Here is a 46,718-nt window from a genome sequence, read left to right on the forward strand (position 1 = left end):
TGACTTGTATTTTAGTAATTACAAGTTTGGCATAGGGATGTTTTTTGTTTACTGAAGAGGAAAGGATAAGTATAGTATATTGAATCAAGAATAGTACGACACGACTGCTAAAATATTTCTATATATTAATTTGACTTTCCTAATCGATTTGTTCACATCTTATTTCAATCTACTATATGTTTCAAGGTTTGAAACATTTTTAAACTAAACAAGAGCAAATTTTTAAAGGTGATTTTTCAAAGTAACTTTCACTTGCCTGATCGAAGTGGAAGTTAGTCTGAAATGGATTTTTATGATGGAATTAAGTATGAGACGTGTGATTTTTTCAGAAAATTTTCTAAAACAAACATGATTTGTTTGACATTTATTTGAAAATTCTGTAAAATGAATTATTATATCGTTCAAGGAGAATATATATGGAAAAACAGAAAACATTTTTTGGACATCCTATGGGCTTGTCCACCCTCTTCTTTACAGAGATGTGGGAACGCTTTTCTTACTATGGGATGCGAGCTATCCTACTTTACTATATGTACTATAGTGTGCAAGATGGTGGATTGGGAATGGATAAGACCACAGCTGCATCGGTTATGGCGATTTATGGCTCGCTGGTATTTTTGTCCTCGGTTATCGGTGGTTTTGTCAGTGACCGTATTTTAGGAAGTCGTAAGACTGTCTTTTACGGTGGGATTCTGATTATGCTAGGGCATATTGCTTTGGCAACACCTTTTGGACAAGTGGCTCTCTATCTTTCTATTGCCTTGATTATCTTTGGAACTGGATTTTTAAAACCCAATATCTCAGATATGGTGGGGGGAATTTATGAGAAAGAGGATGATAGACGGGATGCAGGTTTTAGTATCTTTGTCTTTGGTATTAACTTAGGTGCCTTCGTTGCCCCTTATCTAGTAGGTTATCTAGGTCAGGAAGTCAATTTCCATCTAGGTTTCTCATTAGCTGCCATTGGGATGTTCTTTGGTTTGGTGAAGTATGTTTTAGATGGGAAGAAATACCTGCCTGAATCAAGTCTTTACCCTACTGATCCACTTTCGCAGAAGGACCAGCAGACCTTGATTAAACGCTTGCTGATTACACTTGTCATGGTTATTCTGGTGATTATAGGCTTAGTCTTTGCTCACCAATTTAACGTGGATATGATTGTTAATATCTTTACAATAATTGCGGTAATCATTCCAATCTACTATTTCTTCAAAATTTTATCTAGTCAGAAAATAACTGCCACTGAGAGATCTCGAGTATTTGCTTACATTCCTCTATTTATCGCTGGGGTGCTCTTCTGGTCTATTGAGGAGCAGGGGTCTGTTGTTCTCGCTCTATTTGCGGATGATCAAACTCGACTCTACTTTAATGTATTTGGGAATCAGATTCATTTCCCATCTAGCTTTTTCCAAAGTATTAATCCACTTTTCATTATGATTTATGTGCCGATTTTTGCATGGTTGTGGGGGAAAATGGGTAAAAAGCAACCGTCCTCTTCTAAGAAATTTGCTTACGGTTTATTAGCAGCAGGTCTATCCTTCTTGTGGATGATGTTACCAGGGATGCTCTTTGGGACAGATGTTAAGGTCAGTCCTTTCTGGTTGATTATGAGTTGGGCTATTGTGATTGTGGGGGAAATGTTGATTTCGCCTATTGGTCTATCAGTCACTACTAAGCTAGCACCAAAATCCTTCCAAGCACAAATGATGTCTATCTGGTTCTTGAGTAATGCAGCTGCCCAAGCTATCAATGCTCAAATTGTAAAATTTTATACAAGCGAAACTGAAGTGGCTTACTATGGAATTGTTGGAGGAATTACGATTGTATTCGGTATTATCTTACTCTTCTACGTTCCACGTATTGAAAAACTAATGTCTGGTATCAAATAGAGAAAAACTGGAATTTCTGTAGGGATTCTAAAAGTTAGATCAATTATTTATTCAAAGGATTTAGTTCTGTATTGCATAGAGCTAAGTCCTTTTTGTTTGATTAAAACTCACAATGTTTCTGATTTTCCTAGTAGACATTTGTTCATTTTTTCTATTTAATACTCAATGAAAATCAAAGAGCGAACTAGGAAACTAGCCGCAGGTTGCTCAAAACACTGTTTTGAGATTGTAGATAAGACTGACGAAGTCAGCTCAAAACACTGTTTTGAGGTTGTAGATGAAACTGACGAAGTCAGCTCAAAACACTGTTTTGAGGTTGTAGATGAAACTGACGAAGTCAGCTCAAAACACTGTTTTGAGGTGGTAGATGAAACTGACGAAGTCAGCTCAAAACACTGTTTTGAGGTTGCAGATAGAACTGACGAAGTCAGCTCAAAACACTGTTTTGAGGTTGCAGATAGAACTGACGAAGTCAGTAACATATATATGGCAAGGCGACATTGACGCGGTTTGAAGAGATTTTCGAAGAGTATAAGTCAAAGCCAATCAAAAAATCTCACTATTCATCAGGCTAAAAGAAACCTAATCATAGTGAGATTGTGAATTATAGTAGAGTTTGTATGGCCTCTTCAATTTGTTTTGGGTCTGTTTTGGAAGAGAAGCGTTCAAAGACCTGCCCATCACGACCGATGAGAAACTTAGCGAAATTCCATTCGATTCGTTTTCCTAGTGGGCCAGATTTCTGGTCTTTCAACCAAACATAGAGGGGATCTGCCTCCTTACCGTTGACCTTGATCTTGGCAAAACGTGGGAAAGTGGTTTGATAATGTAGGCTACAGAAGGCGTTGATTTCCTCTGCGCTACCTGGTGCTTGTCCCATAAACTGATTGCAAGGGAAGTCTAAAATCTCAAAACCTTGTTCTTGATAGCGATCATAGAGTTCTTGAAGTCCTTGGTACTGGGGCGTTAAACCACATCCGGTAGCAGTGTTGACAACCAAGAGAACTTTCCCACGATAGGCATCTAGTGGAGTTTCTTGATTGTCTTGGTTCAAGATTGAAAAATCGTATAGTGAAGTCATTGATTGCTTTTCTCTTTCTGTTTGGTATTTTTAGGAGTTTTTTCCTCCTGTAGGGATAGAAAGCCGTAGGTCAGGGTTCCAAAAATGCTACCGATAATCAGGCCGTACATTAGGAAAGGACCACTTTTATCAAATTGCATGAGCAACTTCATAAAATCTGGAAGGGACATCTGCTGAACGAAGACTTTATGAAAGATGAGTAGGGTAAAGAGGCCAATCTGAAGGCCGATAAACACAATCCAGCTTCGAAATTTGATTTGGGCTTTGCTGTAGGTTTTGAGGATGATTTCTGACTTGTCATCTTTTTCCAGATGGAGTTCTTTGACGGCTTTCTGAGTTTTTAAAGTAATGAAAAAGATGAGTCCAGAGTAAACGTAGGGCATAGCATAGCGAACGGTTTCTATGAAGCGTCCAAATAACAGATAAAATAAGAAGAGGAAGAAGGAAGAATAAACGATTTGAACCATAGAACGGGCACAAGCCTTGTAGATAATCTCTTGTCGGCATTCATCAAAAGGGCCTTGGATGTGAAAGAGACTTCGAAGTAGGCGAGTGGTTAAGTCTTCTTTTTTCATGTTAGTAACCTCCTAAATGAGCGGTTTTACTGATTTTCTTTTACGAATTGATAGAGATAATAAAGATAAGTGATAGAAGAAAGGATAGCGATAGTGAACAGTAAATAATATTTCCAATCGCTTGAGATGAGCATCAGTTATGGTAAAGATAGAATCATAAAGCATAGTGCTAAGTTGAGTATGCGTGTTTTTTGGGAGTCAATCTTTAGATAAGTCAGTCCTTTGTTGAGGGCTGGAACAAAGACTGGAAGGAGGACTATATCGTAGATTGGTAAGTTCCCTGAAATGATGATGAAGATAAGCAGAGAACTGAACAAAAGATGATAGGTCAGTAAAGTTAGTAGTGATTTCATAGATACCTCCTAATCCTGGTCTTTTTTAGCTCTTGCAATACGAAGTGAGTCGACAATATGCATCATCACTCCGAAAAAGAAAGCTCCCAGTATAGTTTTAAAAATATGTTTTGTATTTAGAAGAGAACTGATAAAATTTGGATTTTCACTTGTTAGGGTATCAATGAGTGGAATTATAAAAAATATCACTGTTCCATAAATCGAACCTGCTTTCAGACCAGGATAACGTAACTGTTTCTTTTCTTTTTTCATGAGTTTCCTCCTAATCCTCATCTTGATTTTTCTTAGCTTTTTCAATGCGACGGGAGATGAGGAACTGTATGCTCGCTCCGAAGAAAATAGAACCGAGAATGCTTGATACACCATTTCTTATAGTGAGGAGAGAATGAAAATAGTCCTGACCTTCACCTATGAGTATATGGAGAAGAGGAGTTATAAAAAACATCCATAGACCAAAGAACAAACCTGCTTTCAGACCAGGGTAGTGTAGTTGCTTACTTTCTTTCTCACTCAGCATATCTGGATCAATAGCTGTAATCCCTGTGTTTTTCATTTGGTAGGTGACATAGCCAGCAGCGATGAGGGCAATCGCTAAAATTAGAGGAGGATAGACTAGAGCCACTAGCTGAGGATATTTATAGGCCAGAAGGAGTGGAATAAGATTTCCGAAAATCATCAGATAAAAGAGGAAGATAAAGACTTGGTTGCCGATACGGTCTGCCTCACGTCGTTTGTATTCGTCAAGTGGATCAGAAATACCGTATGTGCGTTTGATCAGTTTTTCAGTGAAGGTTTCTTTTTTCATGAGTTTGCTCCTTTTTTAAAAATCTTCCTCCCAAAAGAGACTGTTGAGGTCAGTTTGGAGGCTGCGGGCGAGATTGAGACAGAGTTCCAGGGTTGGATTGTACTTGTCGTTTTCAATCATATTGATGGTTTGTCTCGAGACACCGATATCCTTGGCTAGCTCGAGTTGGGAAATACCCAATTCCTTGCGAAATTCTTTCACACGATTCATCTGGTCTCCTTTCTGATTTGTGTCGCATATATTTGACTATATTATAGTCTTTTAAACATGAAGTGTCAAGTATTTTTGACATATTTTTTGAAGAAATAGTAGTCTCCTTGTCCGATTTGTCTGACTAGTGCAAGCTGGTCGGATTTGTGGTAAAATAGATAAGATATGACAAAAGAATTTCATCATGTAACGGTCTTACTCCACGAAACGATTGATATGCTTGACGTAAAGCCCGACGGTATCTACGTTGATGCGACTTTGGGTGGAGCGGGCCATAGCGAATATTTATTAAGTAAATTAAGTGAAAAAGGCCATCTCTATGCCTTTGACCAGGACCAGAATGCCATTGACAATGCGCAACAACGCTTGGCACCTTACATTGAAAAGGGAATGGTGACCTTTATCAAGGATAACTTCCGTCATTTACAGGCACGTTTGCGCGAAGCTGGTGTTCAGGAAATTGATGGAATTTGTTATGACTTGGGAGTGTCTAGTCCTCAATTGGACCAGCGTGAGCGTGGTTTTTCTTATAAAAAGGATGCGCCACTGGACATGCGGATGAATCAGGATGCTAGCCTGACAGCCTATGAAGTGGTGAACCACTATGACTATCATGACTTGGTTCGTATTTTCTTCAAGTATGGTGAGGATAAATTTTCTAAGCAGATTGCGCGTAAGATTGAGCAAGCGCGTGAAGTGAAGCCGATTGAGACAACGACTGAGTTAGCAGAAATTATCAAGTCGGCCAAACCTGCCAAGGAACTCAAGAAGAAGGGCCATCCTGCCAAGCAGATTTTCCAGGCTATTCGAATTGAAGTTAATGATGAACTGGGAGCGGCAGATGAGTCCATCCAGCAGGCTATGGATATGTTGGCTCTGGATGGTAGAATTTCAGTGATTACCTTTCATTCCTTGGAAGACCGCTTGACCAAGCAATTGTTTAAGGAAGCTTCAACAGTTGAAGTTCCAAAAGGTTTGCCTTTCATCCCAGATGATCTCAAGCCCAAGATGGAATTGGTATCCCGTAAGCCAATCTTGCCAAGTGCAGAAGAATTAGAAGCCAATAACCGCTCGCACTCAGCTAAGTTGCGCGTGGCCAGAAAAATTCACAAGTAAGAGGAAAAAATGGTAGATAAAAAAGAAACAACCAGTCAATTCTTGCAGAATCGTATAAAAAAATTCTCCCGTGTGGAGAAGGCTTTTTATCTTTCCATTGCGTTTACAGCTCTCGTTTTGGCGCTGAGTATTATCTTTATGCAGACTCGACTCCTACAAGTACAAAATGATCTGACAAAAATCAATGCGCAGATAGAGGAGAAGAAGACAGAGTTGGATGATGCCAAACAAGAGGTAAATGAATTGTTGAGGGCAGAACGCTTGAAAGAAATCGCAAATTCTAAGGACTTAAAATTGAATAACGAGAATATTCGATCAGCGGAGTAAGATATGAAGTGGACAAAAAGAATAACCCGATTTGCGATTAGAAACCGTAAATCTCCAGCAGAAAACCGTAAAATAGTGGGGAAGTACATCAGCTTGTTAGCTGTCGTACTTTTCGCTGTCTTTTTGGTCAATTTTGCGGTCATTATTGGGACGGGCACTCGCTTTGGAACAGATTTAGCGAAGGAAGCTAAGAAGGTTCATCAAACCACCCGTATAGTTCCTGCCAAACGTGGGACTATTTATGACCGAAATGGAGTCCCAATTGCTGAGGACGCAACCTCCTATAATGTCTATGCTGTCATTGATAAAAAATACAAATCAGCAACGGGTAAAATTCTTTATGTAGAAGATGCCCAGTTTAATAAGGTAGCAGAGGTTTTCCATAAGTATCTGGATATGGACGAGACTTATGTTAAAGAACAATTGTCTCAACCGAATCTGACTCAAGTTTCTTTTGGTGCAAAAGGAAATGGAATTACCTATGCCAATATGATGGCTATTAAAAAGGATCTAAAAGACGCTAGTGTTGAAGGAATTGACTTCACAACTAGCCCTAATAGAAGCTATCCAAATGGACAATTCGCTTCTAGTTTTATTGGTTTAGCTCAACTCCATGAAAATGAAGATGGAAGCAAGAGTTTGCTGGGAACTTCTGGGATGGAGAGTTCCTTGAACAGTATTCTTGCAGGGAAAGACGGTATTATTACCTATGAAAAAGATCGTCTGGGTAATATTGTCCCCGGAACGGAACAAGTTTCCCAACAAACGGTAGATGGCAAGGATGTTTATACAACTATTTCCAGCACCCTTCAGTCCTTCATGGAGACACAGATGAATGCCTTTCAAGAGAAAGTAAAAGGCAAGTATATGACAGCAACCTTGGTTAGTGCTAAAACGGGGGAGATTCTTGCAACGACGCAGAGACCAACCTTTGATGCCGATACTAAGGAAGGACTTACCAAGGACTTTGTTTGGCGTGATATCCTCTATCAAAGTAACTATGAGCCAGGGTCAACCATGAAGGTCATGACGCTCGCTGCTGCTATTGATAATAATACTTTCCCAGGAGGAGAAGTTTTCAATAGTAGTGAGTTAAAAGTAGCAGATGCTACTATCCGAGATTGGGACGTCAATGAAGGATTGACCGGTGGCAGAATGATGACTTTCTCTCAAGGTTTCGCGCTCTCAAGTAACGTTGGGATGACGCTTCTTGAGCAAAAGATGGGAGATGCTACTTGGCTTGATTATCTAAATCGCTTTAAATTTGGTGTTCCGACTCGTTTTGGCTTGACGGATGAATATGCAGGTCAACTTCCGGCTGACAATATCGTAAATATTGCTCAGAGTTCATTTGGACAAGGGATTTCAGTAACCCAGACGCAAATGATTCGTGCCTTTACGGCTATTGCCAACGATGGCGTCATGCTAGAGCCTAAATTTATTACGGCCTTGTATGATCCAAATGATCAAACTGTTCGTAAATCTCAAAAAGAAATCGTAGGAAATCCCGTTTCGAAAGATGCAGCTAGCCAAACTCGTACTCACATGGTCTTGGTAGGAACAGATCCTACATATGGAACCATGCATAACCACAGCACAGGCAAGCCAACTGTAACTGTTCCTGGTCAAAATGTCGCCCTCAAGTCCGGTACGGCCGAGATTGCCGATGAGAAAAATGGAGGTTACTTAGTTGGTACGACCAATTACATTTTTTCGGCTGTGTCGATGAACCCTGCTGAAAATCCTGATTTTATTCTCTATGTGACGGTTCAACAGCCTGAGCATTATTCAGGTATCCAGTTGGGGGAATTTGCCAATCCTATTTTGGAAAGGGCAGTGGCTATGAAAGATTCCCTTAACCTGCAATCTACCGCTAAAACGTTAGATCATGTAACCAATCAAAGCGTTTATGCCATGCCTAGCATTAAGGATATTTCACCCGGTGATTTGGCGGAAGCCTTACGTCGCAATATTGTGCAACCAATCGTTGTGGGAACAGGAACAAAGATTAAAGAATCATCTGTAGAAGAAGGGACAGATCTTGCACCTAACCAGCAAGTTCTCCTCTTATCTGATAAAGCAGAGGAAGTTCCAGATATGTATGGTTGGACAAAAGCAACCGCAGAAGCTTTTTCTAAGTGGTTAAATATAGAACTTGTATTTGAAGGTTCAGGCTCTACTGTGCAGAAGCAAGATGTTCGTGCCAATACAGCTATCAAGGACATTAAAAAAATTACATTAACTTTAGGAGACTAATATGTTTATTTCCATCAGTGCTGGAATTGTGACATTTTTACTAACTTTGGTAGGAATTCCAGCCTTTATCCAATTTTATAGAAAGGCGCAAATTACAGGCCAGCAGATGCATGAGGATGTTAAACAGCATCAGGCAAAAGCTGGCACGCCAACTATGGGGGGACTTGTTTTCCTCATTGCTGCAGTTGTGGTGAGTTTCCTTGTTGCTCTTTTTTCAAAACAATTGACCAATAATGTGGGAATGATTTTGTTTATCTTAGTCTTGTATGGCTTGGTCGGATTTTTAGATGACTTTCTCAAGGTTTTTCGCAAAATCAATGAGGGGCTTAATCCCAAGCAAAAATTGGCTCTTCAGCTTCTAGGTGGAGTTATCTTCTATCTTTTCTATGAGCGTGGGGGCGATATCCTGTCTGTATTTGGTTATCCAGTTCATTTGGGATTTTTCTATATTTTCTTTGCTCTTTTCTGGCTAGTCGGTTTTTCAAATGCAGTCAACTTGACAGACGGCATTGACGGTCTGGCTAGTATTTCCGTTGTGATTAGTTTGTCTGCCTATGGAGTTATTGCCTATGTGCAAGGCCAGATGGATATTCTCCTGGTGATTTTTGCCATGATTGGTGGTTTGCTTGGTTTCTTCGTCTTTAACCACAAGCCTGCCAAGGTATTTATGGGAGATGTGGGAAGTTTGGCTCTCGGTGGAATGCTGGCAGCCATCTCTATGGCCCTCCACCAAGAATGGACTCTCTTGATTATTGGAATTGTCTATGTCTTTGAAACAACTTCGGTCATGATGCAAGTCAGCTATTTCAAACTGACAGGTGGTAAACGTATTTTCCGTATGACGCCTGTGCATCACCATTTTGAGCTTGGAGGATTGTCTGGTAAAGGAAATCCTTGGAGCGAGTGGAAGGTTGACTTCTTCTTTTGGGGAGTGGGGCTTCTAGCAAGTCTTTTGACCCTTGCAATTTTATATTTGATGTAAGAATGGCACCCTGATATTTCAGGGTGTTTTTGCTGTTTAAAAAATATTGGTCAATTAAAGTCAAAATTCTTGACCTTTTCTGACTAATGTAGTATATTATGAACGTAAGGTAAATGAAAGCCTTACTAGAACACTTATTTAAAGTAAAATAGAAAGAGGTGGGGTCTATGTTTAATCTAGAAATCTTCAGAAGTAAAGATAGTCTACTCCTGCTTGAAAAAGAAAAACCAGAAATAGTACGTAGAGTAGCGATTTAGCTAGTCTAAATTTTTTAAAACAAAGGTCAAAGATAGTCAATATCAGTAATAATAAATAACAAAAAGAGGTAAAGAATATGAACAACAACTTTAATAATTTTAACAACATGGATGATTTATTTAACCAATTGATGGGTGGTATGCGAGGATACAGTTCTGAAAACCGTCGCTACTTGATTAATGGACGTGAAGTGACACCTGAGGAATTTGCTCACTATCGTGCAACTGGTCAATTGCCAGGAAAAGCAGAAGTTGATGGCCAAATGCCACAACAGGCTTCAGGTATGAAACAAGATGGTGTCCTTGCTAAACTAGGTCGAAACTTGACAGCAGAAGCTCGTGAGGGCAAGCTGGATCCTGTTATCGGCCGAAACAAGGAGATTCAAGAAACATCTGAAATCCTTTCACGTCGTACCAAGAACAATCCTGTTTTGGTAGGAGATGCAGGTGTTGGTAAGACAGCAGTTGTCGAAGGTTTGGCACAAGCCATTGTGAACGGTGATGTTCCAGCTGCTATTAAGAACAAGGAAATTATTTCCATTGATATCTCAGGTCTTGAGGCTGGTACTCAATACCGAGGTAGCTTTGAAGAAAACGTTCAAAACTTAGTCAATGAAGTAAAAGAAGCGGGAAATATCATTCTCTTCTTTGATGAAATTCACCAAATCCTCGGTGCAGGTAGCACTGGTGGAGACAGTGGTTCTAAAGGGCTTGCAGACATTCTTAAGCCAGCTCTCTCTCGTGGAGAATTGACAGTGATTGGGGCAACGACTCAAGATGAGTACCGTAACACCATCTTGAAGAATGCAGCTCTTGCTCGTCGGTTCAACGAAGTCAAGGTCAATGCTCCTTCAGCAGAGGATACATATAAAATTCTTCAAGGAATTCGTGACCTCTATCAACAACACCACAATGTCATCTTGCCAGATGAAGTCTTGAAAGCAGCAGTGGATTATTCTGTTCAGTATATTCCTCAACGTAGCTTGCCAGATAAGGCTATCGACCTTGTCGATGTAACGGCAGCTCACTTGGCAGCTCAGCATCCTGTAACAGATGTGCATGCTGTTGAACGAGAAATCGAAGCGGAAAAAGACAAGCAAGAAAAAGCAGTTGAGGCAGAAGATTTTGAAGCAGCTCTAAACTATAAAACACGCATTGTAGAATTGGAAAAGAAAATCGAAAACCACACAGAAGATATGAAGGTGACTGCAAGTGTCAACGATGTAGCTGAATCTGTAGAACGAATGACGGGAATTCCAGTTTCACAAATGGGAGCATCAGATATCGAACGTTTGAAAGATATGGCTCATCGTTTGCAAGACAAGGTAATCGGTCAAGACAAGGCGGTAGAAGCGGTAGCTCGTGCTATCCGTCGTAATCGTGCCGGTTTTGATGAAGGCAATCGCCCAATCGGTAGCTTCCTCTTTGTAGGACCAACTGGGGTTGGTAAGACGGAACTTGCTAAGCAATTGGCGCTCGATATGTTTGGTACTAAGGATGCTATCATCCGTTTGGATATGTCTGAATACAGTGACCGCACAGCCGTTTCTAAGCTAATTGGTACAACAGCAGGCTATGTGGGTTATGATGACAATAGCAATACCTTAACAGAACGTGTTCGTCGCAATCCATACTCTATCATTCTCTTGGATGAAATTGAAAAGGCTGATCCTCAAGTCATTACCCTTCTCCTCCAAGTTCTAGATGATGGTCGTTTGACAGATGGTCAAGGAAATACGGTGAACTTCAAGAACACTGTCATTATTGCGACATCAAATGCTGGTTTTGGCTATGAAGCCAACTTGACAGAAGATGTGGACAAACCAGAATTGATGGACTGTTTGAAACCATTCTTCCGTCCAGAGTTCCTCAACCGCTTTAACGCAGTTATCGAGTTCTCGCACTTGACTAAGGAAGATCTTTCTAAGATTGTGGACTTAATGTTGGCTGAAGTCAACCAAACCTTGGCTAAGAAAGACATTGATTTGGTAGTCAGTCAAGCGGCTAAGGACTATATCACAGAAGAAGGCTACGATGAAGTCATGGGTGTTCGTCCACTCCGTCGTGTGGTTGAACAAGAAATCCGTGACAAAGTCACAGACTTCCACTTGGATAACCTTGATGCTAAACACCTAGAAGCTGACATGGAAGATGGTGTTTTGGTCATTCGTGAAAAAGCCTAAGAGAAAATTTTGAGAATAAAAAGAAGAGACTGGATAAAAGATTTTGGATTTTATACTCAATAAAAACAAAATAAGAACTAGAGAGTGATTCCATTATAGAAATTTCAACTTTCGATAATATTGATAAATCCAGTAACAAATCTGAGGTGAGATATTGTCTATGTAGATTGATATTTGAATTTAGAAGAGTATTTGGAATTCTTTGTTATGAATTCTGAGAATAAATAGATGAAACAAAAAAGCGAATAAAACAGAACTCTGATTTTCAGAAAACTAGTTTATTCGTTTTTTATTTACTCTTATCTATCTTGGCTTAATTCGAATATTTCCATCACCTTATGAACAATCATCTTATGCTGTGGGTGTTTCTGAATCTTCAATAACAGTTCCATCATCTCTGTATCTTGTGGGACAGAATGTAGAATAACTCCCATAGCTTTAACCTCTGTGATAAGTCTCGCTATTTATCTTATGGGTTAAGGGGATATATTTTTATTTACTTTAGTTAAAAATAATTTAAAAAAGATTAACTAAAGTATATTTATTTGTGGTATAATTAGGGTAGTGTTTAACAATATTTTAAACATAAATATAAAACAGGAGGCTTTTTATGAATAAAAAGAAAATATTGGGAGTTATATTATTGTCTATTCTTTTTGTGTTGGCTGGTTGTAGCAAGAAAGAATTAAGTAAAATTGAAATGATTGAGGGAAGCTATAATACAGATTTAGGACTTATAACTATAGATAAAGATAAAAAACTAGTTGGTTTTGAGGGGTTTGGTTATATATATTTCAAAGAAGACGCTGACAAATTTGATAAAAGTAAGCTGGAGTATTATTTCGTAAACAATGCTGATAAAAATGAATTAAAAGAAAATGAAGCTATTGTTGCTATTGGTATTGAAGATAAATCTATTTACAAGATACAATGGACAGCTAGTGATAAAACTAAAAAAGTTGACTCTATAACTATTACTATGACTTATACATTAAACAAGAGTCATAGAAAATCACTATATAAAGAGTATTCAGGAGTTAGAATACAAAATAAATAATGTTAGTACAGTTAGGAAAAGCTAAGAGGTTATTAAAATTTCTTTTAGTAATCACATTTCTTATTTTGCTGTCAGGATGTAGAAATTCTCTAAACCGTATTGAAATTGGAGATGAAATCTATTTTTGGACTGTAGAACAGAATTTAGATACTGAAGAATTTGAATCTGTTAAGGTTACAGGGATAGTCTCACAGGTAGTTGAATATGAAGATTATTATATAGTGAGACTACAAGGAGATATAAGACCTTACCAGATAGATAAAGACAAATTTCACTGATAAAAGGTAAAGTATGAATAAAGGAAAAATTTTAAAGATAACTGAGAACACAGTGTACATAGGTTATGAAGATGGAAGTTTAAAGGAAATTCCTATTGAATCTTGTGACTTTGAACCTAGAATGGGGGATTATGTAGAGGTTTATGGTGATATTGCTATAAAGGTTGAAGGTAGTAAAGAAAGTAGCCTAGTTAAAAAATCAGAGGCTAAAAAAATTTCATTAGTTAGCAAGATAAACATATTTTCCTCTATAGTTTTATTTCCTATCTCATTTAGTTTATTATATGATAGAGGAGTAATATTAGAAGCTACAATACTATCCCTTTTTGTAGTTTCACTGTTACTGATTGTATTAAATCTGATACTTCTTATTATTTCATCTATTAAGAAGAATAAGGTTAATAAAAAAAGCTCCATAACGTATTTGATTATAGCTATTATAATTCTTATTTTATCAACTGTATATGTAAGTAATAATTTCAGTCCAAATTCAAAGAAGACTGTATCACAGAACACTTCTAAGTCCTCTAAATCATCATCTAAGAATAGTTCTATAACTCAATCAAATGAAGATGATACTGAGAAAGCAACAGCTGATTTTAATAATTATTTAGAGAATAATTTAGGTGAAAAGATAGACTATAAAGGGGATATCACATTGATTAATGATGATGAAATTTATCTAGATACAGATAAAATCATTATTAATAATAAAAAATATGATTCCAAAGGATTTAAACATAGTCCTAAAATAAAGGCAGTTTATAAAGGGAAAGATATTTTTAGAGGTGGTCAATCTCTAGGTTTAAATGCAAAAGTTAAAAAGGAGTCAGGAAAACCACAACTTGAAATTTTTGATGTGTTCACAGTAGGGCAAACTTATGAACAATATATGCAAAAAGGGATAGAATTAAAAAGTAAATTTGAATTACGAGCAACTGTAAAAGAAGTTAATAAAATAAATAAGAGCGATAGCGATGTATTAACTTTATTGATTGTTGTAGAACCTCATTCAATTGATTTATTTGATGATGATAATGCACCATTCCAATTTGAAGATGGCAAAAAAATACACTTGGCTTTAACTGAGCAGACAGAAGAGGAATTTATTAAACAAAAAAGAGGGTTGAAATCAGGTGATGATATTAGAATTTATGGGATGTTAATGACAGATTCACTAGATTTGTTGTTAGCAAATCAAGGTGGTAGTTATTTAGACGTGAAAAGAACTAATTAGAAATAAGGTATGAGGTAATGAATACATATAAAGTTATTAAAATCGAAGAAACTCTAATCTATTTAGGTAAAGATGATGGAACTTTGCTAAAAGTTGAACAGACTTCTTTTAATTTTGTACCACAACTAGGGGATATAGTAGAGGTATATCAATCTGAAGGAACCTATATCATAACTAAAAAGTCTAGTGAAGTTCCCACAGAACAGAAAAAAGAAGAAAAAGGATTTCTGACAGTTAGAAATATTAAGCTTTATGCATGGCTTGGAGTTTTTGCCATTTTGATATGGCACCCTGTTTTTGCTGTAATCCCTTCAGTAATGTATCGCCTTCTAAAAGAAAAAGGAGAGAAAGATAGTGCTACTTTGATATTAGGAGCAACAATATTTGCGACAATCCTAGCAATAATCGTTAGAGTACTTCTAACGCTCTGATAAGAGGTAACACGTTTTTTAAAGTAATAGATAAGCACTGGATACTCAGATTCAGTGCTTTCTTTTTTCTTTTTGTTTTTTTAATCGACCTCTTCAATAAAGAAAAAACATTCTAAAATTACAACCTATACCTAATTCCTTATCTGAATAACGGAACAGTCTACGATTGGATAGATTTAGTATAAATTACTCTTTAGTGCTTTTTATTTATCACTAACTATCTTGGCTTAATTCAAGTATTTCCATCACCTTATGAACAATCATCTTATGCTGTGGGTGTTTCTGAATCTTCAATAACAGCTCCATCATCTCAGTATCTTGTGGGACAGAATAAGGTAAGAAAAAATCACTCAACGGAACTTCTAAAGCATCAACAATCTTCACAAAAGTTTCCAAAGAGATATTTCTATGACTATTCTCTATCTGACTGATATAAGGAACGCTTAGATTTGTTCTTTCTGCTAATTCTTGTTGTGTAATCTTCTTTGAAACTCGTAAGTCTCGTATCTGATTACTTATATTTTCTAATATATCATCCATTCCTTCACCCTCTAAGTTAAATCTACTATCTATCTTATAGATTAAACAATCAGGTTTACATTCTCTATAGTTTAATGTTTTTTAAAAATATATTCTATTGTTAAAGTTTGTGTGATATAATTATAACTAATAGGAAACATTTCTTTTATTTCATTAAATAAAGTTAAATATCAGGAGGATATATATGCTTAAAAAACTTAAGGAATTAAGCAAAGAACAAAAGATTATAGGTAGTATTGTACTATTGCTTATCCTCATTTTGTTCTTCACACTATTAACTAGCGGTAGCACTAAACACTCACAAGTTCAAACTAAGGCTAATGATTCTGTCAAACAGTCTTCACAAGTTAAACAGTCTAGTTCTTCTTCCTCTACTTCATCATCTAGTTCTTCATCCAGCACTTCATCCAGCACATCTACCACAAGCTCTAGCTCAACTGAAGATAGTATAATAGATACGACAGCCGAAGAGCTTCGAGAAATGGAGAATGATGGTAGATTAGAGACTGGTCAGCTATACCGCTTCACAGCAGAACTAACACGCCAAAAGTTTTGGGAAGCATACGTAGGACATTTTAAAGTTCTAGAAGCATACCATACTATTTGGGTAAAAGCTAATAATGCTCCTATAACTGGTGTACAAGTACAAATTAAGAAATCTATGATTAAGGGATGGCAAGAAGGAGCAACCGTTACTTTCACAATCAAAATCATGGAAGACTCTGAAAAATTTCAATTCTGGGTTGCTATTGATGCCACACTTATCACGACTCCCACAGAAGAATAGCACACAGAAAATGTAACACAAGAAATTGATACACAGGCAATACTAAAAGGCAACTTCTCTAGTATAGCTGCTACTTGGAGGAATGAGTTAGGACATGAAATAGTGTTTAATAAGACTGGTTTAGTAAAAGGAGGACAGATAAATAGGGGAGGAATATCAACTGATGGAGTTATAGGATTTGATGTAAGGACTGGACCTACAGGTTACGGAATAGATATTTATCCAATTGGCATTACTATAAAATGGGTTGATTCTGATTTAAGCAAAAATAGAATCATAGCTGGACAAAGTGCTCCGAATAGCTCCGAACAGGTATTTTATAAAACAGATTAAATCAAAATTAACCTTGATTGAAAATAATGGCATAAAAGAGGATTAGATGAAGCGGTTTAGATTTGTTTAGTTCCTATTTAGAAAATCTTCCCACAATAAAACGCATAATAACAAGTTTTTTAATACTTGATACTATGCGTTTTTCTGGTTTTAAAGACTTTTTTGCCTAGCCTCTTTTTTGTGTTTAAATCACATGGCGTTCAAAGGCATCATCTGAAATCCCTTGTTCTAGAATGAGTTTTGCCCATTCTTTAGCAGAAAAGAGGCTGTGATCCTTGTAGTTACCGCAAGATTCGATGGTTGTTCCAGGGACGTCTTCCCAAGTAGTAGTTTCAGCGATTTCCTTGAGCGAATCCTTGATAACAGCCGCGATTTCAGCACTGGTGTGACGTCCCCACATAATCATGTGGAAGCCTGTGCGGCAACCAAACGGTGAACAGTCAATCATGCCGTCAATACGGGTACGGATGAGTTTTGCCAAGAGGTGCTCGATGGTGTGAAGTCCAGCGGTAGGGATCGAGTCTTCATTTGGTTGTACTAAGCGAATGTCATAATTGGAGATGATGTCTCCTTTTGGCCCTGTTTCTTCCCCAATCAAGCGGACATAGGGTGCTTTAACAATAGTGTGGTCAAGTTCAAAACTTTCAACAATAACTTCTTTTGACATGGTAAATCCTTTCAGTTTTCTTCCTTCATTATATCATAAAGGTTGCTCCTGAGACAGAGAGAAAACCTCTCCGAGGGTGGAGAGGTTGAAATCTTTATTTACGATACAAGCGGTCGTATTGGTAGTAAGGGTCAAAGGTTACATTGATACCCAATTTGCGAAGGACATTCTTGTCTTCATCTGTCAAGATGATGGTTGAGTGGGCTTCGCTTCCTTTGAGGTTGCCAAGTTCTTCCATAGCACGAGCAGCATCAGGATTTTCTGTAGCTGTGATAGCTAGTGCAATCAGGATTTCATTTGAATGAAGGCGTGGATTGCGGCTACCGAGATGGTCTATTTTAAGGCCTTGGATTGGCTTAACAACTTCAGGTTCGATTAGTTTTACTTCTTTAGCGATGTCAGCTGATTTCTTGATGGCGTTGATAAGAGCAGCGGCTGTAGGACCAAAGAGTTCTGAGTTCTTACCAGTGACAATTTCCCCGCTAGGCAATTCAAGGGCTAGGGCTGGTCCGCCAGTTTCTTCTGCTTTTTGACGGGCAACGACAGTAACCTTGCGGTCTGCAGGTGTGATACCGAGGTCGTTCATAAGCAACTCGATTTTCTTGACAGCAGCTTGGCTAACTTTTTCGGCTTTAAAATCAAGAACAGTCTGATAGTAGCGACGGATGATTTCTTGTTTAGAGGCTTCGATAGCAGCCTCATTATCTGTAATAGCGAAACCAACCATGTTGACACCCATATCTGTCGGAGAAGCATATGGAGATTTACCAAGGATACGTTCTAACATGCGTTTGAGCACTGGGAAGATTTCGATGTCACGGTTGTAGTTGACAGTGGTTTCTCCATAGGTTTGGAGATGGAAGGGGTCAATCATGTTGACATCATCAAGGTCAGCTGTGGCAGCCTCGTAGGCCAAATTTACTGGGTGATGAAGGGGAAGATTCCAAACTGGGAAGGTTTCAAATTTAGCGTAGCCAGACTTGATACCATTGATTTGGTCGTGGTACATATTGGACATACAGGTTGCCAATTTTCCAGAACCAGGTCCAGGAGCGGTTACGACGATTAAGTTGCGACTAGTTTTGATGTAGTCATTTTTCCCCATACCTTCAGGAGAAATGATGTGATCCATATCTGTTGGATATCCTTTGATTGGATAATGAAGATAAGAATCAATTCCGTTTTTCTCAAGTTGGTTGCGGAAGGCATCTGCAGCTGGTTGACCAGCGTACTGTGTGATGACAATGGAGCCAACGAAAATCCCTAATTCATTGAATTTGTCAATCAAACGGAGAACTTCTTGGTCATAAGAAATGCCCAAGTCACCACGTGCTTTAGAATGTTCGATGTTGCTAGCATTAATGGCAATCACAACCTCAACTTGCTCTTTCAACTCTTGCAAGAGCTTGATTTTGTTGTCAGGCTCATAACCAGGAAGGACACGAGCGGCGTGGAAATCTTCTAACATTTTACCGCCGAACTCTAAGTAGAGCTTGCCGTCAAATTGGTTAATGCGCTCCAAAATGTGGTCGCGTTGTAGATTCAAATATTGTTCAGAACTAAAAGCTTGTTTTTTCATTTTTTTACCTCTGACCTCTATTATAATAAAAAATTAGAAGTTAGGAAACTATGGAGTTAAAAAAGGAATCAAAAAGATTAGGCAAACGCTTGCACAAAACTCTGAAAAGCGCTATCATAGACTACAGATTATTAAAATAATGAGGTAAGAAGATGCAAGAAAAATGGTGGCACAATGCCGTAGTCTATCAAGTTTATCCTAAGAGCTTTATGGATAGTAACGGAGATGGAATTGGCGATTTGCCAGGTATAACCAGTAAGTTAGACTATCTAGCCAAGCTGGGGATTACAGCGATTTGGCTTTCTCCCGTTTATGACAGCCCCATGGATGATAATGGCTATGATATTGCTGATTATCAAGCCATTGCGGCTATTTTCGGAACTATGGAGGACATGGACCAACTAATTGCGGAAGCTAAGAAGCGTGATATCCGTATCATCATGGACTTGGTGGTCAATCATACCTCTGATGAACATGCTTGGTTTGTCGAGGCCTGTGAAAATCCTGATAGCCCTGAGAGAGATTACTATATTTGGCGGGATGAACCCAATGATTTGGAGTCTATCTTTAGTGGGTCTGCTTGGGAATACGATGAAAAATCAGGTCAATACTATCTCCACTTTTTCAGCAAGAAACAGCCGGATCTCAACTGGGAGAATGAAAAACTTCGCCAGAAAATTTATGAGATGATGAACTTCTGGATTGATAAAGGGATTGGCGGTTTCCGTATGGATGTTATTGACATGATTGGCAAAATTCCTGATGAGAAGGTAGTCAATAATGGTCCTATGCTCCACCCTTATCTCAAGGAGATGAATCAGGCAACCTTTGGTGACAAAGATCTCTTGACAGTAGGAGAGACTTGGGGAGCAACGCCAGAGATTGCCAAGCTCTACTCTGATCCAAAAGGGCAAGAATTGTCTATGGTCTTCCAGTTTGAACATATCGGTCTTCAGTATCAGGAAGGTCAGCCTAAATGGAACTATCAAAAAGAACTGAATATTGCTAAGTTAAAAGAGATTTTCAACAAATGGCAGACAGAGTTAGGAGTTGAGGACGGTTGGAATTCTCTCTTCTGGAACAATCATGACCTCCCTCGTATTGTCTCTATCTGGGGAAATGACCAAGAGTATCGCGAAAAATCTGCCAAAGCCTTTGCCATCTTGCTTCATCTCATGAGAGGGACTCCTTATATCTACCAAGGTGAGGAAATTGGGATGACCAACTATCCCTTTGAAACGCTGGACCAAGTAGAAGATATTGAATCTCTTAACTATGCGCGTGAGGCTCTTGACAAAGGTGTTTCACTGGAAGAAATCATGGACAGTATCCGTGTTATTGGACGTGACAATGCCCGTACCCCGATGCAATGGGATGAGAGCAAAAACGCTGGTTTCTCAACAGGTCAACCTTGGTTGGCAGTTAATCCAAACTATCAAAGAATCAATGTACAAGAAGCGCTAGGAAATTCAGATTCTATTTTCTATACTTATCAGAAGTTGGTCCAAATTCGTAAGGAGAACAGCTGGCTGATTCGAGCTGACTTTGAATTGCTTGATACGGCTGATAAGGTTTTTGCCTATATCCGTAAAGATGGGGACCGTCGTTTCTTAGTTGTGGCCAACTTGTCCAATGAAGAGCAAGACTTGACAGTAGAAGGAAAAGTCAAATCTGTCTTGATTGAAAACATGGCTCAAGAAGTTTTTGAAAAACAAATCTTGGCTCCATGGGATGCTTTCTGTGTGGAATTGACTGACTAAAATGAGAGAGATTGGGTAAAAACTCGACTTCAGGAGAAAATGAAGTAAATCTTCCCACAATAAAACGCATAGTACCAAGGTTTTCATTGTACTGACCTGATATTATGCGTTTTTTGTTTTAAAGACTTTTTTTCCAGCCTCTTTTTGCTAAAAGTTGTGTAAAAACTCTTTTAAAAACATTTGTTAGAATTTTCTAACAAATTCTACAAGAAGTCTTGCATTTATAAAAAAATAGGGTATAATAGTGAAAATACTATTTTGAAGGAGATTATTTATGCAATCGAAAAAGTGGCTCTTAGGAGCAGGAGTGACCTTGAGCACAGCCATTCTTTTAACTGCTTGTGGGAAAAGTGAAAAGAATGCAGATGCTCCCAAAACATTTTCTTATGTTTATGCAGTTGATCCATCATCCTTGGATTATAGTGTTACAAGTAAAAGTTCAACTTCTGACGTAATAGGTAATGTCGTCGACGGTCTTTTAGAGAATGATAAATATGGGAATCTCATTCCTTCTCTAGCAGAGGATTGGTCAGTTTCTAAAGATGGCTTGACTTATACCTACAAACTTCGTAAAGGTGTGAAGTGGTATACTTCAGAAGGAGAAGAGTATGCGGAAGTTAAAGCTCAGGATTTTGTTACAGGTCTGAAACATGCAGCAGATGGAAAGTCTGATGGTCTTTCTTTGGTTGAGAAATCCATCAAAGGATTGGAGGCTTATGTTAGTGGTGAGACAAACGATTTCTCAACTGTAGGTGTAAAGGCTCTTGATGATTATACGGTAGAATATACCCTTAATAACCCGGAAAGTTTTTGGAACTCTAAAGTAACCACAGCAACCATGCTTCCTGTAAATGAAGAATTTTTGAATGCAACAGGCAAGGATTACGGAGCGCCAACTCCATCAAGTATTCTTTACAATGGCCCATATTTTTTGAAATCTTTGATTTCTAAATCTGTGATTGAATATGAAAAAAATCCTAACTATTGGGATAAGGACAATGTCAAAATTGATAATGTTAAATTGACATTCTATGATGGTTCAGATCAAGAATCCTTAATTCGTAGCTTTACACAAGGTGCCTATACCACTGCACGTCTTTTTCCAGCAAGCTCAAACTTTGAGTCAACTAAGAAAGAGTACGGAGATAAGATTGTCTATAGTCCACAAGAGGCAACAAGCTACTACCTCACTGTGAACGTAAACCGCCAGTCTTACAATAAAACAGCTAAAACAGATGAGTCACAAAAAACATCAACAAAAGAAGCTCTTCTCAATAAGAACTTCCGTCAGGCTCTTAATTTTGCATTTAATCGCCACGCCTATACAGCTCAATTAAACGGTGAAGAGGGTGCGGATAAGATTATTCGTAATAGTCTAGTGCCAGATAATTACGTTCAAGTAGCTGGGAAGACCTTCGGACAGTTGGCTCAGGATGAACTACTGAAATATGGAGAACAGTGGAAAGATGTGACTCTCACAGATGGTAAGGATACAATTTACAATCCAACAAAGGCTAAATCTGCATTTGAAAAAGCGAAGTCAGAATTGCAAGCTAAGGGAGTGAGTTTCCCGATTCATTTGGATGTGCCAGTAGAACAGACAGATGTAGTTGCAGTTCAACAAACCAATTCGCTAAAACAATCAATTGAAGAAACGCTTGGAACGGAGAATGTCATTGTAGATGTTCTTCAAATGACAGATAATGAGAAGGAAAGTATTACTTCTCAAGCTAAAGTTCCAACCCAAAAAGATTATGATTTGAACGGAACAGGTTGGGGACCAGATTACCAAGATCCAGCAACCTATCTCAATATTTTAGATGCTAAGAAGGGTTCTGCCTTGAAACATCTAGGTATAACAAAAGGCAAGGATCCTGAAGTTGTGGCGAAAGTTGGCTTGGATGAATACAAGAAGCTCTTGGATGATGCGGCTTCTGAGACAAGTAATCTTGATAAACGATATGAAAAGTATGCTAAAGCACAGGCTTGGGTTACTGATAGTTCACTTCTTATTCCAGTTGCTTCTTCAGGGGGCTCTCCTATGGTTAGTCGTACTGTTCCATTTACCAAAGCTTATTCACAGGTTGGTATTAAGGGGGATCCATTTATTTTTAAAGGAATGGAACTTCAAAATGATATTGTGACAACTAAAGAGTATGATGCAGCCTTCAAAAAGTGGCAAAAGGAAAAACTGGAATCGAATGCTCAGTATCAAAAGGATTTAGAAAAGCACATAAAATAATGTGAATGAGAATCTTGCTTTCGTTAGGTTATCAGTTAATTCATTGATATTTAAATGATAAATCGCATAAAAACAAGGGAGGACTGTATGAAAGGCAGGAATCCTTTGTTTTTTATAACCAAAGTTTATAAATTTTCATTCTCAAAATTCAATTAACTTTACAAATTTCCACTATTTTAGTAAAATAAATATATGTTATAAAAACTAACATAAAGGAGAAAGAAGATGAATACAAAAAAGCGTGTCCTTAGTGCAGGCCTGACTTTTGCGGCTGCCTTGCTTTTAGCTGCTTGCGGACAATCAGGTTCAGATACAAAAACTTACTCATCAACCTTTAGTGGAAATCCAACTACATTTAACTACTTGTTAGACTACTACGCTGACAATACATCGATTATCACCAACCTAGTTGATGGTTTGCTTGAAAATGACAATTATGGAAACCTAGTTCCGTCTTTGGCAGAAGACTGGTCTGTTTCAAGCGACGGTCTGACTTATACCTATAAATTGAGAAAAGATGCCAAATGGTTCACAGCTGACGGTGAAGAGTACGCCCCAGTCAAGGCACAAGATTTTGTGACAGGTATCAAGTATGCAGTGGATAATAAATCACAGGCCATTGACCTGATTCAAAATTCAATCAAGGGCTTGAATGATTATATTACAGGAGCGGATTCTGACTTTTCTAAGGTTGGGGTGAAGGCCATCGATGACCAGACTGTTGAGTATACTTTGACACGCCCAGAACCTTACTGGAATTCAAAAACAACCAATAGTATTCTTTTCCCAGTAAATGAAGAGTTTCTAAATTCAAAAGGGAAAGATTTTGGGACCCTATCTCCAGATAGCATTCTCTACAGCGGACCTTATTTGTTAAAAGATTTCACATCAAAATCATCGATTGAGTATGTGAAAAATCCGCATTACTATGATCATGACAAAGTATCGATTGAGCATGTGAAATTGGCTTATTTTGATGGCTCAGACCAAGAATTGACTATCCGTAACTTTGAAAGTGGAGCCTATTCTATCGCGGGGGTTTATCCAAATAGCTCTAACTTTGCCAAGACCAAGGAGAAATATAAGGATAATATCGTCTATAGCTTGCAGGACAAGACTTCTTGGTACTTCAATTTCAACGTCAACCGTAAGGCTTACAATCACACTGCTAAAACGACAGATGAGCAGAAGAAGTCGACTGAGACAGCTGTCTTGAACAAGAACTTCCGCCAAGCAGTGAACTTTGCCTTGGACCGCACAGCCTATTCCGCTCAGTCAAATGGGGAAGAAGCGGCTAGCAAGACCCTTCGTAACACCCTAGTACCTCCTACATTTGTCCAAGTTGGAGACAAGACCTTCGGAGAAGTAGTCGCTTCTAAATTGGTCAACTATGGCACAGAATGGTCAGGTATTAACTTGGCAGATGCTCAGGATGCCTATTTTAACAAAGAAAAAGCCCAAGCAAAATTTGCAGAAGCTAAAAAAGAATTGGCAAGTCAAGGTGTGACCTTCCCAATACACTTGGATGTGGCAGTTGATCAGACAAGTAAAAATGCCGTGACAGGTATGAACTCTGTTAAGCAGACCCTTGAATCAGTTTTGGGTGCTGATAACATTGTCATTGATGTTCAACAACTTTCAACAGATGATTTTAATAATGTAGCCTTTTTAGCGCCAACACCAGCTGATCGTGACTATGATTTGAACTTTGATGGTTGGGTAGGTGACTACCAAGATCCGTCAACTTATCTTAATCCTTTCAATGCAGAGGATGGGTTCTACCTCAAGATTTTTGGTCTAGATGCTCAAGAAGATAAAGCTAAGATTGCTAGCTTGGGGCTTGATACTTACACCAAGATGCTCAAAAATGCAGATAGCGAAAATAAAGATGTAGCCAAACGCTATGAAAAATATGCTGAAGCACAGGCTTGGATGATTGACAATTCTCTGATTATGTCAGCCGTGTCAAGTGGTGGTACAGCATCTGTAACCAAAGTAACGCCATTTACAAGAGGCTATTCACTGGTCGGTATCAAGGGCGATGGAAATAACTACAAGTACATGAAACTGCAAAAAGATACTGTGACAACCAAACAGTTTGAAGAAGCCAAGACTAAATGGGAGCAAGAAAGCAAAAAAGCTATCGAAAAAGCTCAAAAAGAAGCAGAAAATCATGTTAAATAATGATGAGCAGTTCTATTGGATGATTTTTATAAAGTCGTCCTAATAGGACTGTTTTTTGCTGTATGGGCTAGTAGTTGTCTAGTTATGCTGAATTGTAAATGAAATGTTGTATTGATTTTGATGGTTTAATGCTCAATGAAAATCAAAGAGCAACTAGGAAGCTAGCTCAAAGTACAGCTTTGAGGTGGTAGATAGAACTGACGAAGTCAGCTCAAAATACTGTTTTGAGGTTGTAGATGGACGCTGACGTACTTTGAAGAGATTTTCGAAGAGTATAAGTGCTTATGATGTCCAAATAACCTATATCTAAGAATGTTTATAAACTCGCTAAATGTAGAATTTATAGTAAAAAAGTGATATAATAGTAACATTAAATGTATAGGTGTTAATCATGAGTAGACGTTTTAAAAAATCACGTTCACAGAAAGTGAAGCGAAGTGTTAATATAGTTTTGTTGACTATTTATTTATTGTTAGTTGGTTTTTTATTGTTCTTAATCTTTAAGTACAATATACTTGCTTTCAGGCACGTTAATATAGTGGTCGCAGTTTTTGCCGTGATGGTTGCTGTGACTGCCGCAATATTAATAATTTATAAAAAAGCAGAAAAGTTCACGATTTTCTTTTTGACACTAGCTGTTTTAGTGAGTTCAGTTTCTCTATTTACTCTGCAGCAATTTGTAGGATTTACAAGTCATATTAATGCAACTTCAAATTATTCAGAGTATTCTCTCAGCGTCGTCGTTTTAAAGGATAGCGATATCAATAATGTTACCCAATTATCTAGTGTTATGGGGCCAACAGGTACGGATAATGAGAATATTCAAAAGCTAATCGCTGATATTAAGACGAGTCAAAATAAGGAATTGACAGTTGAAGAAAGCAGCTCCTATCTTGCAGCCTATAAGAGTTTATTGGCTGGAGATACGAAAGCGATTATCTTAAACAGTGTCTTTGAAAACATTATCGAATCGGAATATCCTGACTATGCTTCAAAAATTAAGAAAATCTATACCAAAGAATTAACCAAGACGGTTGAAACTCCAAAAGATGTCAAAGGTGACAGTTTCAACGTTTATATCAGCGGAATTGATACTTACGGTCCAATCAGTTCAGTTTCTCGTTCGGATGTCAATATCATTATGACAGTGAATCGCGAAACTAAAAAAATTCTCTTGACAACAACCCCTCGTGATTCCTATGTTCCAATTGCAGATGGTGGCAACAACCAAAAAGATAAGTTAACCCATGCAGGGATTTATGGTGTAGATGCTTCCATTCACACACTGGAAAATCTCTACGGCATTGACTTAAACTACTACGCTCGTTTGAATTTCACCTCTTTCTTGAAATTGATTGATCTCCTTGGTGGAGTCGATGTCTATAATGATCAGGAGTTTAATGCACATACAAATAATGGAAAAAATTATCCAGTAGGTACATTACATTTGGATTCGAAAGACGCTCTTGGATTTGTGCGTGAGCGCTATTCTCTGGCAGATGGAGACCGGGATCGTGGTCGTAACCAGCAAAAGGTCATTGTCGCTATTTTGCAAAAATTAACCTCTACAGAAGCTTTGAAAAATTATGACAGTATTATAAAAGGGCTGCAAGATTCGATTCAAACCAATATGCCGCTTGAAACCATGATGAATTTGGTCAATGCCCAACTTGAGAGTGGTGGAACTTATAAGATCAATTCGCAAGATCTTAAAGGAACAGGGCGTATGGATTTACCGTCTTACGCCATGCCTGAGAGTAATCTTTACATGATGGAGATAAGTGACAGCAGTTTAGAGTCAGTCAAGGCTGCGATCAATGATGTGTTGGAAGGAAAATAAAACAAAATGATTGATATTCATTCGCATATTGTATTTGGTGTGGATGATGGTCCTAAAACGAAGCAAGAAAGCAAGGCGCTTTTGACAGAAGCTTATAGGCAAGGGGTAAGGACTATTGTATCGACATCGCATAGACGAAAAGGAATGTTTGAAACTCCTGAGGAGACAATAGCAACAAATTTCCAAGAAGTGAAGGAGCTAGCCAAGGAAGTGGCTCCAGACTTGACCATTCTCTATGGAGCAGAGATTTATTATACCCATGATGTGCTTGAAAAGTTAGAGAAGCAGGTGATTCCAAGTCTTAATGGGACACGCTATGCTCTTATTGAGTTTAGTATGGCTACCCCTTACAGGGAAATCCATACTGCCTTGAGCAATGTTCTCATGCTTGGAATAACGCCTGTAGTTGCCCACATTGAACGTTATCATGAATTAGAAAATAACGAAAAACGGGTAAAAGAGTTGATTGATATGGGTTGCTACACTCAAATCAATAGTTCAAGCATTTTAAAACCAAAGTTATTTGGGGATAAATATAAATTTATGAAGAAACGAGCTCGCTATTTTCTAGAGCGTGACTTGGTTCATTTTGTTGCTAGTGATATGCACAATTTAGACCAAAGGCCGCCTTATATGAAAGAAGCTTATGAGAACGTCTCAAAACAATACGGTGAAAGAAAGGCGAGAGAATTATTTATTGAAAATCCTCGCTTCATCTTAGCTGATCAAATTATTTAGGAGTTGACATGAAAGAAAATAAAGAAATTATGATTGATGTTTTTCAATTGTTTAAAGTCCTTTGGAAGAAGAAAATCGCTATTATCCTAACTGCGATTGTAGCAGCTGTCATCGCTTTTGGTGTAAGTAGTTTTGTACTGACACCTGAGTATTCTAGTACGACACGTATTTATGTGGTCAATCGAAATCAATCGGAAAAAGCAGGGTTGACGAACCAGGATTTGCAGGCTGGAACCTATCTGGTAAAAGACTATAAGGAAATCATCCTTTCTCAAGATGTACTGGAGAAAGTCATTTCAAATCTTAAACTAGAGAAAACAGTTAGGGAATTAAGCAAGAAGATTCAGGTAACAGTACCTGTGGATACTCGTATCGTATCAATTACTGTAAAAAATGCACAACCAGAAGAAGCGAGTCGTATTGCAAATGCTCTTCGTGAAGTGGCTGCTGAAAAAATCATTTCTGTAACTCGTGTGTCTGATGTGACAACATTGGAGGAAGCAAGGCCGGCATTAAGTCCTTCATCACCTAATATTCGTCGTAATACTTTGCTTGCTTTCCTAGCAGGTGGAGTAGTGATGGTTGTTTCTATCTTATTGTTTGAATTATTAGATGATCGTGTTAAACGACCAGAAGACGTGGAAGAAGTAATGCAGATTGCACTTCTAGGGATTGTTCCAGATTTGAATAAGTTAAAGTAAGGGAGAAAACATGCCAACATTAGAAATCGCACAAAAGCATTTGAATTTTGCCAAAAAAGCTGAAGAACACTATAATGCTTTGCGCACCAATATTCAATTAAGTGGTGATAATCTGAAAGTTCTTTCCATCTCGTCTGTTAAATCTGGTGAGGGGAAATCGACAACATCAATAAATATTGCTTGGGCCTTTGCGCGTGCAGGCTATAAAACTTTATTGGTGGATGCAGATATTCGGAATTCTGTCATGTCAGGAGTCTTTAAATCAAGAGAAAAAATTACTGGCCTAACGGATTTTCTGGCAGGTACTACTGACCTTTCTCATGGACTTTGTGATACCAATATTGAAAATTTATTTGTTATTCAAGCAGGACCTGTATCTCCTAACCCAACAGCACTTTTACAGAGTGAAAACTTTGCCACTATGATTGATACCTTGCGTAAGTATTTTGACTATGTCATTGTGGATACTGCACCGATTGGGATGGTGATTGACGCTGCGATTATTACACAAAAATGTGATGCTTCTATCTTGGTAACGGCAACTGGAGAGACAAAACGACGTGATGTCTTAAAGGCTAAAGAACAGTTAGAACAAACAGGAACTCCATTTTTAGGTGTAGTTCTAAATAAATTTAACATAGAAGTTGGAAAATATGGAGCTTACGGTGGTTATGGAGCTTATGGAGCTTATGGTTCTTATGGAAATTATGGAAAAAAGAAGTAGGTAGAGTTAGCTAGGAGGTAGTTTTGGGAGAAGTATCAAATATTCGAAAATTAGAGATTCTCATAATACAACTGTTTCCGATTTATCTGTTATCGTTTGTATTAGCTAGTCATGAACTTCTGGCATTTCTGATGGTGATTCACACTATTTCTTACTACATCAGTGCATATAGTAAAAATTTCAAATATCGGAGCCTTGCAGAGGAATGTATACAAACATTAAAATATATACTGGTTTATCTTTTCTTATCCTGTATAGTTTTTCCGATTTTAGAACCCAATATACCTTATTTATCGTTAATCAATCTATTATGCATTGTGGCTGTAAATTCAATTATGCTAATGGTTGTTAATATTTGGATTCGTAAGGTTTGGAAGTTCTTATCTCGCAAAAAAAAATATACTCAGCGAATCTTACTAGTGACTACACGTGCACGAGTTGAGAGAGTACTGAAGCAAGTTTCTACTTATGAGTATGGCTATGTTTCAGCTGTTTGTATTGTAGATGATGAGCGTTTTGAATCGTCTAATTTTACAATCGTTACGCTGGATAACCTAGTAACTTATGCTACGAGATCAGTAGTAGATCAAGTGGTGATTAATCTTCCAAGCGAGAACTTTTTGATTGCAGACTTTGTTTCTCGATTTGAAACAATGGGCTTACCAGTAGCTGTCAATATAACGGCTTTAGATTTTATAACCAATAGTGAAAAAGCGATTCAACGATTTGGGAATTCTAGTGTCGTCAATTTCTCAACAACCTTTTATCGTTCAAGTGATATTGCTCTTAAACGTGTTATAGATATTATTGGCTCTTTGGTTGGTCTGATTATTTGTGGTCTGGTGTCTATTTTTCTTGTTCCTCTGATAAAAAGAGATGGAGGCCCTGCTATTTTTGTCCAAGATAGGGTTGGTAGAAATGGACGAGTATTTAAATTTTATAAATTCCGTTCTATGAGAGTAGATGCGGAGGAAATCAAGAAGGAATTGATGAGCCAGAACCAGATGCAGGGTGGAATGTTTAAGATTGAAAATGATCCACGTGTGACAAAGATTGGTCACTTTATTAGAAAGACGAGTCTAGATGAATTGCCACAATTTTGGAATGTTCTAAAAGGTGATATGAGTTTAGTTGGTACTAGACCGCCAACCTTAGATGAGTATATGACGTATACACCGGAACAAAAACGTCGTCTAAGTTTTAAACCTGGCATAACAGGACTTTGGCAGATTAGTGGTAGAAGTAATATTACAAACTTCGATGATGTAGTAAAATTAGATGTTGCTTATTTAGATGGCTGGACAATATGGAAAGATATTGAGATTTTATTGAAGACAATAAAAGTTGTAGTAATGAAAGATGGAGCAAAATAAATAGAAAATGTCAGTGATAAAAATAATCGTAGCCACGCATAAACAATTTGTCATGCCTCAGGATAAAGAACTTTATCTCCCAATTCATGTGGGATGTGAGGGTAAAAAAGATTTAGGTTTTCAAGGAGATAATGCTGGAGACAATATTTCCGTTTTAAATCCGTATTATTGTGAGCTTACCGGTCTCTATTGGGCATGGAAAAATTTAGAGTGCGACTATTTAGGTTTGGTACACTATCGTCGTTATTTTACTAAGAAGGCTGTAGCCTATAAGGATTCAATAAATATAGATGCGGTTATTTTAGATAAAGATGATGTTGAGAAAATGTTAGAAGTTTCAAATGTTATCGTTCCTAAAAAAAGAAAGTACTATATTGAAACTCTATATTCTCACTATGCTCACACCTTGGATAGTAGCCATTTAGATCTAGCTGGGAAAATGATTGAACAGAAAACTCCTGAATATCTGGCAAGTTTTGATAAGGTGATGAAGCAGAGAAGCGGCTATATGTTCAATATGTTTATTATGAAAAAGGAACTAGCCGATGATTATTTCACTTGGCTATTTCCAATTTTAGATAGTATGTATGAATGTATGGACTTATCAAGTTTAACAGCTTTTGAAGCACGCTTATTTGGTAGAGTAAGCGAACTGCTATTTAATGTATGGTTAGTGAAAAATAACTTGACTCCTACGGAAGCACATTTTATGTATATGGAAAAAGTAAATCTATTTAAAAAAGGTTTATCATTCCTACAAGCAAAATTTTTAGGAAAAAAATATGGGAAAAGTTTTTAGGTCTTAGATATGAGTATAAAATTTAAAAAATTAACATTAGCAGAAACACTGAGTTTATTTTCACTGATACTTTTTTTACTTATTTCACTGTTGAATACGACCTTTTATGCCAGATATATATCAGGTGCAATTTATAATGTAGCGATTCTTACTTCAGTTTTCCTTTTAATCGTTAAAGAATTAATAAATAATAAATTTGATTTTCAAAAAGCAATATCGTTATTAGGTGTTATAATTGTTTATGCTTTAGTTGGTAGTGTAACAGGTTTTCTATCAACATTAGCTATAAGTATTATTTTTATCTTTAGTCTAAGAGACATTTCTTTTAAGTATGTAGCGAGAACTTCTTTTTATATTAGTTTATTTACCTTAATATTTGTTGTTTTGAGCAGTCAAATTGGTTTAATTTCCAACTATGTTGAATTTTCAGAAGGAAGGATTCGGCATTATCTGGGGTTTAGATATTCACTGTTTCCATCTACAGTGATGCTGAATATTATAGCAAGTTCATTTTTCTTAGCTCAAGATAAGGTAAGCTATAAGCGTTTGTTTTTTTTATTGCTTTCAACAATTTGGATTTTCTATCAAACAGATTCACGATTAACTTTTATTAGTTCTTTATTATTACTAGGAATTAACCTTGTAGTGAAATGGTATCCATCAATTTTAAAATCTTCTCGTCTTTTATTAAAAACGTTTAAATTAACGTATATAGTAAATGCATTCTTAAGTTATTTAATTGCAAAAATGTATCTGAGTTTTTCAAGTCCTTTTTTGAATGAATTGAGTAAGAATATCAACCAATTTCTAGGTGGAAGAATCTACTACGCCAATCGTTCATTGAACATTTATGGATATAATCTATTTGGACAAAAGATTAATTGGATTGGGAATGGTTTGGATATCAATGGACAAAGGGGATTGAGTGAATATTTGTACGTTGATAATCTTTATATCCAAATATTACAACGATATGGATTGTTTGTTTTGGTTATACTATTGTTAATTTTTACATTAACTTTACATTATCTTTTGAAGCAAAAACAATATGTATTATCATTGATTCTAATTATATTAAGTTTCCATGCCATGATAGACGATTTAATTATAAATCTTCACTATAACATTTTTTTGATTTTGATTGGTACTTTAATGAATCAAAATCAGTCTGCTTTTGAAGAGAATTTACAATTGGATAATGGAGAAAAATGACGAAAGTAAGTATTATTATTCCTGTATATAATGTAGAACAATACTTGGATAGATGCCTGTCCTCTGTACTCAATCAAACATATAAAGATTTAGAAATGATTTTAGTTAATGATGGTTCTACGGATAAATCAGGGACTATTTGTGAAGAGTTTGTTCAAATAGATAAAAGAGCTAAGGTATATCATCAGGAAAACAGAGGATTATCTGAAGCACGTAATACTGGGTTAAAATACATGACAGGAGATTTTGTCATGTTTCTTGACTCAGATGATTGGTTGGAACTTGATGCAGTCGAATTTTTATTGGAACAAGCTAAAATTTACAATGCAGATATGGTTGTAGGAGGTGTTTATAGGACCTCAAAGATTGTGGACCATCAACAAAATACCCCTGTTTCGCAAGTATTGACGCAGGAAGAGTATGCTAAACGTTACTTTAAGATTGAAAGTCAGACAATTGAGTATTATGTTTGGAATAAATTGTATAAAAGAGAAGTTGTAGAAGATATAGAATTTCCGTCTGGTTTCTTTGCAGAAGATGTTCCAACAATGTTTCGCTACATTCTAAACTCAGACAAGATAGTAGTTACTGATAAGATTATTTATAATTATTTTATTAATAATTCTGGTTTGACAGCTAAATTTACATCTAAACATTTTGATGTGTTAAAAGGCTGGGATTTAGTATGTCAGTATGCGACTGAAAGTAATAATGATAAATACAAAGAGTGGGCTCAAATTAATCGCTACAGAGCAGATTTGGCACTTTTGACAGAAATAGCCCTTTCCGTAGATTATAAAAACATTCGCATGTTAAATGAAACTCAAATAAAATCAATGCAATCTAGATTGAAGAAAAACAAGAGAGTCTTGCTACAACAAGCCATTCCTCTTAGTCGAAAGATACTGATTATACTCTTCACAACTTCCTATAACATATTTGCGAAAGTGATAAATACTATGATAAGGATAAAAAATTATGGTGCATAAGCATGCATATTTAATTTTAGCTCACAGCCAATTTAATCAGCTAGCATTTTTGGTTTCTTTATTAGATCATCAAGATAATGATATTTTTATCCATATTGATAAGAAATCAAATATTGATGATTATTTTTTGGATATAATTAAATCCAGTGCAAAGCACTCTCAAGTTTATTTTACAGAAAGAGTTTCAGTGAGTTGGGGAGGATATTCCCAAATTGAAGCTGAAATGATTTTATTTAAAGCAGCGTCTAAAAGAGAATCTTACTATTTTTATCATTTAATAAGTGGGGTAGATTTACCGTTACTTTCTCAGCAGAGAATTCATAATTTTTTTGACGATTATAAAGACTATTCATTTCTTACTTTTATGAATATAGAGGATAATGGTGAAGATATAAATAGATTTAAATATTATCATCTTTTTGAAAGCTTCACATATCGAACTTTACCAGGTGCAGTTGGCAAACTTGCATTCAAGATTTATCGTAATTTAGAAGTAGGGATTCAAAAACTATTTAGAATAAATCGTTATACAATATTTAATGTCAATCCGGCAAAAGCTAGTCAGTGGGTTTCACTACCAAATAATATTGTGGAAATATTAATCGATAAAGAATCAGATACTGAGAAAATGTTTAGAAAATCTTTTCTTAGTGACGAAATTTTTATACCAATGATTTTAAATAAAGAGTTAAGAAACTATAAAGTGTATGATGCATCAATTAATCACGGTTATAAAAAAGAATTTCAAGGAAACTTACGCTATGTTAATTGGTGGGATGGTAAACCTTATACTTGGACTGACAGTGAGAAAGATTTAAAAGAATTAAGATTAGCTGCCAAAAATGGATATCTGTTTTCAAGAAAGTTTGATATAGAAACCTATCCCAAAATTAAAGAGCTAATCGTAGAACTAACTAAGGAAATATAATGGTCTATAAAATTTTAATGACAGGAATGTCACCTGTTCTTGCTGGTACAGAAACCTTTATCATGAATTATTATCGTCATCTTGATTCATCTATTTTTCAAGTTGACTTTATTAAAAGAACTAGAGAACCTATTGTATTTGAAGATGAAATTGTTTCAAAAGGTTCAAAAGTTTATTATTTACCTCGTAAAGGAAAAAATCCTCTTAAGTATAAGAGGGAATTAAGAGAGTTTTTTGCTACAGAAGGGAAAAAATATGATGCTATTTGGTATAATGCAATGGCAATTCCAAATCTTGACCTTTTAAAATATGCTAAAAAATATGGGATAAAAACACGAATTATCCATAGTCATAGTTCGATGTTCAAGGGAAATAAAGTAAGACAAATTTTGCATAATTTGAATAGATCTAAATTGCCAAAAACAGCATCACATTTTTTTGCCTGCTCTGGGATAGCTGCAGACTATATGTTTCCTGATGAAATTCGATCAAGTGCGCAAATTATACAAAATGCTATTGATGTAGAAAACTTTTCTTTTTCAGAAAAAGATAGACTGGATCTAAGAACAGAGTTAGGGTGGAATGATTGTAAAGTCATTGGCAATGTCGGTCGACTAGATATCCAAAAAAATCAACCATTTTTAATAGATGTTTTTAATGAAGCTTGCAAGAAAAATCCTAATCTTCGATTAGTGATAATTGGTAAGGTTGCGGGTGCAAATTCAACTGTAGATTTAATCAAAGAAAAAATAAAATCTTATGGAATTGAAGATAAAGTTTTGTTGGCAGGAAGTCAGAATGATATGAAGAAATGGTTAAGTTCTCTAGATCTATTCGTTCTGCCTTCAATATTTGAGGGATTACCTCTATCTGCTGTCGAAGCTCAAGCAAATGGACTACCTGTTTTGGTAAGTGATGCAGTTACGAAAGAATTGAAAATATTAGATTCCATTCGTTACTTATCTCTAAACGATTCTATTGATGTTTGGGCAAAAAATATTCTTGAGTTAGTAGAAATACCTAGATCAAGTGAACTTGAAATAAAAGAAATGTTTAAGCTAAAAGGATTTGAAATTGAAACTCAAGCATTGACTTTACAGAATATACTGTTGGGAGAACCGAATGAAAAAATATCAGATTGTTGAATCGTATGGGACACACATGCATGCAGGGAGTAAAGCGACTAACGATTGTGTCAATATTTTGGAAGAATTAGACTTCGAAAAAATAGAAATTGTACGCCACAAACCTGATGATAAATCCCCCGTATCGAAAATAATCAGACAACTTTCTTTTTATAAACAGTGGAATAAGGTTTTACATAAATTGTCTGAAGGAGATGTTTTGTTGTTACAACATCCCTATCGCAGAAATCATTTTGGTAGGACATCAAGTCTTCTGAAACTGAAGAAAAAACAAGTAAAAATAATTTCATTGGTTCATGATGTGGAGTTGATTAGAGGAATTTATGATGATCCATTCTACCAGAAAGAATTTGATGAAATGCTATCTTTTGCTGATTCAATTATTGTTCATAATGAAAAAATGAAAGATTGGTTTGTGGAATATGGCGTAGATGAAAAGAGACTAGTTGTTTTAGAAATATTTGATTATTTGAATGATAAGGACGTGTCTTCATCTATTGAATATTCAAAATCAGTGACAATAGCAGGGAATCTTTCTCCTGATAAAAGTCCTTATTTGTATCAGTTAGATAAAGTTCCTGACATTCAATTTCAATTGATGGGAATTGGTTTTCAACCAGTAAAAGAGATTTCTAATGTTTCCTATTTAGGTGCCTTTGCTCCAGAAGATGTTCCTAACCATTTAAATAGTGGATTCGGATTAGTATGGGATGGAGAAAGTTTAGATACTTGCGATGGGGTAACAGGAAATTATTTAAGATATAATAATCCCCACAAGTTGTCTCTTTATCTTTCTTCAGGTCTACCCGTTATTGTTTGGAAAGATTCAGCTGAGGCAAACTTTGTAGAGAAGAATAGAGTAGGCTTGGCAGTTAATAGTCTGTTTGAATTATCTGAGATACTGGGTGAAATTAGTCAGGATGAATATCTGCAAATGGCAACAAATGCTAAAAATATTATGAAAAATCTTAAAGAAGGTTATTATCTAAAGACCGCAGTGAATAAGATAATTAAATAGACTCTTTGGAGAAGTATATGAATAATAAAATAGATCTTGTAATTACTTGGGTTGATGGTACAGATCCTGATTGGTTACAAGAAAAGAGGTTATATGAATCTGATGTTGAATGGTCAGAATCAAACAACGCCAATCGATACAGACCATCAGAAAATTTTAAGTATTGGTTCCGTGCGGTAGAACGCTATGCAGTTTGGATTAACCGTATTTTCTTTATAACGTATGGTCATGTTCCAGAATGGTTAAATACAAAGAATCCAAAATTAAAAATTGTAAAACATACCGATTATATACCTCAGGAATACCTTCCAACTTATAACTCTAATGTAATTGAGTTGAATTTACATAGAATTGAAGAGTTAAGTGAGCATTTTATTCTTTTAAATGATGATATGTATTTTGCTGCACCTACTACAGCAGATGATTTCTTTAAAGAAAATCTTCCAAAGGATTTTGGGATTTACTTACCAATAACTCCTAGAGAAAGTTTTAATCATATTGAACTAAACAATACCATTCTGATGAATAAACATTTTAAGAAAAAAAGAAAATCTTTCTCGGAATGGCGTAAATTTTATAGTTTGAAATTAGGGAAGTACCTAGTTGGGAATATTTTTAGTATTTTTTATTCAGGTATTTTAGGATATAAAAATTACCATATTGGTTTGTCGCATTTAAAATCGACTTTTGATTTAATCTGGGAAAAAGAACCGAAATTATTGGAAGAAGTTAGCTCTCATAGATTTAGACAGTTATCAGATATTAGTCATTATGTAATGTCTCATTGGAATGTAGAGTCTGGAAAGTTTATGCCTCAATCCATTCATTTTGGGAAGTATTTTGATATTTGGGAAGTTGAAGAAATTCAAGGTGCTATTCAAAATGAGAAATATAAGATTATTTGTATCAACGATACGGATGAAGATGGAAAATTCTCTGAATACGATCAAAAAATCCATCAAGCATTTCAGTCTAAATTCCCAGAAAAATCAAGTTTTGAATTGTAAATTTACAGACGGATAATAAAAATATGTTTAGAAGTAAAAAATAATGAAAGTTCTAAAAAATTACGCCTATAATCTCTCTTATCAATTATTAATCATCATTTTACCGATTATTACGACACCTTATGTCACTAGGGTCTTCAGTTCCGATGATTTGGGAACCTATAGTTATTTTAACTCAATTGTTACCTATTTTCTTATGCTAGCTACTCTGGGAGTAAACAATTATGGTACTAAGGCGATTTCAAGTAGTAGGAAAGATACTAGAAAGAATTTTTGGGGGATTTATACACTGCAACTAGGAGCGACTTTGTTCTCTTCTGCACTTTATATCCTTCTCTGTCTTACTTTACCAGCTATGCAAAATCCTGTAGCTTATATTTTAGGTCTAAGTTTAATTTCAAAAGGTTTAGATATTTCTTGGTTATTTCAAGGTCTAGAAGATTTTCGAAAAATTACAATCAGAAATATCACAGTTAGGTTAGTTGGTGTTATTTCTATATTTTCTTTCATAAAAACACCTGAAAATCTCTATTTATATATATCACTGATTACGATTTTTGAATTGTTAGGGCAATTAAGTATGTGGTTACCAGCAAGAGAGTTTATTGGGAAACCGCACTTTGATTGGAAATATGCTAGACAGCATTTGAAGCCAGTAATCTTATTATTCTTACCTCAGATTGCGATATCGCTCTATATCACATTAGATAGTACAATGCTTGGAGTGCTAGCATCCAAAAGGGATGTTGGTATTTATGACCAATCACTGAAATTAGTAAAGATTTTACTAACATTGGTAACTTCATTAGGAAGTGTCATGTTGCCCCGAGTTTCAAACCTTTTATCTTCAGGAGATCATAAAGCAGTTAACAAAATGCATGAGATGTCATTTCTGATTTATAATTTGGTAATTTCCCTATTATGGCAGGAATGCTAATTGTAAATAATGACTTTGTTACCTTTTTCCTCGGGCAAGATTTTCAAGAGGCACGTTATGCGATAGCAATTATGATTTTTAGAATGTTCTTTATTGGTTGGACAAATATTATGGGGATTCAAATTTTGATACCTCATAATAAAAATAAAGAATTTATGTTGTCAACAACAATTCCTGCTATTGTTAGTGTGGGCTTAAATCTTCTCTTGCTTCCAAAGCTGGGCTATATAGGTGCGGCAATTGTATCTGTTTTAACAGAGGTACTAGTATGGTTGATACAGTTATTCTATACTCGTTCTTATTTGAGAGAGGTGCCCATTCTAGGTTCATTGATCAAAATTATAATCTCATCTGGAGTTATGTATGGTATCCTACTATTTATAAAACAATTCCTAAATGTATCACCGATGATTAATGTAGGGCTATACGCTATTCTTGGAGTAATAATTTATGCCAGCTTGATTTTAATCTTGAAGGTCATAAATCCAAATGAGTTAAAACAACAATTATTAAAAAAATAAAGGAGTGTATTATGTACGATTATCTAATCGTTGGCGCTGGTCTGTCTGGAGCAATTTTTGCTTATGAAGCAACCAAGCGTGGAAAAAAAGTAAAAGTTATTGATAAACGTGACCACATTGGTGGGAATATCTATTGTGAGAATGTAGAAGAGATTAATGTCCATAAGTATGGTGCCCATATCTTCCATACCTCTAATAAAAAAGTTTGGGACTATGTCAATCAATTCGCTGAGTTTAACAACTATGTCAACTCACCTGTCGCAAACTACAAAGGAAGTCTTTATAATCTTCCTTTCAATATGAATACTTTCTATGCTATGTGGGGGACAAAAACTCCTCAGGAGGTCAAAGATAAGATTGCTGAGCAAACGGCTCATATGAAGGACGTTGAACCTAAAAACTTGGAAGAACAGGCTATCAAGTTGATCGGTCCAGATATTTATGAAAAGTTGATCAAGGGATACACTGAAAAGCAATGGGGACGTTCTGCGACTGACCTTCCACCCTTTATCATCAAACGTCTACCAGTTCGTTTGACTTTTGATAATAACTACTTCAATGACCGTTACCAAGGTATTCCAATTGGGGGGTATAACGTTATCATCGAAAATATGCTGAAAGATGTTGAAGTAGAGCTTGGAGTTGACTTTTTTGCCAATCGTCAGGAATTAGAAGCTTCTGCTGAAAAAGTTGTCTTTACAGGGATGATTGACCAATATTTCGATTACAAACATGGTGAATTAGAATACCGTAGCCTTCGTTTTGAGCATGAAGTTCTAGATGAAGAAAACTATCAAGGAAATGCAGTTGTAAACTATACAGAACGTGAAATTCCATATACACGCATTATTGAGCATAAACATTTTGAGTATGGAACACAAGATAAAACGGTCATTACTCGTGAATACCCAGCTGATTGGAAATGTGGAGATGAACCTTATTATCCAATCAATGATGAGAGAAACAATGCTATGTTTGCTAAATATCAAGAAGAAGCAGCACAGAATGATAAGGTCATTTTCTGCGGACGTTTGGCTGATTATAAATACTACGACATGCATGTAGTCATTGAACGTGCCTTAAATGTTGTAGAGGAAGAGTTGGGAAACTAAAAATTTGATGTTAAAATGGGGGAATACTTCTTTTCCTCATTATTATTCATCTTAACAGGAGATATCAAAAGAAATGAATAGTTTTAGTAAACAAAAGCCTGCCCGAATCGAGTGGATTGATTTTGGGAAGGGTTTAACAGTTTTAATGGTTGTTTTAGGTCATGTTGTTTTAGGACTATTTGAATCCAAAAGATTTGAAGATAACAATCAATGGTTATTATTTGTGACTCAGATTTTTTATCTGTTTCATATACCAGTATTCTATGCTTTGTCAGGTTTTTTCTTTAAACCAGTAGACAATTTAAAGACTTTTACAACTTTTGTAAAACAAAAAACAATTATTTTAGGAATTCCTTATTTGTTCTATTCTATCATACAATTTGGACTTCAAAAATTAGGCGGAGCGACAGTAAGGAATGCAGCTTCTTTTTGGGATTTGTTAAATATTTATCAAACACCTCTTGGAGTATCGTGGTATCTCTATGTTTTGTGGTGGATTTACCTGGTTGTTGCCTTCCTTTCTATTTGGATCAAATCCTATCACAAGCTATTTATCATTAGTGTAGTAGCCTATCTTCTTTCTATATTTGCACCAACTAATATCTATATTGTTCAGAAAATTTTTCTATGGGCTTTCTTCTTTTTGTTAGGATCATGGATCAGACACTCAGGTGTTGGAACTTTTTTAACAAATAGATGGAAGTCGATTAGTTGTGTGACACTAGTTGTCATTACAGTATTTTTAATATATTGGCAATTATCTGCCCCTACTTTTTATATTTCATATGATAGACCGGGACTAAATGGGTTCATCTTCCCAGTTTCTGTAATTTTAGCTATGGCGTCCTATCCTATTTTAAGTGATAAATTGAATCGAGTTGCTGATTATTTTAGAAAGATAGGAAAAGATAGTTTAGTAATCTATCTTCTGCATGCACCAATAGTTTCTGTAACTAGAATTGCTTTATTAAAGCTAGGTGTTAGCAATATCTTTATCCATATAGTGATAGGACTTCTTTTAGGTTGGTTTGGTTCAATCCTTATACTTTATTTCTCCAAAAAAATCCCATATGCAGATTTTGTATTTTATCCAATGAAGTATCTAAGAAAAGTCAAATAGTGAATGAAATCGAGGATGGATATCTTCGATTTTTTGATATATAAAATCTAATAAAAAACGAACTAAAAAATTGAAAAAAAGCTAAAAAAATGATATAATCGGCTTCAAATATGTATGAAATATTTAGGAGATTTAAACCAGATGGATAAAAAAATAAAAACAGCCTTGGTAGCAACTGCAGCAGCTTTTACTGCATTTTCAGTTCATCAAGTAAGTGCGGATGAAGAAAGTGATAAAACTACCAATAAAGAAACTACAGAGGTAGAAACACTGAAGCCAGTTTCTGATCAACAAATCGCAGATGCTGAGAAGAAAGTTTTAGAAACTAAAGCTGCAATTAAACAAAAAGAAGCTAATCTAACTCAGGCAGAAGCTGCTGCAAAAGTAGCGGCAGAAAAGGAAAAAGCGGTAGCTGAAAAGGCAAAAGAAGCTACACCTGAAGCTATCCAAAAAGCCAAAGACGATACAACTACAGCTGCGGAAGCTGTTAAAACTGCGGCAGCTGATGTAAAAAATAAAAAAGCCGCTCAAGACGCTCTTGCTAAAGATGCAGCAACAAAACAAACAGAAGCAGACAATGCAAACTTTGCTGTTGATGCTGCTGCTAAAAAAGTACAAGACTTAGAAAATGGAACTCCATCTCTAACTGCAGCAGAAAAAGCAAAAACAGAAGCTGAAAAGGCAAAAGTTGACGCAGAAAAAGCTAAATCTGACGCAGAAAAAGCTAAATCTGATGCTAAAAAAGCTGATGACGCTGCAGATAAAAAGGTAACCGATTTAAATAACGAATTATCTGCTAAAAAACAAACTTTAGCAGATAAAGAAAAAGCGCTTAAAGATCTTGGTGAAAAACCACAAGCATACGATTTCTCTGATGTTAAATTTACCCTAGGTAAGGACTTTGCAGCTGCATTAAACGAGCGTGCTAAATTGATGGGAGAAAACGATCCAAACAACACTGGTGATGGACGTGCCAACGAACTTAGCACAAGAAACCAAGCTGAAGTAACTGCTAATGCTGAAAAATTAAAACAATTAGCAAAAACTAATATGGCTAAAAATACCTACACTAATACAACTGACACACGTGAAATTGATATTTGGAACTTAACAGCTGACCAAAAGAGAGAAATTAACTTATTCGGTCTTCACATCGTTAACCAAATCCGTGAACAACTAGGAAACCCTAAAATTAAAACAACTGTAGGTATGGAAAAATTTGCTAATGAAGCTGCGGATGCTCGTAACAAAAAATATGCGAAAGTAACAGAAACATATGCTAAACCTGATTACGATGGAATTAACGCTGCAGCAAAAGCAAATGGTTTATCATACAAAACTGGTGACAACCAAAACCAAAGTGATATAATCTTCGCTAATGCTAAAACATACGAAAAAACAACTGAAAGTGAATTATTTAAATCTGAACAAAATCTAAATACTCTAATACAAAACAGCACATGTAGACCTACTATGACAATGGGACAATTAAAAGAGTATATCTTCGAAGCATATAATAATAAAATGTTCACTAACAACGAAGACTATACTGGTGCAAATTCTCACCGTGCATGGGAAAACGCACTATCTATTGGTGGAAGCATTGCTTACCGTAAAGATGGAGAAGGAAACAAGTTAGGGCGTAAAGCTTCTGAATACAATGCAACAAGCGTTACTGCATCTGTTAAATTTAATCCAAAACCGTATGTAAACCAATGGGGAGACTACAGATACTTTAACAACCTTGAAATCTTCGTCCATAACTTCCAAACAGCTGGAGAAAATAAAGAACCTGGACAAGACACAAACAGTATCGTTCTTGATTCAACTAAATTCAATGCAACTGAAATCAAAAACGATCCTACAGCTGCAAAAGAATACAGCACTAAAAAACAAGCTGCTGAAAAAGCAGTTAAAGATGCCCAAGCTGAGGTAACTACAGCTCAAAGCAACTTAGACACTGCTAAGCAATACAAAAATCAATTACCTGCTGCTGAAAAAGCTCTTACTGATGCAACTAACAAACTTACAGCTGCTGAACAAGCTCTTCAAGAAGCTGAAACTAACTTAAACAACTTACGTCAAGGAGCTACTAATAAAGCTGACGAACTTAACAAAGCTAAAGCTGCATTAGAAACAGCTAAACAAGAAGCTGTAAAAGCCAAAACTGCTCTTACTGAAGCGAAAGCTAAATTAGCCCAAGCTGAGAAGGATGTTAAAGACGCTGAAGCGAACGTTAAAACTAAAGAGGCTGAAAAAGCTAAAGCAGAAGAATTAGTAGCTTCTCTTGAAAATGCTAAGCAAATCTATGAAAAAGCTAAAGCAGAAAAGGCTGCTTCAGATGCTAAAGTTACAGAGCTTCACAAATGTGTAGCAGATAAACAAACTGAACTTGTTAAATTAGAAGATGAATATAAAGATCTTCTAAAACAACGTATCTCTAATTTGATTCAACCTGAAAATCCTGAATTAACATTCCGTGAGGAAGTTAAAGAAGAGGAAATCAAGTTTAGCATTGTTGAGGAACTCGATCCATCCCTTAAAGAAGGTGAACGTGTTGTTAAAACTCCAGGCGTAGTTGGTCGTAAGAAGGTCAAAGCTACAATCTTGAAAGCTGATGGAAAAGAAGTTGGTCGTGTAGTTGATAGTGAAGAAGTATTAACGAAAGCTATTGATGAGGTTGTTTTAGTCGGTACTAAGAAAGAAGTCTCACCAATTCTTCCAGAGAACCTTCCTCCACGTAAAGAAGATAGAAAACCTGAAGTTAAGCCTGATAGAGAGAAAACTCTTCCACGTGAAGAAGTGAAGGATGAAAAGCAAGATTCTAAACCAGCTGTTTCAGATGATGCCAAGAAACTTGCTGAACAAGCAATTTCAAATTCTCAAGTGTCATATATGGCACCAAAAGCAACTCAATCAGTTGTATATGTAGAGAATGCTAAAAAACTTCCTACAACAGGTATGAAAGATTCAAAAGCATCAATTGTACTTGCGATTATTGCAGCAACTACTTCTTTGGGATTAGTGGCAAGAAAAAAGGAAGAAAAATAATTTATTAAAACAATCATCTTACGTGATGATAAAAGAAATGAAATGGAGAAAATCAACTTGATTTTCTCCATTTTGCTTGTCTAAAGTAAAAGTAGAGTTATATTTTATAGTAGATTGAAATAAGATGTGAACAAATCGATTAGGAAAGTCAAATTAATGTATAGAAATATTTTAGCAGTCGTGGCGTACTATTCTTGATTCAATCTACTATAGAAGAAAAGAGACTGAATTATAAGAATATATAGTATAAATCAAAAAATTCAGAAAATTGTATTGACAGGACTTGAAAAAGGGTCTATAATGAATAAAAAAACAAAGGAGAAGACTATGAAAACAAGAAAAGTATTGGCTCTTGCGGGAGTGACTTTATTAGCAGCGGGTGTTTTAGCTGCTTGTTCAGGGGGCTCAGGCGCTAAAGGTGAGCAGACCTTTGCCTTTACCTACGAGACACATCCAGATAATCTCAACTATTTGACAACTGGTAAGGCAGCAACTGCCGACATTACTAGTAATGTGATTGATGGATTGCTTGAAAATGATAAATACGGGAACCTTATTCCCTCAATGGCAGAGGACTGGTCAGTTTCTAAGGATGGCTTGACTTATACTTATAAGATTCGTCAGGATGCCAAGTGGTATACATCTGAGGGAGAAGAGTATGCTCCTGTTAAGGCTCAGGACTTTGTGACAGGTCTTAAATATGCAACAGATAAGAAAGCAGAAGCCCTTTACTTGGTACAGGATTCAATCAAAGGACTAGATGCCTATGCTAAAGGGGAAATTAAAGATTTCTCTCAAGTTGGGATTAAAGCACTTGACGATCAAACAGTCCAATACACTTTGAACAAACCTGAAAGTTTTTGGAACTCAAAAACAACCATGGGTGTGCTTGCGCCAGTCAATGAAGAGTTTTTGAACTCAAAAGGGGATGATTTTGCCAAAGCTACGGATCCAAGTAGTATCTTGTACAATGGTCCTTATTTGTTGAAATCTATTGTGACCAAATCCTCTGTTGAATTTGCGAAAAATCCGAACTACTGGGATAAAGACAATGTCCATATTGACAAGGTCAAATTGTCATTCTGGGATGGGCAAGATACCAGCAAACCAGCAGAAAACTTTAAAGATGGTAGCCTTACAGCAGCTCGTCTCTATCCAACAAGTGCAAGTTTCGCAGAGCTTGAGAAGAGTATGAAAGACAATATCGTCTATACTCAACAAGACTCTACGACTTATCTAGTAGGGACAAATATTGACCGCCAATCTTATAAATACACATCTAAGACCAGCGAAGAACAAAAGACATCTACTAAAAAAGCTCTCTTAAACAAGGATTTCCGTCAGGCTATTGCTTTCGGATTTGACCGTACAGCCTATGCCTCTCAGTTGAATGGAGAAACTGGAGCAAGCAAAATCTTGCGTAATCTCTTTGTACCACCAACATTTGTTCAAGCAGATGGTAAAAACTTTGGCGATATGGTTAAAGAAAAATTAGTAACCTATGGGGATGAATGGAAGGATGTTAATCTTGCAGATTCTCAGGATGGCCTTTACAACCCAGAGAAAGCCAAGGCTGAATTTGCTAAAGCTAAATCAGCCTTACAAGCAGAAGGAGTCCAATTCCCAATTCACCTAGATATGCCTGTTGACCAAACAGCAACTACAAAAGTTCAGCGCGTCCAATCTATGAAACAATCCTTGGAAGCGACTTTAGGAACTGATAATGTGGTTATTGATATCCAACAACTACAAAAAGACGAAGTAAACAATATTACATATTTTGCTGAAAATGCTGCTGGCGAAGACTGGGATTTATCAGATAATGTCGGTTGGGGTCCAGACTTTGCCGATCCATCAACTTATCTTGATATCATCAAACCATCTGTAGGAGAAAGTACTAAAACATATTTAGGGTTTGACTCAGGGAAAGATAATGTAGCTGCTAAGAAAGTAGGTCTATATGACTACGAGAAATTGGTTACTGAAGCTGGTGATGAGGCTACAGATGTGGCTAAACGATATGATAAATACGCTGCAGCTCAAGCTTGGTTGACAGATAGTGCTTTGATTATTCCAACTACATCTCGTACAGGACGTCCAATCTTGTCTAAGATGGTACCATTTACAATACCATTTGCATTGTCAGGAAATAAAGGTACAAGTGAGCCACTCTTGTACAAATACCTTGAACTTCAAGACAAGGCAGTCACTGCAGATGAATACCAAAAAGCTCAAGAAAAATGGATGAAAGAAAAAGCAGAATCCAATAAAAAAGCGCAAGAAGAACTTGCAAAACATGTGAAATAAAGGTAAAGGAGTTGGTTTGTAGCCGACTCCTTTATATTCTTCGAAAATCTCTTCAAACCATGTCAGC

General features: G+C 36.3%; 41 protein-coding genes and 2 pseudogenes. 33 read left to right on the plus strand and 10 right to left on the minus strand.

Annotated elements, in window-relative coordinates; all coding sequences use genetic code 11:
- The first annotated feature begins 479 nt into the window (after window positions 1-479).
- Both SMSK597_RS04480 and SMSK597_RS13710 read left to right on the plus strand, forming a co-directional pair.
- Window positions 480-1,889 carry a peptide MFS transporter gene (locus SMSK597_RS04480; protein ID WP_419992003.1) on the plus strand — a complete coding sequence of 470 codons (1,410 nt, stop codon included), beginning with the start codon at window positions 480-482 and terminating at the stop codon, window positions 1,887-1,889.
- A gap of 165 nt (window positions 1,890-2,054) precedes the next feature.
- Complete coding sequence (locus SMSK597_RS13710) at window positions 2,055-2,393, plus strand: hypothetical protein (protein ID WP_025169655.1); 339 nt, start codon at window positions 2,055-2,057, stop codon at window positions 2,391-2,393.
- Window positions 2,394-2,493: 100 nt separating this feature from the next.
- Here SMSK597_RS13710 and SMSK597_RS0102000 read toward each other — a convergent pair whose 3' ends face one another.
- The 6 genes and pseudogenes from SMSK597_RS0102000 to SMSK597_RS04505 form a co-directional block, all read right to left on the minus strand.
- The gene (locus SMSK597_RS0102000) at window positions 2,494-2,970 is read right to left on the minus strand and encodes a glutathione peroxidase (protein ID WP_000203030.1); all 477 of its coding nucleotides are present in this window, start codon (window positions 2,968-2,970) and stop codon (window positions 2,494-2,496) included.
- Complete coding sequence (locus SMSK597_RS04485) at window positions 2,967-3,545, minus strand: DUF3278 domain-containing protein (RefSeq protein WP_000711247.1); 579 nt, start codon at window positions 3,543-3,545, stop codon at window positions 2,967-2,969. The genes SMSK597_RS0102000 and SMSK597_RS04485 overlap by 4 nt, the downstream gene beginning before the upstream one ends.
- Before the next feature lie 26 nt (window positions 3,546-3,571).
- A pseudogene (locus SMSK597_RS04490) lies at window positions 3,572-3,898 on the minus strand (hypothetical protein).
- 9 nt (window positions 3,899-3,907) lie between these two features.
- Window positions 3,908-4,150 (minus strand): hypothetical protein, encoded by a 243-nt coding sequence (locus SMSK597_RS04495; RefSeq protein WP_000711741.1) that lies wholly within the window; start codon window positions 4,148-4,150, stop codon window positions 3,908-3,910.
- A gap of 10 nt (window positions 4,151-4,160) precedes the next feature.
- On the minus strand, window positions 4,161-4,703 hold the full coding sequence (locus SMSK597_RS04500) for a DUF3278 domain-containing protein (protein WP_000712349.1): 543 nt from the start codon (window positions 4,701-4,703) through the stop codon (window positions 4,161-4,163).
- 15 nt (window positions 4,704-4,718) lie between these two features.
- Window positions 4,719-4,913 carry a helix-turn-helix transcriptional regulator gene (locus tag SMSK597_RS04505; RefSeq protein ID WP_001082472.1) on the minus strand — a complete coding sequence of 65 codons (195 nt, stop codon included), beginning with the start codon at window positions 4,911-4,913 and terminating at the stop codon, window positions 4,719-4,721.
- Window positions 4,914-5,078: 165 nt separating this feature from the next.
- On the opposite strand from SMSK597_RS04505, the gene rsmH reads away from it, so the two are divergent.
- The 5 genes from rsmH to SMSK597_RS04530 all read left to right on the plus strand — a co-directional run bounded on the left by rsmH (window position 5,079) and on the right by SMSK597_RS04530 (window position 12,034).
- The gene (gene rsmH / locus SMSK597_RS04510; protein ID WP_000159425.1) at window positions 5,079-6,029 is read left to right on the plus strand and encodes a 16S rRNA (cytosine(1402)-N(4))-methyltransferase RsmH; all 951 of its coding nucleotides are present in this window, start codon (window positions 5,079-5,081) and stop codon (window positions 6,027-6,029) included.
- 9 nt (window positions 6,030-6,038) lie between these two features.
- Window positions 6,039-6,356 (plus strand): cell division protein FtsL, encoded by a 318-nt coding sequence (ftsL, locus tag SMSK597_RS04515; protein WP_000227822.1) that lies wholly within the window; start codon window positions 6,039-6,041, stop codon window positions 6,354-6,356.
- Window positions 6,357-6,359: 3 nt separating this feature from the next.
- Complete coding sequence (gene pbp2x, locus SMSK597_RS04520) at window positions 6,360-8,612, plus strand: penicillin-binding protein PBP2X (RefSeq protein ID WP_000872251.1); 2,253 nt, start codon at window positions 6,360-6,362, stop codon at window positions 8,610-8,612.
- A gap of 1 nt (window position 8,613) precedes the next feature.
- Window positions 8,614-9,594 (plus strand): phospho-N-acetylmuramoyl-pentapeptide-transferase, encoded by a 981-nt coding sequence (mraY, locus tag SMSK597_RS04525; protein ID WP_000470801.1) that lies wholly within the window; start codon window positions 8,614-8,616, stop codon window positions 9,592-9,594.
- 334 nt (window positions 9,595-9,928) lie between these two features.
- Window positions 9,929-12,034, plus strand: a complete 2,106-nt coding sequence (locus SMSK597_RS04530) for an ATP-dependent Clp protease ATP-binding subunit (RefSeq protein ID WP_001063351.1) — start codon at window positions 9,929-9,931, stop codon at window positions 12,032-12,034.
- Between the two features lie 299 nt (window positions 12,035-12,333).
- Here SMSK597_RS04530 and SMSK597_RS13215 read toward each other — a convergent pair whose 3' ends face one another.
- Entirely contained in the window at window positions 12,334-12,468 is a 135-nt protein-coding gene (locus tag SMSK597_RS13215; RefSeq protein WP_004237423.1) for a hypothetical protein, read from the minus strand.
- A gap of 176 nt (window positions 12,469-12,644) precedes the next feature.
- Here SMSK597_RS13215 and SMSK597_RS04540 point away from each other — a divergent pair, with 176 nt between their 5' ends.
- Genes SMSK597_RS04540 through SMSK597_RS04550 form a run of 4 tightly spaced genes read left to right on the plus strand, consistent with a single transcriptional unit; the run spans window position 12,645 to window position 15,037 of the window.
- Window positions 12,645-13,091: a hypothetical protein gene (locus SMSK597_RS04540; protein WP_001035221.1), complete on the plus strand. Its 447-nt coding sequence runs from the start codon at window positions 12,645-12,647 to the stop codon at window positions 13,089-13,091.
- Window positions 13,091-13,369, plus strand: a complete 279-nt coding sequence (locus SMSK597_RS0102020; RefSeq protein WP_000960971.1) for a hypothetical protein — start codon at window positions 13,091-13,093, stop codon at window positions 13,367-13,369. The genes SMSK597_RS04540 and SMSK597_RS0102020 overlap by 1 nt, the downstream gene beginning before the upstream one ends.
- Before the next feature lie 13 nt (window positions 13,370-13,382).
- Complete coding sequence (locus tag SMSK597_RS13715) at window positions 13,383-14,606, plus strand: hypothetical protein (RefSeq protein WP_001032432.1); 1,224 nt, start codon at window positions 13,383-13,385, stop codon at window positions 14,604-14,606.
- A gap of 17 nt (window positions 14,607-14,623) precedes the next feature.
- Window positions 14,624-15,037, plus strand: coding sequence for a hypothetical protein (locus SMSK597_RS04550; RefSeq protein WP_001099640.1), 414 nt, complete (start codon window positions 14,624-14,626; stop codon window positions 15,035-15,037).
- 213 nt (window positions 15,038-15,250) lie between these two features.
- Here SMSK597_RS04550 and SMSK597_RS04555 read toward each other — a convergent pair whose 3' ends face one another.
- Window positions 15,251-15,577: a helix-turn-helix domain-containing protein gene (locus tag SMSK597_RS04555; RefSeq protein WP_000340950.1), complete on the minus strand. Its 327-nt coding sequence runs from the start codon at window positions 15,575-15,577 to the stop codon at window positions 15,251-15,253.
- A 184-nt stretch (window positions 15,578-15,761) separates the two neighbouring features.
- Between SMSK597_RS04555 and SMSK597_RS13720 the strand changes: the two genes are divergently transcribed.
- On the plus strand, window positions 15,762-16,364 hold the full coding sequence (locus SMSK597_RS13720) for a hypothetical protein (protein ID WP_000914271.1): 603 nt from the start codon (window positions 15,762-15,764) through the stop codon (window positions 16,362-16,364).
- Window positions 16,365-16,388: 24 nt separating this feature from the next.
- Window positions 16,389-16,697, plus strand: a complete 309-nt coding sequence (locus tag SMSK597_RS13725) for a DUF6287 domain-containing protein (RefSeq protein ID WP_255261779.1) — start codon at window positions 16,389-16,391, stop codon at window positions 16,695-16,697.
- Between the two features lie 184 nt (window positions 16,698-16,881).
- On the opposite strand, the gene SMSK597_RS04565 is transcribed toward SMSK597_RS13725, so the two are convergent.
- A complete protein-coding gene (locus SMSK597_RS04565; RefSeq protein WP_000032547.1) occupies window positions 16,882-17,364 on the minus strand; it encodes an S-ribosylhomocysteine lyase in 483 nt (160 codons plus the stop codon).
- A gap of 94 nt (window positions 17,365-17,458) precedes the next feature.
- A complete protein-coding gene (locus SMSK597_RS04570; RefSeq protein ID WP_000743568.1) occupies window positions 17,459-18,943 on the minus strand; it encodes a DUF1846 domain-containing protein in 1,485 nt (494 codons plus the stop codon).
- Window positions 18,944-19,095: 152 nt separating this feature from the next.
- On the opposite strand from SMSK597_RS04570, the gene SMSK597_RS04575 reads away from it, so the two are divergent.
- From SMSK597_RS04575 to SMSK597_RS04660, 20 genes and pseudogenes are all read left to right on the plus strand, one after another.
- Entirely contained in the window at window positions 19,096-20,703 is a 1,608-nt protein-coding gene (locus SMSK597_RS04575; protein ID WP_001156792.1) for a glycoside hydrolase family 13 protein, read from the plus strand.
- A gap of 274 nt (window positions 20,704-20,977) precedes the next feature.
- Window positions 20,978-22,945, plus strand: coding sequence for a peptide ABC transporter substrate-binding protein (locus SMSK597_RS04580; protein ID WP_001190860.1), 1,968 nt, complete (start codon window positions 20,978-20,980; stop codon window positions 22,943-22,945).
- Between the two features lie 225 nt (window positions 22,946-23,170).
- Complete coding sequence (locus SMSK597_RS04585) at window positions 23,171-25,129, plus strand: peptide ABC transporter substrate-binding protein (RefSeq protein ID WP_001093130.1); 1,959 nt, start codon at window positions 23,171-23,173, stop codon at window positions 25,127-25,129.
- Window positions 25,130-25,520: 391 nt separating this feature from the next.
- Window positions 25,521-26,969, plus strand: coding sequence for an LCP family glycopolymer transferase CpsA (cpsA, locus tag SMSK597_RS04590; protein WP_000091089.1), 1,449 nt, complete (start codon window positions 25,521-25,523; stop codon window positions 26,967-26,969).
- 6 nt (window positions 26,970-26,975) lie between these two features.
- On the plus strand, window positions 26,976-27,707 hold the full coding sequence (gene cps4B, locus SMSK597_RS04595; protein WP_000565388.1) for a capsular polysaccharide biosynthesis protein Cps4B: 732 nt from the start codon (window positions 26,976-26,978) through the stop codon (window positions 27,705-27,707).
- A gap of 8 nt (window positions 27,708-27,715) precedes the next feature.
- Window positions 27,716-28,408, plus strand: coding sequence for a CspC family polysaccharide chain length determinant protein (locus SMSK597_RS04600; RefSeq protein ID WP_000662189.1), 693 nt, complete (start codon window positions 27,716-27,718; stop codon window positions 28,406-28,408).
- A gap of 10 nt (window positions 28,409-28,418) precedes the next feature.
- Window positions 28,419-29,132 carry a tyrosine-protein kinase gene (locus SMSK597_RS04605; RefSeq protein ID WP_001142499.1) on the plus strand — a complete coding sequence of 238 codons (714 nt, stop codon included), beginning with the start codon at window positions 28,419-28,421 and terminating at the stop codon, window positions 29,130-29,132.
- A gap of 23 nt (window positions 29,133-29,155) precedes the next feature.
- Window positions 29,156-30,505 (plus strand): sugar transferase, encoded by a 1,350-nt coding sequence (locus SMSK597_RS0102035; protein WP_000504967.1) that lies wholly within the window; start codon window positions 29,156-29,158, stop codon window positions 30,503-30,505.
- Window positions 30,506-30,512: 7 nt separating this feature from the next.
- The gene (locus tag SMSK597_RS04610; protein WP_000111252.1) at window positions 30,513-31,304 is read left to right on the plus strand and encodes a DUF4422 domain-containing protein; all 792 of its coding nucleotides are present in this window, start codon (window positions 30,513-30,515) and stop codon (window positions 31,302-31,304) included.
- A gap of 9 nt (window positions 31,305-31,313) precedes the next feature.
- Window positions 31,314-32,516, plus strand: a complete 1,203-nt coding sequence (locus tag SMSK597_RS04615; protein WP_000023099.1) for a hypothetical protein — start codon at window positions 31,314-31,316, stop codon at window positions 32,514-32,516.
- Complete coding sequence (locus tag SMSK597_RS04620) at window positions 32,513-33,505, plus strand: glycosyltransferase family 2 protein (RefSeq protein WP_000170112.1); 993 nt, start codon at window positions 32,513-32,515, stop codon at window positions 33,503-33,505. The genes SMSK597_RS04615 and SMSK597_RS04620 overlap by 4 nt, the downstream gene beginning before the upstream one ends.
- The gene (locus SMSK597_RS04625) at window positions 33,495-34,433 is read left to right on the plus strand and encodes a beta-1,6-N-acetylglucosaminyltransferase (RefSeq protein ID WP_000233428.1); all 939 of its coding nucleotides are present in this window, start codon (window positions 33,495-33,497) and stop codon (window positions 34,431-34,433) included. The genes SMSK597_RS04620 and SMSK597_RS04625 overlap by 11 nt, the downstream gene beginning before the upstream one ends.
- A complete protein-coding gene (locus SMSK597_RS04630) occupies window positions 34,433-35,578 on the plus strand; it encodes a glycosyltransferase family 1 protein (protein WP_000262565.1) in 1,146 nt (381 codons plus the stop codon). Before SMSK597_RS04625 ends, SMSK597_RS04630 begins: the two co-directional genes overlap by 1 nt.
- Window positions 35,556-36,596, plus strand: a complete 1,041-nt coding sequence (locus tag SMSK597_RS04635; protein ID WP_000760508.1) for a glycosyltransferase — start codon at window positions 35,556-35,558, stop codon at window positions 36,594-36,596. Before SMSK597_RS04630 ends, SMSK597_RS04635 begins: the two co-directional genes overlap by 23 nt.
- A 17-nt stretch (window positions 36,597-36,613) precedes the next feature.
- On the plus strand, window positions 36,614-37,603 hold the full coding sequence (locus tag SMSK597_RS04640; protein WP_001060288.1) for a Stealth CR1 domain-containing protein: 990 nt from the start codon (window positions 36,614-36,616) through the stop codon (window positions 37,601-37,603).
- 43 nt (window positions 37,604-37,646) lie between these two features.
- Window positions 37,647-39,061: pseudogene (locus SMSK597_RS04645) on the plus strand (flippase).
- Window positions 39,062-39,072: 11 nt separating this feature from the next.
- The gene (glf, locus tag SMSK597_RS04650) at window positions 39,073-40,173 is read left to right on the plus strand and encodes a UDP-galactopyranose mutase (protein WP_000272517.1); all 1,101 of its coding nucleotides are present in this window, start codon (window positions 39,073-39,075) and stop codon (window positions 40,171-40,173) included.
- A gap of 73 nt (window positions 40,174-40,246) precedes the next feature.
- Complete coding sequence (locus SMSK597_RS04655; RefSeq protein WP_001084073.1) at window positions 40,247-41,293, plus strand: acyltransferase family protein; 1,047 nt, start codon at window positions 40,247-40,249, stop codon at window positions 41,291-41,293.
- Between the two features lie 141 nt (window positions 41,294-41,434).
- Window positions 41,435-44,344 (plus strand): SEC10/PgrA surface exclusion domain-containing protein, encoded by a 2,910-nt coding sequence (locus SMSK597_RS12515; protein ID WP_000358368.1) that lies wholly within the window; start codon window positions 41,435-41,437, stop codon window positions 44,342-44,344.
- A 327-nt stretch (window positions 44,345-44,671) separates the two neighbouring features.
- Complete coding sequence (locus SMSK597_RS04660; protein WP_000857586.1) at window positions 44,672-46,651, plus strand: peptide ABC transporter substrate-binding protein; 1,980 nt, start codon at window positions 44,672-44,674, stop codon at window positions 46,649-46,651.
- Window positions 46,652-46,718: the final 67 nt, after the last annotated feature.

Origin of the sequence: Streptococcus mitis SK597, assembly GCF_000148545.1 — a bacterium.
Lineage (GTDB): Bacteria > Bacillota > Bacilli > Lactobacillales > Streptococcaceae > Streptococcus > Streptococcus mitis_C.

What these genes read in the sequence shown, in the direction of transcription:
- glf (WP_000272517.1), top strand. Translation starts at nt 39,073, where the DNA reads ATGTACGATTATCTAATCGTTGGCGCTGGTCTGTCTGGAGCAATTTTT.
- cpsA (WP_000091089.1), top strand. Translation starts at nt 25,521, where the DNA reads ATGAGTAGACGTTTTAAAAAATCACGTTCACAGAAAGTGAAGCGAAGT.
- SMSK597_RS04565 (WP_000032547.1), bottom strand. Translation starts at nt 17,364, where the DNA reads ATGTCAAAAGAAGTTATTGTTGAAAGTTTTGAACTTGACCACACTATT.
- SMSK597_RS04570 (WP_000743568.1), bottom strand. Translation starts at nt 18,943, where the DNA reads ATGAAAAAACAAGCTTTTAGTTCTGAACAATATTTGAATCTACAACGC.
- SMSK597_RS12515 (WP_000358368.1), top strand. Translation starts at nt 41,435, where the DNA reads ATGGATAAAAAAATAAAAACAGCCTTGGTAGCAACTGCAGCAGCTTTT.
- SMSK597_RS04480 (WP_419992003.1), top strand. Translation starts at nt 480, where the DNA reads ATGTGGGAACGCTTTTCTTACTATGGGATGCGAGCTATCCTACTTTAC.
- SMSK597_RS04655 (WP_001084073.1), top strand. Translation starts at nt 40,247, where the DNA reads ATGAATAGTTTTAGTAAACAAAAGCCTGCCCGAATCGAGTGGATTGAT.
- SMSK597_RS04550 (WP_001099640.1), top strand. Translation starts at nt 14,624, where the DNA reads ATGAATACATATAAAGTTATTAAAATCGAAGAAACTCTAATCTATTTA.
- SMSK597_RS04505 (WP_001082472.1), bottom strand. Translation starts at nt 4,913, where the DNA reads ATGAATCGTGTGAAAGAATTTCGCAAGGAATTGGGTATTTCCCAACTC.
- SMSK597_RS04575 (WP_001156792.1), top strand. Translation starts at nt 19,096, where the DNA reads ATGCAAGAAAAATGGTGGCACAATGCCGTAGTCTATCAAGTTTATCCT.
- SMSK597_RS13215 (WP_004237423.1), bottom strand. Translation starts at nt 12,468, where the DNA reads ATGGGAGTTATTCTACATTCTGTCCCACAAGATACAGAGATGATGGAA.
- SMSK597_RS13715 (WP_001032432.1), top strand. Translation starts at nt 13,383, where the DNA reads ATGAATAAAGGAAAAATTTTAAAGATAACTGAGAACACAGTGTACATA.
- pbp2x (WP_000872251.1), top strand. Translation starts at nt 6,360, where the DNA reads ATGAAGTGGACAAAAAGAATAACCCGATTTGCGATTAGAAACCGTAAA.
- SMSK597_RS04630 (WP_000262565.1), top strand. Translation starts at nt 34,433, where the DNA reads ATGGTCTATAAAATTTTAATGACAGGAATGTCACCTGTTCTTGCTGGT.
- SMSK597_RS04620 (WP_000170112.1), top strand. Translation starts at nt 32,513, where the DNA reads ATGACGAAAGTAAGTATTATTATTCCTGTATATAATGTAGAACAATAC.
- SMSK597_RS0102020 (WP_000960971.1), top strand. Translation starts at nt 13,091, where the DNA reads ATGTTAGTACAGTTAGGAAAAGCTAAGAGGTTATTAAAATTTCTTTTA.
- SMSK597_RS04530 (WP_001063351.1), top strand. Translation starts at nt 9,929, where the DNA reads ATGAACAACAACTTTAATAATTTTAACAACATGGATGATTTATTTAAC.
- SMSK597_RS04555 (WP_000340950.1), bottom strand. Translation starts at nt 15,577, where the DNA reads ATGGATGATATATTAGAAAATATAAGTAATCAGATACGAGACTTACGA.
- SMSK597_RS04500 (WP_000712349.1), bottom strand. Translation starts at nt 4,703, where the DNA reads ATGAAAAAAGAAACCTTCACTGAAAAACTGATCAAACGCACATACGGT.
- SMSK597_RS04615 (WP_000023099.1), top strand. Translation starts at nt 31,314, where the DNA reads ATGAGTATAAAATTTAAAAAATTAACATTAGCAGAAACACTGAGTTTA.
- SMSK597_RS04540 (WP_001035221.1), top strand. Translation starts at nt 12,645, where the DNA reads ATGAATAAAAAGAAAATATTGGGAGTTATATTATTGTCTATTCTTTTT.
- SMSK597_RS0102000 (WP_000203030.1), bottom strand. Translation starts at nt 2,970, where the DNA reads ATGACTTCACTATACGATTTTTCAATCTTGAACCAAGACAATCAAGAA.
- SMSK597_RS04660 (WP_000857586.1), top strand. Translation starts at nt 44,672, where the DNA reads ATGAAAACAAGAAAAGTATTGGCTCTTGCGGGAGTGACTTTATTAGCA.
- SMSK597_RS04610 (WP_000111252.1), top strand. Translation starts at nt 30,513, where the DNA reads ATGTCAGTGATAAAAATAATCGTAGCCACGCATAAACAATTTGTCATG.
- SMSK597_RS04600 (WP_000662189.1), top strand. Translation starts at nt 27,716, where the DNA reads ATGAAAGAAAATAAAGAAATTATGATTGATGTTTTTCAATTGTTTAAA.
- cps4B (WP_000565388.1), top strand. Translation starts at nt 26,976, where the DNA reads ATGATTGATATTCATTCGCATATTGTATTTGGTGTGGATGATGGTCCT.
- SMSK597_RS04485 (WP_000711247.1), bottom strand. Translation starts at nt 3,545, where the DNA reads ATGAAAAAAGAAGACTTAACCACTCGCCTACTTCGAAGTCTCTTTCAC.
- SMSK597_RS04640 (WP_001060288.1), top strand. Translation starts at nt 36,614, where the DNA reads ATGAATAATAAAATAGATCTTGTAATTACTTGGGTTGATGGTACAGAT.
- SMSK597_RS04585 (WP_001093130.1), top strand. Translation starts at nt 23,171, where the DNA reads ATGAATACAAAAAAGCGTGTCCTTAGTGCAGGCCTGACTTTTGCGGCT.
- SMSK597_RS04635 (WP_000760508.1), top strand. Translation starts at nt 35,556, where the DNA reads ATGAAAAAATATCAGATTGTTGAATCGTATGGGACACACATGCATGCA.
- SMSK597_RS04605 (WP_001142499.1), top strand. Translation starts at nt 28,419, where the DNA reads ATGCCAACATTAGAAATCGCACAAAAGCATTTGAATTTTGCCAAAAAA.
- SMSK597_RS04495 (WP_000711741.1), bottom strand. Translation starts at nt 4,150, where the DNA reads ATGAAAAAAGAAAAGAAACAGTTACGTTATCCTGGTCTGAAAGCAGGT.
- SMSK597_RS13710 (WP_025169655.1), top strand. Translation starts at nt 2,055, where the DNA reads ATGAAAATCAAAGAGCGAACTAGGAAACTAGCCGCAGGTTGCTCAAAA.
- mraY (WP_000470801.1), top strand. Translation starts at nt 8,614, where the DNA reads ATGTTTATTTCCATCAGTGCTGGAATTGTGACATTTTTACTAACTTTG.
- SMSK597_RS04625 (WP_000233428.1), top strand. Translation starts at nt 33,495, where the DNA reads ATGGTGCATAAGCATGCATATTTAATTTTAGCTCACAGCCAATTTAAT.
- ftsL (WP_000227822.1), top strand. Translation starts at nt 6,039, where the DNA reads ATGGTAGATAAAAAAGAAACAACCAGTCAATTCTTGCAGAATCGTATA.
- rsmH (WP_000159425.1), top strand. Translation starts at nt 5,079, where the DNA reads ATGACAAAAGAATTTCATCATGTAACGGTCTTACTCCACGAAACGATT.
- SMSK597_RS04580 (WP_001190860.1), top strand. Translation starts at nt 20,978, where the DNA reads ATGCAATCGAAAAAGTGGCTCTTAGGAGCAGGAGTGACCTTGAGCACA.
- SMSK597_RS13720 (WP_000914271.1), top strand. Translation starts at nt 15,762, where the DNA reads ATGCTTAAAAAACTTAAGGAATTAAGCAAAGAACAAAAGATTATAGGT.